The following is a 51,164-nucleotide window of genomic DNA, read 5'->3' on the forward strand; positions in this document are numbered from 1 at the left end:
CGGGGCGAACCCCCTGTCACCCCCAAATCTGGCGCGGCCGGTGGCCGCGGTGCTTGCACCGTCGGGCTTCCGCCCTTCGCCGGCCAGCTCCGCTGGGCGTAGGGGACACGCCCCCTGTCACCCCCGCTGGGGTGGCTGGCGCGTTGATTCCATTGCCGGGCTTGCGCGCCAGTTTGGAGCGTTCCGACCGTCGGACGCAGAGATGGCCTTCACCCGCGGATTCAGTATCCGGGGCAGATCGCGCTCATGTCGAATCGACGCTCAGCCGCCGCGGCCGCGGGCGGCGACGCCATCGCGGGCGGCGCTTGCTTCGAGCAGGCCGGGACGCGGTGTCGCTTCCCACGCGGGCAGGCCGGCGATCAGGCCGGCGACGCTGGCGACGGCGTAGTCGTGCGAGTGCGAGAGGCTGATGTCGATCGTGCTGAGGCCGAGCTGCTCGGCGCGCTGGCGGGCGTTGCCGTGCAGCAGCACCAGCGGGTTGCCGCGGCGGTTGGGCAGGATCTCGATCTCGCGCCAGCCGATGCCGCGCACGCCCGTGCCCAGCGCCTTCATCACCGCCTCTTTGCCGGCGAAGCGCGCTGCCAGCTCGGCGACGCGGCCGCGGCAATGCTTGACCTCGCCGGACGTGTAGACGCGCTCAAGAAATCGCTGCGGGTGCCGTGCCAGCACCGCCCGCACGCGCTCGATCTCGATCACATCCACGCCGACGGTCATCGCCATCAGGATCGGGCCCCCGGCAGCTTCTTCACGATCTTGGCGCCGTTCTTGAGGCTGTCGAGATAGTCGGAGCGCGCCTGGCCTTGCTTCTGCGAGGTGAGCTGCTGCTTGATCTGGTCTTTGACCTGGTCGATCGTCTGGCCTTTGAACTGCGTGTCCTTGTTCTGGTCGAAGAACTGCTGGACGTCGGCATCCGTCACCTGCGCCTTGTCGGCCGTGAGCTTGTCCAGCAAGATATCGATGCGCAGCAGGTCGCGCGCCTCGAGCTCCGTCAGGTGCTGCGCGGCCAGCGCCTGCTGCCAGGCGTCGTCGGAGCCGAGCTGGGCCTTCGTCTCCTTGACCTTGGCGTCGATCTCATCGGGCGTGGCGCCGACGTGCTTCTTCGCCGCGTCGTTCTCCACCAGCCGCGTGTTGATCAGGTTGTCGAGGATGTCGCCGCCGTCGCCCTGGGCCACCGCCTTGTCGTAGTCGGCGCGGGTGATCTTGCTGCCGTCCACCGTGGCCACGGTCGGGCTGCCGCTGTGCGATCGCCACTGGTAGATGTTGCCCGCCGCCAGGGCGATGATCGCCACGGCCGCCAGGCCGGCCAGCGCGTAGAACAGGCCACGCCGCACGACGACGATGCGCTCTTCCACCTGCTCTTCGTCTTCACCGCCAGCCGCGTCCTCGTCGTCCGGCGCATATTCGGCCGCAAGCGCCTCGTCTTCTCCCTCGGCGTCCGCCGGTTCGTCCGTCAGCTCGGTGGGCTCGTCCACCACGGCGTCCACCACGTCCGGCTCGGCGGCGGCGCTCGCCATGGTCTCCGTCGCGGTCGCCGCGTGCTCGGCGGCGTTCCCACCTTGCCGGACGGCCGCGGCCATCTCCTCGGCCGTGCTCACGCTGCCCGCGGCCTGCGTCTGCTCAGCGTCCTGTTCCGCCACACCTTCCCCCAATCCCTGACCAATGCCGCCCGTGCCCCAACGGCACGCGGCAGTGAGCCTGCTCCGCTGGTAGCTTAGCAGAGCGCCGCGCCGTTACCTGCCTCAGCGGCGCGGCGCCGCGCGCAGGGCTGCCAGGATCTCCTCGCCGTACGTACGCAGCTTCCAGGGACCGAGCAGGCCGCCGGCCGAAAGCGCCGCGGCATCGGCGGGCGGCGCCGCGGCCAGCGCCTTCAACACGCTATTGCCGACGATCACGTCGCCCTCGACCTTGCGTTGCGCGGCGCGGGCGTTGCGCCAGGCGCGCAAGGCGTCGTAGCGGGCGAGCGCGGCCTCGTCCGGCCGGCCGCCACGCGGGGCGCGAATGGGCGGCTGGCCCGCCGCGCGCTGCACCGCGGCCAGCAGCGCCCGGCCGTAGCGCTGTGCAATGAAGGGCGAGACGCCGGGCAGCGCCGCCAGCGCCTGCTGCGTGCCCGGCCCCGCCTGCGCGACGGCGATCAGGGTGTGGTCGGGCATCACGCGGAAGGGCGGGCGGTTCAGGCGCCGCGCCTGCTCGTCGCGGAACTGGTACAGCTCACGCAGGATCGGCCGCTGCGCCGGCTCAAGATCGTAGGCGCCCTTCACGCGCCAGAAATCGTCCGGGTCGAAGCCGCGTTCCGAGGGCGGCGTGGCGGCGATGCGGGCGAACTCTTCCGCGGCCTCTTCTTCGTGGCCGCCGGCGTGCAGCTCGCGGCCAAGCTTCTCGCGCAGGGCGGGCAGATAGTGCGTGTCCATCGCGGCGTAGTGCAGCGCCTCCGGCGGCAGCGGGCGCTGCGCCCAGTCGTAACGCTGGTACTTCTTGTCCAGCGTCACGCCGAAGGCGTCGCGCAACAGATCGGCCAACCCCCAGCGCGGATAGCCGAGGATGCGCGCCGCCACCATCGTGTCGAACAGGTTGGCGAAGCTGAAGGCGAAGTCGCGTTTGAGCACGCGCACGTCGTTCTCGCCCGCGTGCATGATCTTCTCGACGCCGGCAGCGGCGAACAGCGCCGCCAGCGGCGCCGGGTCCACCGCCAGCGGGTCGATCAGGTAGTCCTGCTCGGCGGACGAGATCTGCAGCAGGCAGGTCTGGTGCCAGTAGGAATGCAGGCTGTCGGCTTCGGTATCGACGGCGATGCTGGGCAGGCGGCCCAGGCTGGCCGCGGCCTCGGCCAGGGCACCGGCGCTGCGGACGATGCTCGGCGCCACCGCCTAGCCGCGCCGGCCGCTGAGCCGCTCCACGGGCACAAGCGTGGGCACGGCCAGCTCGTGGTCCACGGCGAAGGCGCGGCCCTCCCGCGTGTACCCCTTGACGTGCGAGCTGCCCTGCCAGCGCGCGACCATGGCGCTGGCGTACACATCGCCGCAGATCGGGCAGGGAATGGTGCGGCCGAGCGGAATCACGTCGTCGGCCGCGGCGATGCGGTCGCTGCAGCAGCGGTTGACGGCGCCGGGCGCCCCGGCCTTCGGCGTGAGCTGATAGTAACCGCCGAGGTCTTCGATGCGGCATTCCAGCCGCGCCGCGCCGACGTAGACACTACCGTCCGCCGCGTACTCGATCGGCTCGCCGCAGTAGACGCAGGACCAGGCGCCGTGGCGGCCGTAGCGGTGAATCGTCTCGAAGAAGTCGCGCTCGGTGCAGGAGGGGATCACGGTCGGCTCGGCCGCCGCCGTGCGCCCGGCTGCTTCGCCGCCCCTGGCCATGCCGTCCTCCCGCCGCGCGCCTCGCGGCCGCCCCCATCGTAGCCGGACCGATCGTGCGCGGCAACGCGCCTGTTCCTGGTTTTGCAGGCGAAGCCCGTCCCTTCTCTTCATGTCACGTATCATGAGTGTCCTGAGCATGGCTCGTCCCCATGACGCGGCTCGTGCTCGGCCCACCCCGCGTCAGGCCAGGGCGCCCCGCAACCGTGGGGGACTTCCCCTGCAGGCACGGCCCGACGCAGCGGTGCGAGGCGCGCCAGGACCCCGCCGCGGCGATTCCTGCCGCGGCGGAGCCTTGACGCCGAGCAACCGTCGCGTCACGGATCAGTCCGCCGCGGCGTACTCCAGATCCTCCGCCGGATCGCCCGCTTCGGCCGGCTGGGCGCCGCGGGCGCGGCCCATCAACGCGAAGGCCGTGGCCGAGCCGAGCAGCAGCAGCACGGCGCCCACGCGCAGCACGTCCACCATGGCGCCGGAGAAGGCGGCCTGCAAGGCGCCGTGCACCCTCACTGCCAGCTCCGCGGGCAGTTGCCCGGCGCTGCTGCTCGCGGCCTGGGCGCCGCTGTTCAACGCCGTCGCCACGCTTGCCGGCAGTCCGGCCTTCGCCGTCTCCGTCACGAGGCCGCTGTGGTAGGCGGGGTTGAAGATGGCGGCCATGACGGCGATGCCGAAGGTGCCGCCGACCTCGCGGCTCATGTCGTTGATGCCGGTGGCCACGCCGCTCTTCTCACGCGGCACCGCATTCAGCACCGCCGTGCCGATCGCCGGGAAGACGAGCCCCATACCGAAGCCGAAAATCGGGAAGGCGACGACAAAGTTGTTGTAGCCGGCGCGTGGCCCCATCAGTCCGGCCCAGAGCAGCACGCCGACGCCCGCCACGGCCATGCCCACGCCCATCGGCCAGCGCGGCCCGATCTTCTCCGCGAGCTGCCCGGAGAGCGGCGCCCCGACCATGATGCCCGCCGCGATCGGCAGGATGCGCAGGCCGGCGCCCATGGCGCTGTAGCCGAGCACGTCTTGCAGATAGATCGAAGCGTAAAAGAACGAACCGAACATGCCGAGGCTGACCAGGAAGGAGACGGCGTTCGCGCCGCTGAAGCTGAGGTTGCGGAAGAAGCGCAGGTCCACCATCGGCTCACCGCCGCGGTTCATGATCGAGAGCTCGGTCACGATGAAGGCGAGCACCAGCGCCGCGCCCGCACCCAGCGTCAACACGTTGTTGCGCGTGCCCCAGTCCCAGCCCGTGTTGCCCGTCTGGATCAGGGCGTAGATGATCGCGAACAGCGCGGCGCTGCTGAGCAGTGTGCCGGCCCAGTCGATGCGGCCTTTGCTGCTGGTGTCGCGCGACTCGTGCACCGCGTACAGCGCCAGGCCGGCCACGAAGATGCCGATCGGCACGTTGACGAAGAAGACGGCGCGCCAGGAGACGTGGTCGACCAGCACGCCGCCGACCACCGGGCCGAGGGCGATCGCCACGCCGGAGATCGCGCCCCAGATCGAGATCGCCAGCGCCCGCTCGCGGCCCTCGAACGTTTCGTTGATGATAGCGAGGGTGAGCGGGAAGATCGCGGCGCCGCCGATACCCTGGATGGCGCGGAAGGCGTGCAGCGCGTTCAGGTTGGGCGCCAGGCCGCAGAGGGCCGAGGCGCTGGTGAAGACCACCAGGCCGGCGACGAAGACGCGCCTGCGGCCGAGGAGATCCCCGAACTTGCCGCCCGTGATCAACAACGCGCCGAAGACCAGCGAGTAGCCGGAGACAACCCACTGCAGACCGCTGATGCTGGTGTGCAGGCTGGTCTGGATGTGCGGCAGGGCGACGTTGACGACGGTGTTGTCCAGCAACGCCATGAACAGCGCCAGGCTGAGGGCGGCGAGCGCCCACCAGCGACGCGGATCTGGCATTGCGGCCGGCGCGGGCCGGCCGGTGACGAGCGCGGTGCTCGCTACCGCCATAATCGAACCTCCTGTTTACGCGTGCCGCGGGCGGGGAGTCGCGGCTGCTCCTGTCAATTTACAAGTAAACAGATACTTGTTTAACGGGCTGTGGTGCGTAGTGCCGAGGGCTATGGGGCCGGCGCCGCCCCGTACAAGAGTCTGCTATGGCATGTAAACAATTGCTTGACTATACTGGGGCCGGAGGCAGGTTGAACATGAGCAGCGCGAGCGGAGTCTCTGCCGTTGGAGCACCCGTGCTGGGCCTGGCGCACGTGCGCCAGCGCGACGCCGCCGCCACGCGCGAGCGCCTGCTGGCGGCGGCGGAGGCGCAGTTCGCGGCGCACGGCCTGGCCGGCAGCCGCGTGGACGAGATCGCCCGCGCCGCCGGCGTCAATGTGCAGCTAATCTACCGCTACTTCGGCGACAAGGCGGGCCTGCACCGCGCCGCCTTCGACCGCACCCTCGGCCGCCTGGCCCGGCACCTGGACGGGCCGCTGCTCGACGGCGGCGCGGGCGCCGACCCGCGCGCGGCGTTCACCCATCACATCGGCCGCTACCTGGACTTCGTCTGGAACGATCCGACCTACGCGCGCCTGGGGCTCTGGGCGCTGGCCGAGGGCACGGACCCGCACGACGGTGAACACGGCTCCGGCCTGGCCGAGCTGGAGCGCCAGTCCGAGGCCGCGGTCGCCTCCGGCATCGCCAGCGGCCTGCTGAAGCCCGAGACGGCGGCCGATCTGTTCTGCACCACGCTGATCTCGCTCTCGCTCGGGCAGTTCGGGCTGATCACCACCTGCGGCGTCTGCGGCGGGCAGTCGCGATTACAGGCGCCCGGGCAGCGCGAGCTGCTGCGCGACGTGGTGGTCGGCGCCATGCTCGGCGCCTTCGGGCGGTAGGCTCTACGCCTCGGCGGCAGCAGGAGCGAGGCGGCCGGGCTGCCCCAGCCAGCGGCTCATCTCCTCCGCCGGCATCGGCGGCGCCACATAGTAGGCCTGGCCCGCGTCGCAGCCGAGCCTGGCCAACCGCGCCCAGGTCTCGGCGTCTTCCACGCCTTCGGCCACCACCTGCAGACCCAGCGCGTGCGCCAGCTCGATCGCCGAGCGCACGATCACCGCGTCGTTCTCGTTCGTCGCCATATCCAGCACGAACGACTTGTCGATCTTGATCTCATCGACCGGCAGCCGGTGCAGGTAGGCGAGCGAAGAGTAGCCGGTGCCGAAGTCGTCGATCGCGATGCGCACGCCCGTGCCGCGCAGGTGCTGCAGCACGATCAGCGCCGCGTCGGGATCGGCCATGATGCTGCTTTCCGTCAGCTCCAGCTTCAGGCTGGCGGCTGGCAGGCCGTGCTCGCGCAGCAGGGCGTCGATCAGTTGCGGCAGGTCCGGGTCGTGCAGGTTGCGCGCCGAGAGATTGACGGCCAGGCCGGTGTTCAGCCCCTGCCGTCGCCAGGCGGCGCACTGCCCGATGCCGGCCGTCAGCACCCAGCGCGTGAGGTCATTGATCAGCCCGGTGCGCTCGGCCAGCGGCACGAACTGGTCGGGGGTGAGCAGGTTGTAACGCGGGTGCTGCCAGCGCACCAGCGCCTCCACCCGGGTCGTATGGCCGGTGGCGAAGCGCACCACGGGCTGGTAGTGCAGCAGCAGCTCGTTGGCGACGATGGCGTGGCGCAGCTCGCTGAGCAGGGCGAGGCGGCCGGGACTATGCCAGTCTACATCCGGGCTGTAGAGGGCCATGCCGGCGCCGCTGCGCTTGGCCGCGTACATGGCGATGTCGGCGTAGCGCATCAGGTTCACCGCGTCGCCCGCGTGCTCCGGGTAGAGCGCGATGCCGATGCTGCCGCCGACATCGAGCCGGTAGCCCTCGATCACGCAGGGCCGCGCCAGCGCCATCAGCAGCTTCTCGGCGGCGATGTGCGCCGTGGCGGCGCTGGCTTCGGGCAGCACCACGGCGAACTCGTCGCCGCCGAGCCGCGCCACCGTGTCCGATTCGCGCAGCACCTGCGGCAGCCGCCGGCCGACCTCCCGCAGGATCAGATCGCCGGCGTGGTGGCCGAAGGTGTCGTTGATCTCCTTGAAGCGATCGAGGTCGAGGAAGAGCAAGGCCAGCGAATCGCCCTGGCGCTGGGCCACGTGGATCGCCTGCTCCAGCCGGTCCTGCAGCAGCGTGCGGTTGGGCAGGTCCGTCAGCGTGTCGTGCAAGGACAGCCGTTCCAGGTCCTCGTCGGCGCGATGGCGCTCGCTGACGTCCTGCAGGTAGACCGAGATGCCGTCGTCCGCGGCATGGGCGTGGATCGCAAACCAGGCGCCGGTGGCAGGCAGGCTCTCTTCGAAGTGGACGGAGATCCCCTCGGCCGCGGCCCGCTGCAGCTCCTGAAAGAGCGCGGTGGCCCGAAACGCCGTGAACTCCTCCCAGATCGAGCGCCCGGCGAGGTCGGCGCGGGCGCGGCCCAGCAGCCGCTCGGCCCGCCCGTTGACGTAAGTGAAGCGCCACTCGCGATCGAGCGCAAAGAAGGCGTCGCTCATGCGCTCGAGCACGGTGGCGACGCGCGGCTCCGCCTGTTGAACGCGGTGTGGCTGTTCGGCGGGGCGGGCGGGCTGTTCCGCGCCGGTGCGCCCGCGCTCGCCCAGCTCGTGTACGATCGCGATCACATGGCGGGCCGGCGCCTCCCCCGCCGCCAGCGTGATCTCGATGGCGATCGCCGCGCCGTCTTTGGACCGCACGGTGAGTGCGGTCGGCGGGCCTGTGTCGATCGGCGTGCCCGCCGGCTGCCCCGCATTGAGCCGCAACGGCAAGAGCTCATCCAGCCGGAGACCGAGCGCCTCGCTTGCACTGCGGCCGAAGATCGCCTCCGCCGCCGGGTTCCAGAGCAGAATGCGGCCCGAATCCGCGTCGGCGACGATCACGCCCTCGCAGATGCGCGAGCTGAGAAGCCCAAAATCAGCGTCTCCGGGCTGCACGGTGGACGCCTCCGCAGCGCGCCGGTAGGACGGCGCGACCGGCGCTTTCATCGCTATCGTACAGGAAAGCGCAAGCCGGGCGTGGCGCCATCGGTTACGATCCGGGAACGGCGGCGGCCGATGGCTGCACGGCGCGGCCGCGTGCGGCACAATGGAGGCGCGACCGCCGGCGTACGGCCGGAGAACGCGCATACCTGGAGCGGACGCAGGAAGGGGCGCAGGACGCCATGGCCATGAATGAAGGGCTGCGGCAAGAACGGCACGAATCGCGGCTCTCGCACTTGCTCAGCGGCCGGCTCGCGCTCGCGGGGATCGCCGTCGTCGCCCTCGTCGTGTTCGTGTTGCAGAACCGGCGCACGGTGCGCATCGATCTGCTCTTCTGGCACGCCAATACCAGCATCGCCTGGGCGCTGATCGTGGCCGGGCTGCTGGGCGTGGCGGCCGCCCTGCTCTTTCCACGCCTGCGGCGCATGCTGTAGGCCGCCGGCGCGCCGCGCCACGGGAGGTCGGCCCTGCGATGGACAAGGAGCCATGCCGTGTCGGTGTACTGTGTTGCCGAAGTCGACGTGACCGATGTCGAAGGGTTTGCTCCGTATAGTACGGCTGTCCCGGCGACGATCGCCCAGTACGGCGGCCGCTACCTGGCGCGTGGCGGTCGTGTCGAGTCGCACGAAGGCGGCTGGCAGCCGAAGCGGCTGGTGATCGTCGAGTTCCCGAGCATGGAACAGGCGCTCGCCTGGTACAACTCCGCGGAGTACCGCGATCTCAAAGCGATCCGCCAGCGCTGCGCGGAGACGAAGTTCGTGATCGTCGAGGGCGTGAGCTGAGCGGAACGGGAGTCTTCATGCTTACTCCCGAGACGCTGCCCTGGTCCCCGGCCCAGCAGGCCGCGCGCCGCGCGAGCGAGCGGGGCGATCCCGGGTTGGAGCGTCCCCGCGGGCGTCGGAGGATATGAGGGCGATCACCTCCGGCAGCGTGGCGATGATCTGCTCCGGCTGGGCGGGGCCGCGCGGGTAGGGCAGGTTCAGCGCTTCGGCGGGGCGCAGCAGCACGGCACGCAGCCCGGCGGCGTGGGCGCCGGCGATGTCGAGGTCGGGCGTGTCGCCCACAAACAGCGCCTCGGCCGGCGCGCAGCCGGCGAGGCGCAGCGCCGCGCGGAAGATGCCCGCATCCGGCTTGCAGGAGCGCGCCGCCTCGCTGCTCAGCACGAAGTCCACGTGCGCCTCCAGCCCGCCGAGCATCACCCACGCGGCGAGCTGCGCCTCGTCCTGGTTGCTGACGATGCCCAGGCGCAATCCACGCCGGCGCAGCTGCGCCAGCGTCTCGATCGCCCCTTCGCGCAGGGCGAAGCCGGCCGCCTGCCGCGCATCGAACGCGGCCACGGCCCGCGTCACCTGTTCCTCGTCGAAAGCGAGACCCAGCGCCGAGAAGCCGGCGCGGTAGCCCTGGGCAAACAGCTCGCGGTGCAGATAGAAGGGCCGCGGCGCGTACTCGCGGAGGGCCCCTCCGATGCCGGCGCGCACGGCCTCGAACATCGCCTCGGCCGCGACGCCGAACCAGCCGGCGACCTCGGCGCAAGTGGCCCGCGCCGCCGCCTCCAGCGTGCCGAAGGTGCAGAGCGTGCCGCCGAAGTCGAACAACACCGCCCTGATCGGGCCGCTCTCGTTCACCTATTCCTTGTCCATTCGACGTCCATTCGACTGCTCCGCAGGTCTCAGGGGGCAAGCCCCCTCATACCCCCAGCACGATTGCGGCTTCGCCGCGTTGATTTGACTGTCGCCTTCCTTGAATCGTGCTCCCTCATAAACGCGAGGTCGCCGCGCGAGCCGGTGTAGACCGTGAGGTCGATCGCCCGCCAGGTCTCGGGGGTGAGGCGAAAGAGCAGGCGCGGCTCGCGGCGCATGTTCGCCAGGAACGCTTCCACACTGCCGCCGGCGGCGCCGACGTATTTTTCGGCCAGCAGGCGCGAGATCGGCCAGATATCCGTGTCCTTCGCCTCGACCGGCGCGGCGCTGCAGTCGACGGCGACGTAGCGCGTCTCCGGCTCGCGCTCCTCGATGCAGAGCGAGACGCGCGGATCCGTGAAGATGTGCTTGCACCAGACGCGCGGATAGGTGCCGCTGAGCCAGAAGGCTTCATCCCGCCAGAGGAACCAGACGGGAAACTGGTAGGGCCGGCCGTCACGCCGCAGCGTGCAAAGCACGGCGATGATCGGCCGCTGGAGGAACGCCGCGAGCACGTCGGGCTTCATGCGCGCCATCTATCTGCTCCTGCGCAGCGCGGCTGCCGCGCCCCTGAACCGTGCTCAGGCAGGGCCGGCCAGCGCCGTCTCGATCTGATCGAGGTGCTCATGTTCGTGCGCGACGATGCCGGCGGCGATCTCGTGCAGCGTCTGCGGCCCGCGCGCCTCGTGAATGCCGGTTCGGCTCCAGGCCTGCTCCGGCAGCCATGCCAGCGCGTGCAGCAGCTCCTCCCGCCGGGCGACGAAGCCCCGCACGAGCGCCGCCACCGGCAGCCGCACGTAGTCGGCAACCTCCATCCAGTCGCGGTCGTCGAAGGCGGCGAGAAACGGCTCCTCGCGCACGGCGATGTACATCAGCCGCGGCGCGATGATCGCGTCGGCGGCGCGCACGTGCGCCAGCGTCTCCGCCGCCGACCAGCCGCCGGCGAGACGCGGCCTCCGCCATGCCTCTTCCCGCTGCGCCCCTGCCAGCGCCGCCAGCCGTTGTGGTGTCTCACGCAGCCCCGCGAGCAGCGCGGCGATCTCGTCCGGGTTCATGCGTCATCTCCTGGCTGACCTGGCGCGGCGCACTCGCGGGCCGCCCCCATGATAGCGTGCGCGGCGCTGGGCGGTTGCCGCCGCGTCCGCTACGGTAAGGGCTGCGGCACGCGCTGCGCGCCTGTTCTCGGCAGTCTCACGCTGGAGTGTTCCATGCGCCTGTCACGGCTCTTCGGCAAGACGCTGCGCCGGCCGCCGGCCGAGGCCGAAAGCGCCAATCATCAGTTGCTGCTGCGCGCCGGCCTGGTGCAGCAGACGGCGGCCGGCATCTACAGCTTTCTGCCGCTCGGCTACCGCGCCCTGCGCCGGATCGAGCAGATCGTGCGCGAGGAGATGGACGCCGCCGGCGGCCAGGAGCTGCACCTGCCCGTGCTCAGCCCGGCCGAGCTGTGGGAGGAGAGCGGCCGGCTCGCCGAGATGGGCGGCATCCTGATGACGCTGCAGGACCGGCGCGAGCGCACGCTGGTGCTCGGCCCCACGCACGAAGAGGTGATCACCGATTTGGTGCGGCGCCACGTGCAGAGCTACCGCGACCTGCCGCAGCGGCTCTACCAGATCCAGACGAAGTTCCGCGACGAGGCGCGCCCCCGCGGCGGCCTGCTGCGCGGGCGCGAGTTCGTGATGAAGGATCTCTACAGCTTCGATCCGGACTGGGAGGGACTGGACGCGAGCTACGCGGCGATGCTGGCGGCCTACACGGCGATCTTCGCGCGCTGCGGCGTGCCGGCCGTGCCCGTGCTGGCCGACTCGGGCGCGATCGGCGGCAAGGAGTCGCAGGAGTTTCTCTATCTCTGCGAGGCCGGCGAGGACGAGGCGCTGATCTGCCCCAACGGCGACTACGCCGCCAACGCGGAGAAGGCGGCATTCCGCAAGCCGCCGCTCGCCGCCGAGGCGCCGCGGCCGCTGGAGCAGATCGCCACGCCCGGACAGAAGACGATCGAAGACCTTATGGCGTTTCTCGGCATTCCCGCCACGCGCACGCTGAAGGCGGTGTTCATGGAAGCCGACGACGCGCCCGTGTTCGTCGCCATCCGCGGCGACATGCAGGTGAACACGGTGAAGCTCGCCAACGCGCTGCACGCGGCCGAGCTGGCGCCGATGGACGAGGCGGCGGTGAGACGGTACGAACTGGTGGCCGGCTCGGCCGGGCCGGTGGGGCTGGCCGGCATGCGCATCGTCGCCGACGAGGCATTGCTCGCTTCGCCCAACCTCGTCACCGGCGCCAACAAGCCCGACCTGCACCTGCAAAACGTCAATTACGGCCGCGACTGGCAGGCGGAGATCGTCGCAGACATCGCGCTGGCCCGCGCGGGCGACGCCTGCCCCGTCTGCGGCGCCGGCTTCGCGCTGCGCCGCGGGCTGGAGCTGGGCCACATCTTCAAGCTGGGCACCCGCTACAGCGAACGCATGAACGCGCGCTTTCTGGACGAGCGCGGCGAGCAGCAGCCCTGCATCATGGGCTGCTACGGCATCGGCATCACGCGGCTGCTGGCGGCGGCGATCGAGGCGAACCACGACGAGCGCGGCATCGTCTGGCCGGCGGCCATCGCGCCCTACGCGGCGCACATCGTGGCGCTGAACGTGGACCGGCAGGAGGTGCGGCAGGCGGCCGAACGGCTCGACGCCGACCTGCGCCTGGCCGGCGTCGAGGCTCTGCTTGACGACCGCGTTGAGGCGGCCGGCGTGAAGTTCAACGACGCCGACCTGCTGGGCATGCCGCTGCGGCTCACCGTCAGCCCGCGCAATCTGGCGAACGGCGCGGTTGAGATCCGCCGCCGCGCCGGCGGTGAGACGGAGCTGGCGCCGCTGGACGCGGCGGTGACGCGGGTGAAGGCGCTTGCCCTCACCCCCGTCCCCCTCTCCCAATCCTGGGCGAGGGGCGATGGGCGCAGCACGACGCGGCCGGCGTCAGGTTAACCGTAAACCCGTCGGAACGCCCTGCGCAGGATCGTCTCCTTCCCCCAGGATTGGGGGAAGGAGAGACGAGAGGATGAGGGCCGCGTCCACCGCCCGCGCTCAGACGTGCTGGTCGTAGCGGGGCGCTTCGCCGCCGCGCATGCCGCGGTGGCCACGGCTCAGATCGCCCAGGTGCGAGGTGTCGTTGACGAAGCGGATGCGCGGCCGGCCCATGCGCACGTCCACCCACGAGACCGAGGTGTGATCGATCGAGAACGACATCCAGCCGGCGAAGGGGATGCCCAGCAGGTGCAGCAGGATCGCGTTGATCGTTTCGCCGTGGCAAACGACGACGACGTTGGTCTTCTCGTCGCGGTGCCGGTCCCAGACGTGCTCGACGAAGGCCTCGGTCACGCGCTCGTAGAAGGCGTTCGGGCCCTCGCCGCCGAAGGGCGCGTAGTCGAGCAGCGGGCTGGGATTCTTGTAGTACTCGGGCCAGCGCTGCCTGCGCTGCGAGAACGGCGTGCGGCCCAGGTCGCCGGATCGACGGCGCCGAGCCCCGGCTCCTCGATCGCTTTCACGCCGGCGGGCGCGGCGATCGCCTGCGCCGTCTCCTGCGTGCGCTTGTAGGGCGTGGTGATCAGGTGGTTGATCTTGAGCCTGGCGAAGCGCTCGCCCACCCGCGCCGCCTGCTCGCGGCCCAGCGCCGAGAGGGGAAAATCGGTCTGCACGGCGTCCTCGGGAATCTCCGACTCGCCGTGCCGCACGAGATAGAGGTCCATGGCGCTCCCTTCGGTCGCGCGGGTATCGGGTCTGGGGTATAGGGTGTAGAGAGGGGCAGGCCACCCCACACCCTGTACCCCAGACCCTGAACCCTAGCGCGGCGGCATGCGCAGGGCGGCGTCGAGGCGGATCGTCTCGCCGTTGAGCATCGGGTTCTCCACAATCGCCTTCACCAGCGCCGCGTACTCGCTGGGCAGGCCCAGGCGGTGCGGATGGGGCACGTCCTTCGCCAGCGCCGCACGCACGTCCGCCGGCAGGCCGGCGAGCATCGGCGTGTCGAAGATGCCCGGCGCGATCGTCATCACGCGGATCTGCTGGCTGGCCAGGTCGCGGGCGATCGGCAGCGTCATGCCCACCACGCCGCCCTTCGAGGCCGCATACGCCGCCTGGCCGATCTGGCCGTCGAAGGCCGCCACACTGGCCGTGTTGACGATCACGCCGCGCTCGCCGTCGACCGGCTCCTGCGCCGCCATGCGCGCCGCCGCCACGCGGATCGTGTTGAAGGTGCCAATCAGGTTGATCGTGATCACGCGCGAAAACTGCTCCAGCGGCAGCGGGCCGTCGCGCGAGATCGTGCGGCCGGCCGTGCCCACGCCGGCGCAGTTGACGACGATGTGCAGGCCGCCGAGCTGCTCGAACACCGCGGCCACGGCAGCGGTCATCTGCTCGCCGCTGGTCACGTCGGCCGGCGTCCAGATCGCCTTGCCGCGGCCGGCGCTCAGCTCCGTGGCGACCTGCTGGCCCGGCTGGCTCGACAGGTCCACCAGCGCCACCGCGGCGCCGTTTTCGACCAGCAGCTCCGCCGTGGCGCGGCCGAGCCCCGAGGCGCCGCCGGTGATCAGCGCCGCTTTGCCCCTGATGTTCATACTGCCTCTATCAGTCCTTTCGCGTGCGCGGCCGGGGAACGAGGGAGCCAGGAACGAGGAGCAGGGCAAGAACGTCCCCTCTTTCCTTGTATGCGCCGGCCGCTCACTTGATCGCCACGGCGTTGGGCGGCGAGCCGATGCCGCCGGGCACGTGCAGCGGCGCGCTGGCGAGGAAGCAGTCGTAGACACGATCCTGCGCACAGGCCGCGGCCAACGCTTCCAGATCCCACATCTCGCCGAAGGGCATGCCCAAATACGCGAGGGCGCGCACGTGCAGCCAGCCGGTGGCCGGGTCGGTGGGGTTGAACTCCACTGCCGGGCTGTCGCCGGCCACGGCGGCGATGCGGTGGTCCCACAGCCAGGCGGCCATCGCCATGCTCGCGTCGAGGCCGGGGAAGGCCATCTCGCTCTGCATCCGCTCGCGCGCAGCGCGGTCGGCGGCCAGGTAGTGCTCGGTCCAGCCGCTGCGGATCAGCAGGATGTCGCCCGCCCGCACCTCGACCTTCTCCACCTCCGCGACTTCCTCCACCAGCTCCGGCGGGATACGGAACGGTGTAGCGGCGTCGATCGGCTGGCCCTTCGCCCGCTGGTGGCGCGCCACGTCCAGCAAGACGGCCCGGCCGCAGATGCCGCGCCGCGCCCAGTGCTCGATGCCGTTGCGCTGGCCGGTGCGCACCTGTTCGCGCGTGGCGAAGTTGTAGAAGCCGTAGCGCGGGTGTCCGGCGTGCGCCAGGCTGTCCCACTGGCTGGAACGCTGTGGGTAGAAGTTGTCCAGCCAGTCGTCCATCGCCACGCCGCCGGCCATCTCCACCACGCTGTGCGTGTGGGCGCCGCGGCCGAAGAGCGGCGGGTCGGGCAGGTCGATGCGCCAGTTGAGGCCGAAGCTCACCCCCGTGCGGATGCTGGCCGCCGCGGCCTTGACGCGCTCCGGCGTGAGGAAGTTGACCGTGCCGAGCTGGTCGTCCTTGCCGAAGAGGCCCCAGTTGGTGCCGCGCGGGGCGTCGGTGCGCTCGGAAAGCTCCGCGTAACTCGGCAGGCCGTCCGGTGGGGGAAGTGCTGCTGCCATGGCGGCGCTCCTTCGCGGCCGGCGGCGCCGGCCTTGTTCACAGTAGCGACAATAGCGGCGCACGCCCGTTCACGCACGCCCTGCGAGCGGCGCGGCAGTTGCCGTAAAGCTATGTTGCCTGCCCGATCGCCCCTGTAAGCTAGGAGAGCACAGGCGGGCGGCGCCGGCGCGGCCGTGGTGCGCCCGTGCGGGAGGCCGTGTGCCGCGCTTCGGGCTGCCGATCGGCGAAGACAAGTTCTACAGCCTGCTGGGCCAGGCCGCGGACAACCTGGTCGCCTCCAGCGCCCTGCTGGTGGAGACGATGGCCGACTTCGCCCACCTGCAGATGCGCGCCGAGCGCATGCGCGAGCTGGAGCACCAGGGCGACTTCCTCACGCACCAGATGATGAACCAGTTGCAGCAGAGCTTCGTCACACCGATCGACCGCGAGGACATTGCCCACCTCGCCCAGGGTATGGACGATGTGCTGGATCATATCGAGGCCGCCGTCACGGCGCTCTGCGACTACGAGATCCCGGAGCCGACGCCCAGCGCCCGCGACATGGCCGACGTGATCCAGCGCGTGAGCGCCGCCCTGCAGCAGGCGATGGGCTTCATCCGCCGGGCGGACCTGCGCTCGGTGCTGCCGATCACCGTCGAGATCAACCGGCTGGAGAACCAGGGCGACCAGCTCTTCCGCGCCGCCATGCGCGATCTCTTCCTGAACGAGCGCGACGTGCGCGACATCATCAAGTGGCGCGAGGTCTACGACGAGCTTGAGGCCGCGACGGACAGCGCCGAGGACGTGGCGAACGTGATGGAAGGCGTCGTGCTGAAGTACGGCTGAGCCATGCCCGGCGCCGCTCTGCGGCGGCCGACGGTTCGAAACCGCCGCACGAGGAATGGCCGGTGGACCTGGCGCTGCTCGGCGTGATCCTGATCATCGGCGTCGCGCTGGCGTTCGACTTCATCAACGGCATGCACGACGCGGCCAACTCGATCGCCACGGTCGTCGCCACCCGCGTGCTGCGGCCGTACCAGGCGGTGATCTGGGCCGCCTTTTTCAACTTCGTCGCCGCCTTCACCTTCGGCGTCAACGTCGCCAACACCGTGGGCAAGGGCACGATCAAGACCAGCATCGTGGACGAGCGGCTGATCCTCGCCGCGCTGATCGGCGCGATCGTCTGGGACATGCTCACCTGGTACTGGGGGCTGCCCAGCAGCTCCTCGCACGCGCTGATCGGCGGCCTGGTGGGGGCGGGCGTGGTCAAGGCCGGCTGGAGCGCCGTGGTGGCGGAGGGACTGAAGAAGACGGGCATCTTCATCGTCGTCTCGCCCATCCTCGGCTTCGTGCTGGCCACGCTGATCGCCTCACTGCTGCGCTTCGTCTTTCGCAACACGCGGCCCTCGCTCGCCAACCCGGTCTTCCGCCGGCTGCAACTGCTTTCCGCCGGCGCCTATTCGCTGGCGCACGGCACAAACGACGCGCAGAAGACGATGGGCATCATCGCCGTGCTGCTCTTCTCCACCGGCCACATGGGCCACACCTTCCATGTGCCGATCTGGGTGATCCTCTCCGCGCACCTGGCGATCGCGCTCGGCACGCTGGCGGGCGGCTGGCGCATCGTGCGTACGATGGGCTCACGCCTGACCACGCTCGAACCGTACGGCGGCTTCAGCGCCGAGACCTCGGCCGCCGCGAGCATCATCTACGCCGCCCGCCTGGGCGTGCCGGTCAGCACCACGCACACGATCGCCGGCGCGATCGCGGGCGTCGGCTCGGCGCGGCGGGCCTCGGCGGTGCGCTGGCGGCTGGCGCAGTCGATCGTCTGGGCCTGGATCGTGACCATTCCCGCCGCGGCCGTGGTGGCGGCCGCGGCCTGGCTGCTGCTGCGGCTGCTGCCGGGGGGCTGATGAGGTGACAGATGACAGGTAACAAGTTGCAGGGGAGCAGCAGCGGGGACTGTTCCCTGTCTCCTGTAGCCCGTCAGCTGAGACGGAGGCGCGGCCGATGACCTGGGCACGGCTCGGGCGAGAGGCATTGCTAGGCTTGCTGGCGCTCGTCTGCGCGGCCGTCGTCATCCTGCCCATCCTCTGGCTGACCAACCTGGCCTATCACGCGGGGCTGTACGCTCTGCTGATCGCCATCTGCGCGGCGGGCGTCGTGCTGCTGGCCTACCAGGTGCGGCTGCGCCCGGCCCTGCGCGAGCCGGCCTTCCGCGCCGCGGCGGGCATCGCCGAGGCCTTGCGCGGCCCGGAGGTAGAGGCGCCGCAGCGGTCCTCGGACGCGGCCTTCCGCGTCTGGGGCGGCGTGCCGATCGCCCTGCTGCACGTCAGCCTGCACCGCCCGGCCGACGGTACCCCCACGGCGCTGGCGGAGACGCTGTGCCGCTACGTGCGCGAGCGCGCCGCGCACACGGCGACGTTGAACTGGGCGCTCAGCGAAGTGGGGGGCGAGCGCTTGCTGCTGCTGCAGGAGCCGGAGCAAACCGCGGCGCCGATCGCGCCGCTGCGCGGCACGCTGGCCAGCACCTGCCGGCTCGAACAGAGTTTCTACCATCTGTGGAGCGTGAACGGTCCGGCCAGCTATGAGGAGCCGGTCGCCTTCGCCACGGTGCTGCTGGCGCAGGCCGTCTCCGGCCATGAGCCGGAGTTGCACGACCTCGCGGTACGCATGGCCGAGCGCGTGGCACAACTGCCCGATGTCGCGGGCGTCGAGGTCTTACAGAGCGAAGCGCGCGGCACCGAGCCGCCCTACTTCCTCTGGCTGGCGGCCGGGCGCTCGCGCGCCGTGCGGCGGCGGGTCTACCTGGCGCTGGAGCCGGCCTCAGCAGCACAGGGCATCGCCTGGTCGATCGATCGCTACGACCTGCTCGCCTGCGACGCCTACGCCACGCTCGAAGGGAGAGCGGAGGGCGCGGGGCTGCGGGCGTAGGCAGGAAGAATGAGAGGAGCGAAACGAGTCACCCCACTCGTTCGTCGGCCGCCCGGCCGGGCGGCAGGCGCAACGTCCGTCTGGCCGTGTCTCCGCGTGTGTCGATCGGCGCCGGATGATGTACTGTAGCCCTGTGCCGCGCCGCAGATCGCGCGGCAGCGGGGAGCGCGGAGCATGCCTGGTCCGCTGGCCCTGGCAGGCTCCGGCGAATTTCTGCCGGAGATGGAAGCGACCGACCGGCTGCTGCTGGACGCGGCCCTGCCCGCGGCGGGATATGCCCTGATCGTACCCACTGCCTCGGCGCTGGAGCCGGGCATGCCGGAGGAGTGGGCGGATCGCGGCATCAAGCACTTCCGCGACCGGCTCGGCATTCCGGCGCAGGCGGCGCTGATCCTCGACTATGAGATGGCCGACGAGCGTTTCGTGCCACTGGTACAAGCAGCTCGTTTGATCTACTTCTCCGGCGGTAACCCGCAGCACCTAGTGAAGAGCATGGGCGGCAGCGCCTTCTGGGCGGCGGTGCTGGCACGCTGGCACGAGGGCGCCGCGCTGGCCGGTTGCAGCGCCGGCGCGATGATGCTGGGCGAGGTGCTGCAGAACATCGTCGGCCGCTCGGCGGAGACGCCCATAGCGCTGGGCGTGCTGCCGGGCATCAGCGTGATCCCGCACTTCGATCGCATCGAACAGTTCCGCCCCGGCGCCCTGGCCGCCGTGCGCGAGCGCCGGCCGCGGGGCATTACGCTGCTGGGTGTCGATGAAGTCACCGCCGCGATCTGCATCGACGGCGCCTGGTCGGTGAGCGGGCGCGGCAAGGTGCTGATCGTCGGCGATGACGGCGAGCTGACCTGCAGCGCGGGCGAACGGCTGCCGCTGGCCTTACCGGCGACGGCGGGCTGAGCGTCGTCGCGAATCCGCCAGACGCACAGCCCCCCCGCGGGCGGATTCTCGACGATAATCGTGGTGCATTCCGCCGCTGCACGGTATCGGTGACAGGTGACAGGCGCCAGTCTCGGCCACCACCCCTGTGCCCCGTCACCTGTCATCTCGGGCGGGAGAAGTCATGGGTCCGTTCCAGTTCTTCAACACGCTGAACCGCCGCGTCGAGCCGTTCGCCCCGCTGCGGCCGCCCGCGGTGCTGATGTACACCTGCGGACCGACCGTCTACCGCCCGGTGCACATCGGCAACCTGCGCTCCTACCTGATGGCCGACTGGTTGCGGCGCGCCCTGGCCCGCGGCGGCTACGAGGTGCGCCAGGTGGTGAACATCACGGACGTTGGCCACATGCGACAGGAGCAGCTCGACCGCGGCGAGGATAAAGTTGTGGCCGCGGCGCTGGCTGCCGGGCAGACGCCGGCCGAGATCGCCGCCTTCTACACGCGCGGCTACCTCGACGACCTGCAGACGCTGCACATTCTGCCCGCGGCCGTGAACCCGAAGGCCACCGAGCACGTGCCGGAGATGATCGCCCTGACCCAGCGGCTGCAGGAGCGCGGGCACGCCTACGTGGCCGGCGGCAACGTCTACTTCGACGTCGGCTCCTTCCCGCGCTACGGTCAGCTATCGGGCAACACGCGCGGCGAGGCGCTGGCCGAGGGCGTGCGCGTACAAACCGACCCGCTGAAGCGCGACCCGCGCGATTTCGCCCTCTGGAAGGCGGCGGAGGCCGATCGCACGCTCAAGTGGCCGAGTCCCTGGGGCGACGGCTTCCCCGGCTGGCACATCGAGTGCTCGGCGATGGCGATCAAGCACCTCGGCGCCCAGCTCGATCTGCACACCGGCGGCGTGGACAACATCTTCCCCCACCACGAGGACGAGTGCGCCCAGAGCGAGGCGGCGACCGACCTGCGCTTCGTCGGGCACTGGCTGCACGGCCAGCACCTGCTCGTGGACGGCCTGAAGATGGCGAAATCGACCGGCAACGCCTACACGCTGGCAGAGCTGGCGGCGCGCGGCTTCGATCCGCTCGCCTTCCGCTATCTCTGTCTCACCGCGCACTACCGCCATCAGCTGAACTTCACCTTCGAGGCGCTGCGTTCGGCGCAGCAGGCGCTGAGCCGCCTGCGCGAGCGCGTCTCACTGGCGGCGCCGCGCGCCGATGCCGCCTGGGCGCGGCCCTGGCTCGAACGCTTCGAGGCGGCGCTTGAGCACGACCTCAACCTGCCGGAGGCGCTGGGCGCGGTCTGGCAGATGCTGCACGCGCCCGGCGAGGAAGCGGCCAAGGTCGCCGCCCTGCTCGAGGCGGACACGGTGCTTGGGCTCGACCTTGAGGCGGCACGCGAGGAGCGGCTGCCCGCGCCGATCGCCTCGCTGGTGCACGTGCGTGAGCGTGCCCGGCGGCACCACGACTTTGTCCGTGCCGACAGCCTGCGCGAGGTGCTTCACGCCCGGCAGTTCGAGGTACACGATCGCGGCGACTCGACCTTCGCGCTGCCGCATCCGCCGCCGCCCGCCGAGCAGGGCGTCACCCGCGCGGAGGAGATCGCCTCGCGCCTGCACGAGCCCGACGCCTGTGAGGTCACCATCGGCCTGGTCATCAACAACGCGGCGGATGATCTGCTGCGCTGCGCCCGCAGCATCCTCAGCGCCTGCGCCGGGCGCGCCTTCGAGCTGCTGGTGATGGACAACGGCTCGACCGACGACACCCGCGCCCGGCTGGACGAGCTGGCCTCGGCCGAGCCGCGCCTGCACGTGATCCGCGCCGACCACAACCTGGGCGAGGGCGCCGGCCGCAACGCCGTGTTGAAGCAGGCGCTCGGGCGCACCGTCGTGCTCGTGGACACCTGCATCGAGTTCAGCGGCGACCCGCTCGGCCCGCTGCTGGCGGCGCTGGAGCAGCCCGGTGTGGGCGCGGCGGGCGCCTACGGACTCGTCGCCAACAGCCTGCACTGCTTCGACCCGGCCGAGGGCGAGCCGATCGACGCGCTCGAAGGCTACCTCGTCGCCCTGCGCCGCGCCCGCGTGGCCGAGGTCGGCCTGATGGACGAGAAGTACCGCTTCTACCGCAACCTCGATCTCGACTACAGCTACCAGATCCGCGAGCACGGCCTGCGGCTCGCCGCCGTGCCGAACCTGCCGCTGATCATGCATCCGCACCGCGTCTGGCACAGCCTGAGCGATGAGCAGCGCGACTCGCTGAGCAAGAAGAACTTCAACCGCTTCCTGCACCGCTGGCGCGAGCGCGCCGGCCAGCGCGTGGCCGTGGCCGGCGGCGCCGGCAGCCAGCGGTGAACGAGCCGCCGCTGCGTGTGCTCTTTCTCACGCCGTATTACAAGCCCTATCTCGGCGGCATCGAGCGGGTGATCGAGCGGCTTTCGGCCGGCATGCGGCGCCGCGCCGACGTCGCCGCCGTCGGCGTGCTCACCACGCACTTCGAGTTTCCCCGCCACTGGATGGAGGGGCTGCCGGCGCGCGAGCGGATGGACGGCGGCGTCGAGATCATCCGCCTGCCGGCCTGGCCCAGGGTGGCGCCGCCGTACTTCTCCGTGCCGCTCGTCTGGTTTCCGCCGCGGGCGATCGGCGCGGCAATCCGCGCCTTCCGCCCGAACGTGCTGCACTGGGTGGGCGACGGCTGGTTCTGGGGGCATTACTTCAGCGCCCGCAGCGCGCCGCCGGGCACCGCCGTGATCTTCTCGCCCTCGTTCCACACGCTGACGCGGGACAAGTTCTGGCTGCAGCCGGTCAACATCGCGCTCTGCCGCCGCGCCGACCGCGTGACGGCGCTCTCACCGCTGGAACGGCGCGCCGTGCATCGCACCTACCATGTGCCAGCGCGCAAGCAGGTGGTCGTGCCCTGGGGCGTCGATCCGGACGATGCGCCGCCGGAGCCGCGGCCGGCAGGCGCGCCGCTCACCGTGCTCTGCGTCGGCCGCCTGGGCGAGCACAAGAACCAGCAGTTCCTGATCGAGGCCTTCGCCGCCGCCCAGCCGCGACTGCAGCGGCCGGCGCGGCTGGTGCTCGTCGGGCGCGACGAGGGCGGGCAGCAGGCGATCGAGCGCCAGGTCCGCGACCTTGGCCTTGCAGACAAAGTCCTGATCACGGGCGAGCTGACGGACGCGGAAGTGCGCGCCTGGTACCACCGCGCGGACCTCTTCGCTCTGTTCTCACACTACGAGGCGTTCGGCCTGGTCTTCTTCGAGGCGATGGTCGCCGGCGTGCCCGTGCTCACGCATCGGGTGGGCGCCAACGCGCAACTGCTGCGCGAGGGCGCCACCGTCTGCCCGGAGCACGATCGCGCCGCCGCGACGGAGAGCCTGGTGCGGCTGCTCAACGATGACGCGGAACGGCAGCAACTCGGCGCCCAGGCGCGCCGCTACGCCACGACCTTCACCTGGCCGCCGGTGCTGGAGCGCTTCGTCGGCCTCTACCGCGAGGCGCTGGCCGAGCGTGAGGCAACAGGGAACCGGGAATAGAGGCTGTGGGGCGCAGCATTCGGCCGAGGAACAAGAACCCCTATTTCCTCTTCATTCGGCAAATGGACGACGCCGCGCCGCCGGTTAGCGGAACGCGGGCATCACCTGCCGCGCTACCAGCTCCATGCTGCGCACGGCGTCGCGCGGGCGCTGGCCGGGGAAGATCGCCCACCAGAAGACGCGCTCGATCGGCGCCACGGCCAGTGTCTCGCGCAGCGAGGCGACCGCCTGCTCCGGCGTGACGAACATCTGCGGGCTGCGGGCGCGCAGGTCGGCCACGCTGTGCGGCGGCGTCTGGCCGGCGACGCTCATGCCCGCGGCGCTGAACCACTGCTGATACTGCTGCGCCCGGTGCAGCGCGAACTCGCCCAGATCAGCCCAGGCCTCGTCCGGATCCTCCACCACCGCCGTCCAGCGCGTGCCGGCGGCGATGTGCGGCCGCTCCGCCTCTTCCGGTCGGCCGGCCTCGCGCAGGGCATCGCGGTAGGCGGCGATCAGCGTGGCGCCGGCGCCCGCCAGCAGCACGCCGTCGCCCTCGCGCGCCGCGCGGCGGATGGCGGGCTCGCTGAAGCCGCCGAACCAGATCGGCGGATGCGGCCGCTGCACGGGCTTCGGCGTGACGCGCAGGTTCTCGTAGTGGAAGTGGCGGCCGCTGAAGCTGAAGGTGTCTTCCGTCCAGGCCTGCTTGATCACGGCGATCGCTTCGTCCGTGATGCGGCCGCGACGGTGGTACGCCTTGCCCAGCGCCTCGAACTCATCCGCCTTGTAGCCCACGGCCGGGCCGAAGATGAAGCGCCCGCTGGAGATCACGTCTACCGTGGCGGCGTCTTCGGCGATGCGGATCGGGTCGTGCAGCGGCAGCAGGAGGATGTTGGTGCCGATCGTCACGCGGCTGGTGCGGGTGGCGATCGCGGCGCAGATCGGCAGCAGCGAGGGCGAGTAGCCGTCTTCGACGAAGTGATGCTCGCTGGTCCAGATGTCGTCGAAGCCCAGCGCCTCGGCCTGCTGGATGTGCTCGAACGTCTCGGCGTAGAGCCGATCTGCCGGCTGCTGCCGGCGCGGCGGGTTGCGGAAGTCGTACCAGAGGCCGAACTTCAACGGCATCGCGTCTGCTCCGCGGGAGGTGACGGGTGACTGGTGACAGGTTACAGGTGAGCGAGAACAGGGAACAGGGATTGGGCCGGCGGCGCCGGCCGATCGGATCAGCGTGCAGGCACGCCGCCACAAGCCAGCCATCTGTCGTCATCCAGCGGCAGACACGGATCGCCAACCACTGCGCTGGTCCAACCTCCTCAATCCTGTAACCTGTCACCTGTAACCTGTCACCTTGCAGGGCGATCGATGTCCGAGCACCAGGTCGAGCGCCGGGCTGCCGAGGCGGCGGCGCAGGCGGAAGACACTTACCGTCTGCGCGTCACCGATGCCGTGCTCTCCGAGCTGGTCGGCGTCTGCGACGACAGCGATTTCAGCATGGCCGTGACCGTGCAGGCGGGCGGCTTCCTCGTCAGCGGCGTGCTGGTGAGCATGGTTGCCTACTTCCGCGGCCTGGCGGAGCTGGTGCGCGGCGCCGGCGGCGGCGAAGCGCCGCAGGAGACACTTGAGGCGGTGGCCGGGCTGTTCGACGGCTTCGGCGGGCAGCAGGAGGCACGGCGCGAGCGGCGGCTGCGGCTGCTGCAAAACGAGCGCGCCCCCACCGAGCCGGAAGACCGCGTGCGCCCCGCCTATCTGCACCTGCAGGACGCGCGGCTGATCGGCCCCGGCGGCGAGATCGCCACCGTCCCCTTCTGGCGCGGCCGGCTGGACCACATCGACGCCTTCTGGCTCGGCAGCCTCAGCCTGCGCCCCCCCGGCGCATAGCCAACCCAGCCGAGACGCAGGTTCAGCAGCCGCAATGCCGCCAGTAGATCGTGGTCATCGGCGGCTATCCGGTCGTTCGCTAACGGCACGATGCGGGCGCCGCTGAAGAGCGCCCAGCAGCTCAAGCCGGCATCGAACCGGCTGGGGTAAGCGATGCCCTGGTAGCCGTGCTTGTACGCCCAGCCCGCGATGGCCTGGGAGACTGCGCGGCGACGCGTCACGGCGTCGCCCAGATCAAAATCCTCGAGAGCAAGCTCGGCCCAGCGCGCCGCCAGATTCGCGCGCAGCGCTTCGCGCGTGGAGAAGGCTCGCAGGTCCAGCCATTGCTGGCCGGCCCTGAGAGAGAAGGCGCCGATGCGCCGCGCGGCTAACCAGGCGGACGGCACCGTGCCAGCAGGAGCCTCTTCCGCGGCATCGGGGTCGGCGGGGAGGGACCGCGCCAGGGCGATCGTCCGCACGTCAGGCCGCAGCGGCGCCAGCGTCTCGACGAAGCAGGCAAGCCGCTGTTCTCCGGCATACAACACTTGGAAGCGCCCCGCTGGATCATCGAAGCGGTTCATGCCGGAGTATTCGGGCGGAGGCCACGCCAGTGGATCGGGATAGCGGCCGATGCGGAAGAACGGGCCGGCCGGCACAGCGAGCACGGCACCGGACATCAGCCGCTGTACGCAAAGGCGCGGGCCGCATCCATGACCTTCGCCGGCTCGTGCGTCAGCGCCAGTGCCGGGGATTCGTCCTCAAGCAGAGGATTCATGCCGACAAACCAGGCGCGCACGACGCCGGGATCATCGACCTGGAGCAGGAGTTGCGCGACCTGGAAGGCAGAACGCAGGCGTCTTGCGGCTGCGGGGTGCGGCTCGCGTTCGCCACGCGCCCACTGGCCAACCGCCTTGGCGTCCTTGATGCCGGCGATGACTGCCGTGATCTGCTGACCAAGCACGCTCTGCAAGGCAGCGGCGACCTCGGATATGGCTGCCTTCGTGGCCTGCCGGTGCGCCAGCTGCTCCATCGCCGTCGTCATGGCGGTACCCCACACGCAGAACCAGCACGCGATTCAGGATTAGTATACCGCCAAAAACGTGGCCAGAAATCCACCGCGAAACGCCCGTGCGACCCCATACCACGCGGGCCGGCACATCGACGCCTTCTGACTCGGCAGCCTCAGCCTGCGCCCCGCCCCGCGGTTGAGGTCCTGCGGTCGATGGACGTCCTTCGCTGCTGCTCGCGGCGGCCGGGCGGAATGGTACACTCCGGCTGGCGCGCAGCCAGCGCGGGGAGGCATAGGCGATGACCATCGAGGCCCGTTCCGAGCGCAGCCCCTACGATCCCGCCGCCATCGATGCGGAGACTGCTGCGTTCAACGCAAAGCTCGAAGCGCTGATGGCCGGCGTCACACCGACCTATCTGCGCCAGCCGCAGGAGGTGCGCGACGAGCGCGAGGCGGGCGGCGGCACCTTCGGCCCGATCGTCACCTCCGAGCTGGCGCAGGAGCGCACGATCGCCGGCGTGCCCTGCCGCCTCTTCCTGCCGGAGACGGTGCAGGGCGTCTATCTGCACATCCATGGCGGCGGCTGGGTGCTGGGCCGGGCGCATCACAGCGACGTGCGCAACGAGCGCATCATGCAGAGCTGCAATCTCGCCGTGGTCAGCGTGGACTACCGCCTGGCGCCGGAGCATCCCCATCCTGCCAGTCAGGACGACTGCGAGGCCGTGGGCGCCTGGCTGGTGAAGCAGGCGAAGGCCGAGTTCGGCACGCAGAAGTTGCTGATCGGCGGCGAGTCCGCCGGCGGGCACCTGGCCGCGGCCACGATCCTGCGCCTGCGCAACCGCCACGACTACCGCGGCTTTTTGGCGGCGAACCTGGTTTACGGCGTCTACGACCTCTCGATGACGCCATCACAGGCGAACTGGGGCGAGCGCCACCTGGTGCTGAGCACGCCGACGATGGCCTGGTTCTACGATCACTTCGTGCCGGATGCGAGCAAGCGCCGCGATCCGGACGTCTCGCCGCTCTACGCGGATCTGCACGATTTGCCGCCGGCGCTGTTCACCGTTGGCACGCTCGACCCGCTGCTGGACGACACGCTGTTCATGCACCAGCGCTGGCTGGCCGCGGGCAACCAGGCCGAGCTGGCCGTTTACGCCGGCGGCGTGCACGGCTTCAACGGCATGCCCAGCAGCCTCGGCCGCGCCGCCAACCGCCGCATCGACGCCTTCCTGCAGCGGGCAGTAGTCGGGGCTGCGTAGGCCAGCGCGTTTCGGGTTGTACACTTGAATCCGAGCCTCGCAGGAGGCCGCCCGCCCGATGCCCGACAGCGACCCTGCACTCCTCGACCTCATCCTGCATGCTCGCGAGGAGCGCAACATCGAGTACAAGGGGTCGAGCGGCCAAGAGCCCTTTGCATGGGGAGTCGACGCCGTCAACTCACGCATCGCCCGCACCACGATGGCGATGGCGAACATCGGCGGGGGCAGCATCGTTATCGGCATGGATCAGGTGGCTCCGGACGCCTGGGAGCCGAACGGCGTCAGCGACGAGGTTGACGCAAGCTATCAGCAAGACCGGGTGCAAGAGTACGTGAACGGTCGGGCGGACCCGTTTGTCGAACTCGCTGTCCGCCATGTGGGCTGGGAAGAGCGGCGGTTTGTGATCGTCCAGGTCAACGGTTTCCGTGAGCTGCCGTTGGTCTGCACGCGCAACGGCATGCATCTGCGCGAGGCGGCGATCTACACGCGCACCTACGCCAGACACGAGTCGGCGGAGATCCGTACCCAATCGGAGATGCGCGAACTGCTCGACCGCGCGATCGCGGTCGGCGTCGAGCAACGCCTGCAGCCGATCATCGCGGCCCTGCGCGGGCTGATTAGCCCGCAGACCCAGCCGTCGGACGCGAAGCGCTTCGAGCAGCAGCGAGGGAACCTGTGACCACCACCATCTCCGAGACCGATGGCCGTCTTGCCCGCATCCACGAGACGGGTTATTGGCGTGTGCTTGTCCACCCCACGGTATTCGAAGAGCGCCGCATTCCCACGTTGCGTGACTGCGAGAAGCTCATCGAAGCTGCCAGCGTTCGCCTGAGGGGCTGGGACTACCCCCACGTCGACAACAACGGGTACGACCGCGGCGAGGACTTCATCCAGTCCGGCAGCGACTTCGGTAACCATGTCGAGCTGTGGCGGATGTACCAGAGTGGGCAGTTCGTGCATCAATTTGCTATGCGGGGTGATCGGGTGCCGATGTCATCCGAATCCGCTCATCACCGAGAGAATCGCGCTCCGGGCTCGCCTCATATCAATTTCATCGACGTGCTCTACACCCTGACGGAGATACTGGAGTTCTCCAAAGGGCTGGCGTATCGAGGCGTGCTCGATTCCGCGGGCAGTCTGCGCATCGAACTGAACGGCACCAAGTCGCGAATGGTGAGTGCTCCTACGGGTCGTATGATCCACGGCCGATATGTGGCCGATCAGGACTCGATCGGATGGTCGGCGACCCAGCCTGCCGCAATACTAATCGCGGACGCTCCCCGTCTCGCGGTTGATGCAACCATTCGCATCCTGAAGCGCTTCAATTGGCCGGAGCCACCGCGCGCTTTGCTTGAAGAAGAACAGCGTCGTTTCCTTGAACGACGATTGTAGAACGGAAGATCGCCCGTGAAGTACAAGCCGTTTTGCAAGACGAAGCGGCCGCGGCGCCGGCAGGTGCACCTGCCGGGGCTGCCGTTTCCGATCACCGTCGTGCCCGACGAGGAGATGGCGAAGGCCGACTGCATCATCTGCATGCCGGACGAGGGGCCGGCCTACTTCACAGACGATGTGAAGACCGACTGCGCTGTCTGCGGCCGGCGCATCAAGCACCGGCCCTACATGCCCGCCTCGGTGAAAAAGGTCTGCATCGACTGCTTTGCCATCATCGCCGAGAAGGAGAAGGCAGAGGAAGAGCAGGGACCGCAGGTCGACGCGCCGTAGCGCTGCGTCTCAGTCCGGCGTCGCTCGCTCAGCCGCGGTCGAACAGCGCGGCGGCGCGCTCGCGCGGGGCTGCGCGCAGGCGTGCCGTCTCTTCCTCGTCCAGGCGATACGTCTCCGGGTCGAGTACCACGCCGTAGTCGTCGCGGGCGCCGCGCACGCTCACGAACCCTTCGAGCACGTCCTGGCGCACGCGCGCCGGCTCGCGCAGGAACGGATCGCCCCAGCCGCCGCCGCCCGTCGTGACCACGCGCAGCAGGTCGCCGGCATCCAGGGCGATGTCGTCGCCGATCGGCGGCAGCAGGCGTTCGCCCGGCGTGCCGGGGTTGAGCACAAAGCAGCCCGGCCGCGCCGCGCGCCCGCCGTTCACGCCGAAGCAGGGATATTTGACGTTGTCCATGCGCGTGGCCAGCACCGTGCCGCTGCCCAGTACGCGCACCTCGCGCACCACGCCGCAGCCGCCGCGCCAGCGCCCCGGCCCACCCGAGTCGGCGGCGATCGCGTAGCGCTCCACCAGCAGGCCGTGCTCGCGCTCCAGGAACTCGACGGGGAAGTTCTGCTGCACGGTGAAGTAGATCGCGCTGGCGCCGTCGCCGTCGGGCCGGGCGCCCAGGCCCGCGCCCACGCCCTCGGAGCAGACGTCGAACGCACCGGTGCGCTCGTCCAGCAGGCGCAGCGTGTAAATCACGTAGACGGGCGAGTTGGCCGCGGCCTGCCCATTCGTCGCCACGCTCAGCACGCCGAGCATGCAGCCGCTGATGCGCTGGCGCACGTGGCTGCGCAGGCCCGTGGCCGCCGGGAAACGCGGCTGCGTCACCGTGCCCGGCTTCGCCGCCAGCTCGTCGATCGTGTGCAGCAAGCCCTCGTTCAGCGGCAGCGTCGGGTCGAGGCCCATCAGGTAGCGGCCGAAGAGCAGGTTCAGGTAGCCCAGCGTGACGAGGAAGTTGATCGGCCCCTTCGCCTGCGGGCCGCTCTCGCTGATATCGGCGGTCACGCGGTCGCCACGCCGGCGCAGCGTGAGCGCGACTTTGTACGACTGGCCGGAGTTGCCGTCATCGTCGGCGAAGTCGTAGAAGGCGTGCTCGCCCTCGGGCACCAGCGATCGCAGCAGCGACCGCGCGGCCGTGCCGGTGCGGTGGATCAGGTCGTCCAGCGCGGCGAGCACCGTCTCGCGGCCGTGGCGGCGCAGCAGCTCCTCCAGCCGCTCGACGCCGAGACGGCAGCTCGCCATCAGGGCGCGGGTGTCGCCTTCGAGGTCGGCGGGGAAGCGTGAGTTGGCGAGCAGCACACGGTATGCCTCGTCGTTGAGCACGCCGCCGGCGAAGATGCGGATCGGCGGCACGCGTGTGCCCTCGTGGAAGATCTCCGTGGCGCCCGGCGAGATGCTGCCAGCACGCGTGCCGCCGATGTCACGGAAGTGCCCAAAGGTGGCCGAGAAGGCCACGACTTCGCCCGCGTCGAACACGGGCGAGATGAAGACCATGTCGCCCAGGTGCTGGATCGCGCCCTGCGAGAGATACGGGTCGTTGTACCAAAAGACGTCGCCGGGGCGCAGCGTCTCGATCGGGTACTGGCACAGGACGGGCTCGATCAGGCCGGGCGCGGTGAAGGAGACGTGCGCGGCGAGCAGGCGGCCGCGCGCGTCAAACAGGCCGACGAAGAAGTCCTTCTTCTCCTTGATCATGGCGGACATGGCGGTGCGGTTGATCAGCACCTCCATCTCGTGAATCGCCGCGGTCAGGGCGCCGTTGATCAGCTCGCTCGTCACCGGGCTGACGGCCATGCTCCGCCTCCTTCGCCCGCGCCGGCCGGCGACCGGCGTCCCGTTCCCGCCGCGACGCCATCGTGCCACATCCTCACGCCTGCGCGTAGACGAGTTGCACGGCGCCGTCGGGAAAGGCGCGCTGGCGTTCCAGGCGCAGCGACCGCGTCACCCCGCCGGAAGCGAAGAGGTGAACGCCAGCGCCCGCCAGGATCGGCAGGATCACCAGCCCCAGCCGGTCGACCGCGCCGAGGTCGAGGAACCCCTGGATCACGCGCGGCCCGCCAAGCAACTGCACGTCGCCATTGACACTTCCACCGCGCAGCTGCTTGAGCAGGCCCGCCGGGCCGCCCGGTACGGCCACGACGTCTGCATGCCGCCTCTCGGGCAGCGGGCGCGAGGTGAGGACGTAGACCCGCAGGTTCGGCCACGGCCAGCCGCCCTGCTCGGTCCAGTAGGCGTGACCGAAGTCGAAGCTGGTACGGCCCACGACGACAGCCTCGCAGCCCTCGATGAACTCCGGGTAGCCGTGCGAGTGCCCCGGCACGAACGTTGGCATCGAGTTCCAGATGGGGGAGCCGTCGGCCGTCGCCATCAGCCCGTCGAGGCTAACGCCGATGTGAGTGCGGATCAGCATGATGATCGTCCCCGCTTGTTCTATGCGCGGCTGTCTCCGCCTGGCGAAGGTTCCCGATTGAACCATCGCCGACCCGCGCCGGCAGATGAGAGCCGGTCAGGCGTTGGCGTGCTCGCGCGCCAGCGCCGCGCCCAGCGCGTCCAGCAGCTCGGCCGTCCCGTGCTCGCGCAGGGCGGGATCGTCGTAGCCGTCGAGGAAAGCGCCCTGCTCGGTGTAAATGAGCCGCGTGCCATCGCCCGCCGGCTGGAGCTCGACCGTGGCCAGCGAGGCCGAGATCCGCGTCTCGTCCATGTACATGTCGTAGCTGGAGATGATGCGCTCGTTCGGCACGATGTCGTGGTAGCGGGCTTCGAAGGTGTGCACCGGGCCGCCCCTGGGGACGCCGCTGACGCGCTCGCGGCCGCCGACGCGGAAGTCGAGCTCATGCGGGCCGGGTTGCCACTCATCTGGACCGGCGAACCAGCGGGCCTTGGCCGCGGGATCGGCCCAGGCGGCGAAGACGCGCGCCGGCGAAGCGGCGTAGGTGCGCTCGATCACGAAGGTCGCGTGGGTGACAGATCGCTCGGACATGACGTACTCCTTACTGTTCCGGTTGGTCGGGGTGCTGCGCGAGAAAGTCGCCGAGGCGGTCGAGGCGCTGCTCCCAGAGCGTGCGGCGCGCGGCGATCCAGCGCTCGGCCAGGCTCAGTGCGGCGGGATCGATACGGCAGGTGCGCACCCGCCCCAGCTTCTGCGAGCGGACCAGCCCGCTCGCCTCCAGCACCTGCAGGTGCTGCACCACCGCCGGCAACGACATGGGCAGGGGCCGCGCCAGCTCGCTGACCGAGGCCGGCCCGCGGCTCAAGCGCTCCACCATGCCGCGGCGGGTCGGGTCCGCGAGCGCCTGGAAGATGCGGTCGAGCGCGGTGTATTGGTTAACCATCTTCTTAAGTATTGCGCCGAACAGTGGCCCTGTCAAGGCACTTCGCTCAGCGCAGCGGACGTAAGGCCGGAGTCAGCGGCCATTCGCAAGGTTGGTGGATCCGGCGCCGTGCGCGGCTGCGCGGAAGCCGCGGAGTGGGCATGATGCGAGGGTGAACCCCGCGCGCCCGCGCCTCTATCTCGATGAAGACGTGCCCGTGCAGATCGCGCCGCCGCTGCGCGCCGCCGGCTTCGACGTGCTCACCACGCGCGAGGCCGGCCGCTTGCAAGCCAAAGACCCGGACCAGTTAGCGTTCGCCGCGGCTGAAGGGCGGGTGCTCGTCACGCGCAATCGCAATGACTTCCTTGAGCTGGCCGATCAACTCGGCTTCGCCGGCGGACACCATGCCGGTGTGCTGATCCTCTCTCCCACCTTCGCCGACGAGGACTACGGTGGCATGGCACGAGCGATCGCGGCGTATCTGCGACGGTTTCCGGAGGGGATGCCGGCAGACCTCACCGATTTCGTAAGCCCGCTGCGCCGAGATTGAGCTACCGATCGAGGTCGCTGAGAATCTGTCTGATCAGGGCCGGCGTAATCTTCTCCGCCGCTTCCAATCGACGAGCGATCTCCCACTCGCGCGCCAGGCGCTGGTCGATCTCCTCGGGGAAGGCGGCGTAGAAGTCTAGCCCGGCCTGGAGCTGCTCCGGCGTCATCCACGAAAAGTAGTCGGCCAGCCTCGCCCGGTCGCGATCGACGCCCAGCCAGACCTCGATCAGCTCGAAGACGTCGAGCCCGGTGCCCGAGATGCGGGCGCGCCGCCCCGCCGGCTCATCCACATAAAAGATGCCGGGCACACGGGCCAGCTTCTCGGCCTCTGTCAGCGCGGGTGTCGTCATGCCGCAAGTGTACCAGTTCCGTGCGGCGCCGCAGCCGCTATGATGAAGCGGCCGGCGGTCCGGCCTGCGGAGGAATGGCGATGAAACTCGGCCTTGCGATCGGCTATTCGGGCGCGGAGCTGCGCCTGCCCATGGAACGCTTCCTGCTCGCCGAGCGGTTGGGGTACGACTCGCTCTGGACCGCCGAAGCCTACGGTTCGGACGCGATCACGCCGCTGGCCTACATCGCCGCGCTGACGCAGCGCATCCGCCTGGGCACCGGCATCATGCAGCTCGCCGGGCGCACGCCGGCGATGGCAGCGATGCAGGCCGCCACGGTCGATGCGCTCTCCGGCGGCCGCGTGATCGCCGGGCTCGGCGTCTCCGGTCCGCAGATCGTGGAAGGCTGGTACGGCCAGCCCTGGGGCAAGCCGTACTACCGCATCCGCGACTACGTGCAGATCATGCGCAAGATCTTTTCCCGCGAAGGGCCCGTGAGCCATGCGGGCCGCGAAATATCATTGCCCTATACCGGCGAAGGCGCGATGGGCATCGGCAAGCCGCTGAAGAGCATCCTGCACATGAACCCGAAGTTGCCGATCTGGCTGGGCACCGGCACCGAGTCGAACGTCAAGCTCACCGCGGAGCTGGCCGACGGCTGGCTGCCGCTGGGCTTCGTGCCCGGCAGCATGCAGACCTACCGGCCCTGGCTTGAAGAAGGCTTCCGCCGCGCCGGCGGCGGCAAATCGCTCAAGGACTTCGAGATCCAGGCCAGCACCACGGTCACGATCACGGACGACGTGCGCGAGGCCTTCCGCAGGATGAAGCCGCAGATCGCGCTGTACGTCGGCGGCATGGGCCACCGCGACAAGAACTTCCACAACGACATGATGGTGCGCCGCGGCTACGGCGATGCGGCGAAGAGCATCCAGGAACTGTACCTGGCCGGGCGCAAGGCCGAGGCAACGGAGGCGATCCCGGACGAGTACTGCGACGAGATGGCGCTGGCCGGAACGCCGGCGCGCATCCGCGAGCGCTACCGCGCCTGGGAAGACTCCGGCGCCACGGGTCTCACGATCAGCACGGCTCAGGACGAGGCGCTGGAGCTGATGGCCGAGATCGCCCAGGCCGAGCCGGTGAGGTAGGAGATCGCGCCGGGCTAGCCGGCGGCGATCGGCACGCTCGCCTCACCGACCATAACGGCCTGGCCCTGCGCGTTCTCGCAGCGCACCTCGAGCGCCAGACGATCGACTGCGGCGGCGCCGTCCGCTTCGGCGACCTCGGCGATCGGAAAGAGCACGTCATCGGGGTAGACGGGCGCGGTCCACTTCACAGAGTATCGTCCGCCCGCCAGCCAGCGCATGCCGAACGCCTGGCAGAGCAGCTCGCTGGCGTAGGCGGCGTGCATCAGGCCGTGGTCGATCGGCGCGCGGTAGCCAAGCGCCGCGGCGTAGGGCGCGTCATAGTGCACCACGTCGTGGTCGCCGTTCAGCCGGCCGTACCAGTCGATCAGCGCCTGCGAGATCGCGATGCCCTGCTCCAGTTCCAGTCGCGCGCCGGGCAGCATGGCGCCGGTTGGCTCCTTCAGGCGCAGCGGCGTCACCGGCACGCCGCCGGGCGGCTCCGGTCCGGGCCGGCGCATTTCAGGCGTGGTCGCCTGGTGCTCGCGCCGCGGCAGGGTGAAGGTGTTGCTCGCGCGCGTCAGCAGCCGGCCGCCGGCATCCTCGCTGAACTCGGCCCGCCAGGAGACGTACTGGCGGCCGCGGCGTTCGCTCGTCTCCGTGATCTCACCGCTGCCGCTGATGCTCATGCCCGGCGCCCAGGGCTGCAGGAGTTCGAAGGCTGCGTGGGTGAGCACTAGCCCCTGCACCGGCGGAAAGGTGCGGTAGAGCAGCGCCAGCAAAAACAGCGCGGGCGCGGTGGCCGGCGCGAGGGGGCCGGTCTCGCCCGGTGGCGCGTGGTACCAGGCCAGCTCGGCGCCCAGCAGCCGCGCGTACTCGTCCACGACCGCGGCGTCGAGCGTGAACGGCATGGGCGCGAGCCGGGCGCCGGCGCGGAACGCCTCGAACGGCGTGCCCGGCTGCTCGCCTTCCTTCGGGCGGATCGCGGACGGCTGCGTCATGGTCCGAGCCTTCTCCTGTCAGGCGAGGGCCGGGGCGAATGCCCCGCTACGGCGTGCCGGTGGGCACGTCGGTGCCGGCGGGCGGACCGCCCAGGCCGAGCGCGGCCCTGGCGATCTGGTCGAGGGCGCGGTCGTCGATCGGCGGGTGGCTGAGACCGGCGCGCACGCTGCGGTAGTAGCGCTCCAGCGGATGCTCGCGAAACAGGGCGATGCCGCCGCAGATGCGCATGGCGATGTCCACCACGGCGATGGCGTTGTTCGTGGCCGTGTACTTGGCCGCGGCGACCTTGGGGCCGAGCGCCGGGCGCTGCTCACGGAATTCGCTCCAGTCGTCCGCGGCGCCGAACAGCAGCTCGCGCGCCGTCAGCAGCAGGATCTCCATCTGCGCGATGCGGTGCTGAATGCTCTGCAGGCTGCCGATCGGCTTGCCCAGGCCCGTGGGGGCGCGCTCGCGGGCGAAGGCGACGGCGAAGTCGCGCGCCCGCTCGCCGATCGCCAGGTAGACACCGCCCACGCCCAGGGCAAAGTAACTGCCGCCTGGCGCCGCGGGGCTCGGCGCCCCCAGCAGCCGGCGCGAGACCACGTCCGCGTCGGGCACAAAGGCGTCCCCGAGCACGATGTCGTGGCTCTCCGTCGCGCGCATGCCGAGCACGTCCCAGGTCGGCTCGATGCGCACACCACGGTCGTCACGCACCAAAAACTGGCCCACTTCGACGCCCTGCGGCGTGTCGCCGATCGTGGCGAGCACGATGAAGTAGCGCAGGATCGGACTGAGGCTGGTGAACGTCTTGCGCCCGTTGATGCGCCAGCCGCCCTCGACCTTCGTCGCCGTGGTCAGGGGCCGGCCGCCGCCGGCGGGGCTGCCCATCTCCGGCTCGGCGGCGGCGGAGTTGAGCAGGGCGCCCTCCTCCACCACCTCGCGCATCACGCGGCGGTAGAGCGGCTCCGGCCAGTGGCCCGGCTGCGAGGCGTTGGCCACGGACATCAGGTGCATGTTGATGCCCAGCGCCACGGCCTCATCGCCCCTGGCCAGCGCGTTCTGGCAGAGCACGAACTCGAGCATCGAGCCGCCGAGACCACCGTGTTCCCGCGGCACGGTCAGTGTGTGGTAGCCGGCCTCGACCAGCTCGCGGTAGCTCTCGCGCGGGATCACGCCGGCGCGGTCGGCCTCGGCGGCGCGCGGCGCGATGCGCTCCGCCAGGCCGGCGGCCAGCGCCAGCAGCTCGGCCTGCCGCTCGCTGCGAGGAATGCGCATAGAGGCTCCTTCTGAAGCGAGAGAGAACGATAGATCAGCCGCGGGCGCGTGGCCCCATCCTCGGTTCACCTCTCCTGCCCACAATCATAGGGGAAGGGAGCTTGGAGGGCGGTATGGTTGAAGCAGGGCAGTGGGCTTGCGGCCCTCCAGCGGCTACGGCGCCGGCGTCGCCTGGCCGGGGTTGATGATGCCGAAGACGACGGTGACGCTGGCGCTGGCGGAGAGCGAGGACGGCGGCGAAATCGGCGGCGGCGCCACCGTGGGAACCGGTGGCGGGGGTGGCGTTGCCGGTCGTGCCGCGATCGCCGGGATGGGAGCGTTACTGAAGCCCTCCGTGACCGAGAGCACCGGGCCGAGCTGCACGCCCAGCGTAGCGGCGGCGGCGCGGGCCTTCTGCAGTGCATCCTGCGTAGCGCCCCGGATCGCCTGGATGCGCAGCGACTCCGGGTCGGCGATGCTGTACTGCGGCCCGCTCAGGTTCGTCGCGCCGGCGCCGGCCATCGCGCCGAACAGGTCGCCGATCCCCTGCAGGTTCTTTGTCTGCACAGCGATGCCGTTTGTGGCCTCGTAGCCGACGATCTGCGGCGGCGGCGTGGGCTGGCCCGGTTCCGGCTGGGTGAAGGAGTAGCGCGGCGCCACGCTGAAGCCGGAGGTTTGAATGTCGGCGTCGGTGACGCCCAGCGCCTTCAGCGCGGCGATCACGGCGGCGAGGGCGCGGCTGTTGGCGTCGGTGGCGGCGGCCGGCGTGTCGGCATCGCTGACCACGCTGCCGAAGATCGTGGCGGTGTCGGGCGGCTGCGAGGCGGTGGCCTGGCCGCTCACGGTGATCGAGGGCGGCGGGCCGGACGGCGCGGTCTGTGCGGAGACGACGGCGACGCCGCCGAGCAGGGCGGCGCCGGCCAGCAGCGCCAGCCGCGAGGGCCGCGCCCACCTGCCGGTCGCAGTATGGATGCGCCGGCGCCAGGCGTTGCTCCCCATCACCTTACCTCCCTCGCACGCGGACGCCGGCCGGCCTCGGCGCGTGAGCCTACGCAGCTGTTCTGCGAAGAGAATGCTTCGACGGCGCGCGAAGTTGCAGTGATGGCGCACATATCCCTGGTTTCGCAGGCGAAAGCCGTCCTTTCCTGCAAGGAATGGGGGCCTGCAATCTCTCGGCAGCCCCCGACACCCCTTCCCCGCGGGAGCCGGGGCAGCCGATCCTGGGCGAGGCAGGGATGGATCCGCCGTGCACTTACAGATGGTTTCAAAACCGGCTCGGGTTCCCGCTTGAAGGTATGCGATCGCCCGTGAACGCCGGTTTTGAAACCATGTCTTAGCCCGCCAACCCCGCCGTTTTCAGCAGACCCGGCCGCGCCGCCTCAGCGACGTCATGCATCATGGCGAAACGCACGCCGGCACGGCCCTTCATGTGCCGCACCAGCCGGTCCAGCATGCGCATGCGATGGCCGCGGCCGATCACCTGCGGGTGCATGGTCAGCGTGTAGATGCCGCCGGGCACGCGCTCGTACATGAACTCGAACTCTTCGCGCCAGGTCTCCTCCACGTGCGCGGGCGGCGCCATGATCGCGGCGCGGCCGGGCGAATACTCGAACACCGGGAAGTCGTCCAGGATCCAGGAGATCGGCAGCTCGACCAGCGGCGCCGGCCGGCCGAAGCGGAAGGGGCCGGTCGTGTCTCCCGCGTCGCCGAGGCGGCAGAGGTAGGGCGTGAAGTCATCGGCCATCAGGCTGCTGTCGTAGCGGAAGCCGTGCGCCAGCAGCAGATCGAGCGAATGCGGGCTGAGGTCCCAGGAGGGCGAGCGGTAGCCGGTGGGCGGCTTGCCGCAGGCGCGCACGATCGCGTCGATCCCCTTCTGGATGATCGCCTCTTCCTCCTCGCGGCCGAGCGTATTGGGCACCTCGTGGCAGTAGCCGTGGTGGGCGATCTCGTAGCCCGCGGCGACGACCAGCTTCACCTGTTCGGGGAAGCTGTCGATCGTGTGGCCGGGGATGAAGAAGGTGGCGGGAATGCCGTGCTCCTTAAGCAGGGCGAGCACGCGGTAGATGCCGGCGCGTGCGCCGAACTCGCCGCGCGAGAGCGGCGTGGGCGAGTTCTCGCCGCGAAAGAGCCGGCCGCTGAGCGCATCGAAATCGAAGGACAGGCAGACGGTACACTCGTTCATCGCCATCGCATACAGCCTCCCTTGAGCCTGCGCCTACGATCCGTCCGGCCAGGCAAGCGCGTCAAGCAGTATGCCCGAAGGCGGTTTGGCGCTGGCGCCGCCGCGCTCCTACACTGGTCTGGCGATGGTGATCGAGACACGCGGCCGCCGGCGACGCGGCAAGTACTCCGGGCCGTACCGCCCCGGCCAGATGCTGCGCCTTGCGCTCGGCCAGATGACCAACCGTGGCCGCTGCCTGGCGCATACGGGAGACGGCCTCGCCGTGTTCGTGGCCTATGGCCTGCCGGGCGAGGAGGTCGTGGCCGAGGTCGAGCGCGCCTACCGCGAGCACCTTGAGGCACACGTGGTCGAGGTGCTCACACCCGCGCCGGAGCGGGTGGAACCGCTCTGCCCCTATTTCGGCGCCTGCGGCGGCTGCAACTTCCAGCACATGCCCTACGAGCGGCAACTGGAGCTGAAGCGCGAGGTGGTGGTCGAGACGCTGCGCCGCATCGGCCGCTTCGACGACGTGCCCGTGCCGCCGGCGATCGCCTCGCCGCAGGCCTGGTTCTACCGCAACCAGGCCCGCTTCAGCACCAATCGCGAGGGCGCGATCGGCTTCACCCGCCGCGGCAGCCACCGCGTCGAGCGCATCGAGATTTGCTACATCATGGAGCCGGCGATCCGCGACCTGATGCCGCAGTTGCAGGGACACGGCGCCGGCCTGCACCAGATCGTCGTGCGCACCGGCGTCAACACCGGCGAGCTGCTGATCAACCCCGACCTCTCCGACCGCGGCGTCACGGTTCCCTCCGGCCAGGACTGGATGACGGAGCGAGTGGAGGGCCAGCCGTTCGACATCTCCGGCTCGGCCTTCTTCCAGGTGAACACGCGCCAGGCGGAGAACATGGTGCGCCTTGTGCGCGAGCGGCTGCAGCTCGGTCCGGACGACGTGCTGGCCGACCTCTACGCCGGCGTCGGCTTCTTCAGCAAGCTTTTGGCGCCGAACTGCCGCGAGGTCGTGGCGGTCGAGGTCTCGAAGGCGGCGGCCGACAACGCACGGCGCAACCTGGCCGGCGTGGAGAACGTGCGCTACCAGCTCGGCGACGTGGAGAAGGTGCTGCCCTTTCTGGTGCAGCGCCCGAACAAGGTCTTGCTCGACCCCTCGCGCGAGGGCTGCACGCCCGCGGCCGTGGACGCCATCCTCGCGGTCGCGCCGCAGCGCATCGTCTACGTCTCCTGCGACGCGGCCACGCTCGCGCGCGACCTGCGCCGCATGGTGGACGGCGGCTGCACGCTGCACGAGGTGCAGCCGCTGGACATGTTCCCGCAGACCTTCCACATCGAGTGCATCGCCACGCTGACGCGCGGGAAGGGTGAAGGGTAGCGGTCAACGGGTGGAGGGGCTGGACGGAGACATCCGCCCGCCACATCCGGCCCGCCCCGGCAGCGAACCGCCGTGCCCCCCTCACCTTCGACCCTTCACCCTCGACCCACTACCCACTAGGCTTGGCGTGAGCGTTCGCTGTGGAGGAATGTCGTTCATGGATGTGAAGGCGCCGATGGTCGGCAAGATCATCGAGGTCGTGGTCGAATCGGGCAGCCGGGTAGCGGCGGAAGACGACCTGGTGATCATCGAGTCGATGAAGATGGAGATTCCCGTCGGCGCGCCGCGGGCCGGCACCGTCAAGGAGATCCGCGTGGCCGCCGGCGACGCGGTGCAGGAGGGCGACCTGCTGCTGGTGCTGGAGTAGCGCAGCCGGCTCAGCCCTGGCCGTCCCATGCCTCGAGCGCGAGTGATTCCCAGACGCGCTGCCAGCGCTGCCAGGGGCCGTCGTCGGAGAGCGGCTCCCGTGCTGTCGCCGCGGGCGCCATCCCGGCCTTGCTGAACTGGCGCTCGACCAGCTCCGCGATCTCCTCAAGCCAGGCCGGCGCCTTAGCCGTATCGCCCGAGCCGCGTTGTGCAGCCATGGTGTGGCTCCTCCGTCAATTGCCGTCGCCGGCAGACGGCCACTGTGCCGGCTCGTCGCATGCATCCTGGTCCGTCGCGCCGGCGCAGTCCCGGCGGCGCTCGGCGAGCCGCGGATCGACCGGACCGGTGATGTAGGCGACGAACGTCGCCCGCGCGGGCGCCGCGCCGGCATGAGGCACACTCGCCTGCCGAGCGTCGGGCAGAGGTCCGACCATCGGTGGCCCGGACGGCTCGATCGGTTGTGCCGTGGGGACGTTGCCGCCATGCTGCCGGGCGCCGACCGCAAACCCGGCGCTGAAGGCGATTACCACGGCGACAGTGATGGCAGCGAACGGCATGGCCTTTGGGCGCCACGCCGGTACCGCGAAGCTGTTGGTGGGCATCGCCTTCCTCCTCTCTGCCGCTCAAGGCCGCGGCATTGCCGTCATGCCGCCAGTCTCTGGCTTCGCCGGCCACGCGGCGGTCGGCCAGACGACAGGGCGAAGGTCGTCTGGCGGTCTCTTGAGATGCGTGAGGCGATCGGTTCGCTACCGCCTGTCACTCGGCTGGGGCCGCTCGGGCGCCATGTCCGGCGACACCGCTCAACGCCGCGCGGCTTGCCTGCCGCCGCGGAACGTCCGCTCGACGCTCTCTCTATCCGTCTTAACGAGCACGGTGCGGCGCTTTCGCGCATACGTTCCGGCGGCGCGGCCGGCCAGACGACCCGCGGCACCTGGTAAACGGCAGCCAGAGGCTGGCCGGCGTGGTGGAACTCCGTGTTCGTGCTGGGGTGGGCGCGGCGGAGCGCGCTAGGCGGCTTTGGCGGCTTTGAAAATGACGACCGCGTTTTGGCCGCCGAAGCCGAAGCCGTTGGCCATCGCGGCGCGCACGGGCAGGCGGCGGGCCCGGAGCGGCACGTAGTCCAGGTCGCATTCCGGGTCGGGATTTTCCAGGTTCGCCGTGGGCGGCACGATGCCTTCGACGATCGCGCGCGTGCAGACGAGCGCCGAGATGCCGCCCGCCGCGCCCAACAGGTGCCCCACCATCGACTTGGGCGAGCTGATCGCCAGACGGTAGGCGTGCTCGCCGAAGACGCGCTTGATCGCCTGCGTCTCAGCCACGTCGTTCAGCGGCGTGCCGGTGCCGTGGGCGCAGACGTAGTCGATCTCTTCCGGCTGCATCTCCGCCGAGCGCAGCGCCCGCTGCATCGCCAGCGCGGCGCCCGCGCCGCTGGGTGCGGGCATGGTGATGTGGTAGGCATCGCCGGTAATCGCGCCGCCGGCGATCTCGGCGTACACACGGGCGCCGCGTCGCGCCGCCGCTGCCGCCCGTTCGGCCACCATCACCACCGCGCCTTCCCCCAGCACGAAGCCGTCGCGGTCGCGATCGAAGGGCCGGCTGGCTCGATGGGGCTCGTCGTTGCGGGTGGAGAGCGCCTGCATGTTGCCCAGCGCAGCGATCGCCAGCCGGTTGATACCCGCCTCGGTGCCGCCGCAGAGCACCGCGTCGGCCTCACCCCGTTGCAGCAGATGGAAGGCGTCGGTGTAGGCCTGGATGCTGCTGGCGCAGGCGGCGACGGAGGTGATCACCGGCCCGCGCAGGCCGAAGACGATCGAGGGCTGGCAGGCGGCCATGTTGGGCGCCATCAGCGGCACGTAGAAGGGGCTGACGCGGTTGGGGCCGCGCCGCTCCAGCACGATCGTCTCTTCCGTGGTTTCCAGATAGCCGCCGCCGCCGGTGTTGATCACGGCGCCGATCAGCTCGGCGTTCTCCTCGCTGACCGCCAGCGCGGCGTCGTCCAGCGCCATCTTCGCCGCGGCCACGGCGTACTGCGCGAAACGCCCCATGCGCTTCGCCGCCTTGAAGTCCATGTAGTCGCGCGGGTTGAAGCCGCGCACCTGCCCGCCGATGCGCACGGGCAAGTCGTCGGTCTCGATACCCTCCAGCCGCTCGATGCCCGACTCACCGGCGAGCAGCCGCCGCCAGGTCGTCTCGGCGTTCAGCGCCAGCGGCGTGACCGCACCGATGCCGGTGATGACGATGCGCTCGCCGTTCGCTGCCACCTCGCACCTCGGCCGACGCCACGGGCGCTCTGCCGGCGCGGCGCGCGCCCGCGCCGCGCCCGGCACTCAGCATACGCCCCGGCCCGCCGGCGGCGATCAGAACAGTGTCCGGTCGCTTTCAGCCGCGCGCTGCTCGTCGTGCGGCTGGCCGGCCAGCTTCGCCGTACCGTTGCGCGAACGCCGGCCATGCTCCGGCAGCAGCGGCTGGCCCGCCGCTCGCGCCGCTGCCGCCGCGGCGTAGTAGCCACGATACGCGGGCGGCAGCAAGGCGGCCACGTCCGTCATCACTTCGTCGGCGATGCCCTGCAGGCCGAGCCGGCGCACGTCGCCACGGCTGAAGCTGCGCGGCGTGCCGTAGCGCACGTGCAGGGGCCGGCGCCGGCCGCGCGGCCAGGGCCAGAGCCGCAGCCGCTCCGTGCCCCAGACCGCCACGGGCACCACCGGCACCGCGGCCCGCGCCGCCAGCGCGCCCACACCGGCCTTCGCCTGCAACAGCCGCGGCGTGATCACACCATCGGGGTAGACGCCGATCACCTCGCCGGCCTTGAGCATGGTCAACGCCAGGCGCAGCCCCTCGCGGTCCGCGGGAATCGCCGCCATCAGCCGCCAGAAGCGGCCCAGCCAGCGCGACTGCATGCCCGCGGGCCGGGCGAGGAAGTGCAGCGTGCGGTGCAGGCGCAGGCCGATGGCGTAGCTGTCGGTGTTGTCGACATGGTTGGCGACGATGATGTACGGCCCGGTGGCCGGCAGGTTCTCGAGGCCTTCGATGCAGAGCTGCGCCCAGGTGTGCAGCATCGCGGGCAGCACCGCGGCGAGCATCAGGCGGTAGAGCCAGGAGGGGCGGTAGGCGGCGGGGTCCGGTGCGGCGTCCTCATCCATCGACGGCCGACTATGCTCCATCTGCGGCGCGATCACCGCGCGGTCTGCCAGCGGCAGCATCCAGTATAGCGCCGGGGCGCACGGAACTGGCCGCCAGGCGGCGGCCACCGCCGCGGCGATTGGCCGTTGACGCCGCGCCGTCCGCGGTCATACCGTGGATGAACATCACCCCGTATGCTGGGTGGTGTCTCGCTGCGACGGCCGCCGCCCGGCGGCCCGAAGCAGAGGAGTGAAACGGGGCGGGGTGCAATTCCCCACCGGCGGTGACAGCCCGCGACCCTCCTGCTCAGCGCTGGGCGCATCGGCCCAGCCCGGAAACCGCGGGAGGCTGACCCGGCGCAACTCCGGGGCCGACGGTGACAGTCCGGATGGGAGAGAACGGCGAACCGGACTCGTCAGGGATTAGGGAATGGGGAAGAGGGCATAGAAAGGCGGGCGCGAGCGCGGCGCCTTGTCCAATGCCCCTCGGCTTCCTGGTCCAGTTCCCGTCCCCAACGCCGTGCGGTCCGGTGTCTGCTTCCCGCTGCATGCGCGGGAAGCCCTTTCTCCCCGGCTCCCGGCTCAGGTATGGCGCGCGGTGGCGCGCGTTCTTGAGAGCCGGCCGCGCGGCGGCCGGTCGGGAGGTTCAGGGTGTACAGCGGACTCATCTCGGAACTCGGCATCGTGGAAACGGGGCGCGAAACGGAGGAAGGGCTCCTTCTGACCGTGCTCGCGCCGGAAACGGCGGCGCGGCTGCGGCCGATGGGCTCGGTCGCCGTCGCCGGCGCCTGCCTCACCGTGCTCGCCTGCGACGGCGAGCGCTTCGGCGTGCTCGTCGGCGCGGAGTCGGCGGCGCGTACGACGCTGCGGCCGCCGCTCGACGGCCGGCGCGTCAACCTCGAGCTGCCGCTACGCGCCGGCGACCCGCTCGACGGGCACCTGGTGCAGGGGCACGTGGACGGCATGGCGGCGGTCGTCTCGCGGCGGCGCGAGGGCGGCGTGGAGTACGTCTGGTTCCGGCCCAACAAGCGGTTGCTGCGGGCGATTGTGCCCAAGGGCTCCATTGCCGTGGACGGCGTCAGCCTCACCGTGGTGGAGATCAACAAGGGCGCCTTCTCCGTCGCCCTGATCCCGGAGACGTTGCGCCGCACCACGCTGGCCGGCCTGCAGGCGGGCGATCGCGTGAACGTCGAAACCGATGTGCTGCCGAAATACGTGCAGCGCTTCGGCCACGCGCCGCGACCGGCGCTCGCCTGGGCGGGGTTGCGCCGCGGCCGCGAAGCCGTGGAGATGGCGATCGCCGCGATCGCGGCCGGCGGAAAGGTGATCGTCTGGGATCCGGCGCGCGAGGGCGAGGGCGACGTGATCATGGCCGCCGATCGCGTCTCACCGGCCGACATCAACTTCATGATGACCCACGTGCGCGGCCTGCTCTGTACGCCGATGGACGCGGCGCTGCTGGCGCGGCTGGGCATCGAGCGCATGCCCGGCGCCGGCGATCACCACGGCACCGCCTTCATGGTGACCGTGGACGCGGCCGAAGGCACCACGACCGGTATTCCCGCCAGCGAACGGGCGCACACGCTGCGGCTGCTCGCCAGCCCCGCCGCGCGGCCCGAGTCGTTCGTGCGGCCGGGGCACGTCTTTCCGCTGGCGGCGCATCCGCGCGGGCTGGCGGCGCGCCAGGGTCACACCGAGGCAGCCGTAGCGCTGGCACGCTGGGCGGGACGCCCTCCCGTGGCGCTCTGCTGCGAAGTCGCCGCCGCCGACGGCGAGATGGCGCGGCTGCCGGAGCTGGAGTGGTTCGCCGCCGAGCACGGCCTGCCGCTGGTCGCCATCGAAGACCTGGTCGAGTACGCCCGCGCCGAGGCAGGCGCCGCCGCCCTCGGCTGATCGGTTCGCAGGCTCGCCGCGCTCCGGTGTACCGGCGCGGCCGGTGCGTGGCCGCGCGGCCGCGGTATACTGCGCTGCGGCCGCGCGGCGCGCGAGCCTGTCTTCCGGAGGGCCGAGCGTGGAGATCTCCTGCGCCTTCGCCACAAGCCTCGATACGCCCGCGCACATCGTCCTGGCAGAGCAGTTGGGCTATCGCCGCGCCTGGTGCTACGATTCGCCGGCACTCTATCCCGATGTGTGGATGACGCTGGCGCTGGCAGCGGCGCGCACCAGCCGCATCGGCCTCGGCCCCGGCGTGCTGATCCCCAGCCTGCGCCACCCAATGGCGAACGCGTCGGCGATCGCCACGCTCGCGGCATTGGCGCCGGGGCGAGTGGTCGTGGCCGTCGGCTCCGGCTTCACCGGCCGGCTGACGCTGGGGCAACGGCCGCTGAAGTGGTCGTTCGTGGCGGCCTACCTGCGTGCCCTGCGCGGCCTGCTGCGCGGCGAAGCCGTCGAATGGGACGGCGCGATGATGCAGATGCTGCAGCCCGCCGGCTTCGCGCCGACACGGCCGATTGCGGTTCCACTGCTGATCGGCGCCGGCGGGCCGAAGGGCGTCGCGGTCGCACAGCAGCTGGGCGACGGCATCTTCATCAGCGCCACGCGGGATGCCAGATTTGCGGCGGCCTGGGTGGCCCGGCTCGCCGTAGGCACCGTGCTGGAGCCGGGCGAAGACCCGGGATCGGCGCGCGTGCTGGCCGCCGCGGGCCACGGCGCCGCCGTCGCCTATCACGGCGCCTACGAACGGGGCGGCGTCGAGGCGTTGCCCGGCGGCGCCGCCTGGCGCGCGCAGATCGAGCGCGTACCGGCGCGCACGCGCCACCTTGCCGTTCACGAAGGGCACCTGATCGCGCCGAATGCGACCGACCGTACGGTGCTGAACGGCGCGGTGCTGGCCCGCTACGGCGGCGCCCTGGACGCCGCGGCCTGGCGCGAGCGGCTGGCGCGCTGGCAGCAGGAGGGCACCACGGAGGTCGCCTACCAGCCCGCCGGACCGGACATCCCGCGCGAGTTGGCCGCCTTCGCCCGCATGGCCGGGCTCTGATGTGAAGCCAGACGGTTATGTTTTGGGGCGATTATTGTTCGCCATCCGGTCGCTTGACGCGCTTACAGCGCAGGATTAGATTACCGGCACACTGACCCCACCCCGCCGTGAGGGAGGCAGGCGATGAGCGGTTTCAAGCAATTCCTGTTGCGTGGCAATCTGATCGATCTGGCGATCGCCGTGGTCATCGGCGTAGCGTTTGGCGCCGTCATCAAGGCGCTCGTCGAAGACCTGATCACGCCGTTGATCGCCGCGATCGGCGGCAATCCGGACTTTGGCAACCTCACATTTACGATCAACAAGAGCCATTTCAAGTACGGCGATTTCATCAACGCCATCATCACGTTTGTGATCATCGCCGCCGTGATCTACTTCCTCGTCTTCCTGCCGGTCAATGCGCTGATTCAGCGCTCGCGCCGCGAGCCGCCCGTCGATCCGACGACGAAGAAGTGCCCCGAGTGCCTGAGCGAGGTGCCGGTCGACGCGCGGCGCTGCGCCTTCTGCACGTCGGCACTCACGTCGGCGGCGTAGCAGGCGCCTCGGCCCGCTTTATCCTCCGTTCTTCTTCTCGCCCATCCACAACGGGCGGCGGGACCGCGCGACGTTAACGGCCTGATTGGGGAGAAGGCGCCGATCACGGCGAGGAGACGAGCGCACCCGCGATCGCCGTATCCCGGCTTCATAACCCACAATCCCTACCCTCTCGCAACTGCCGCCGGTGTTACGCCGGCGGCAGTTTCCCGTTGTCAGCGGTAAACACCATGGAGCTGCGCTGTGCCGGACGGACAACCGCTCGCCTCATCCGCCCCTGGGCCGATGGCAACCCGGCCGCGGCGAAACATGATGGAGACACTCGGCTATCGCCTGCTGGCGGCGGATGCAGAGCACGCCGTCGCCGAGCTGCCCTTCAGCGACGCGACGGCGCAGCTTACGGGGCTGTTCCACACCGGCGCCTTGCTCGCCCTGGCCGACAGCACCGCCACGTATCTCTGCCTGCAGAACGTCTATCCCGGCGGTGCGATCGACGATCCGGCCCGCTTTCCCCTCGCCATCCAGATCAGCGCCAACCTGGTGCGCAACACCAATCGCGGTAGCGCCTTCGCCGAGGCGCGGCTGCGCCACCGCGGCCGCACGACGCTGGTGGTGGAAACCCACGTGCGCGACGGCGAGGACCGCACCCTGGCGATCGTGACCACCACGCACCTCGTGCTCGGGTCGCCGGCAAGCTGAGGGCGATCGCGCCCCCGCGGCGCGCTCCCGCAGACCGGCGGACGATTCGGTAAAGTCCGCCGCCAGCGACTCGATATCTGCTTCAGCGGTGGATTGGCAGCATCCTGTCTGCCCGTCAAAGTATCAATTCAGTAACGCCAATACGGAAACTGATACAGCTATCGATCCATTACCTGGCTACGCGTGAAGCCGCCGGGGGCGGCGCCCATTTCAAAGCGCATCGATAAAGGCACACCCGGCGAAAGCCGGGGCCGCAAAGCCATGGGCCTTCCCTCCCGCCGGCGCGGGGGCACGGTTGCCAGGCCGCCGAACGCGATCGCTTTCGTGGAGGTAGCCCTGGTGTTTCGTATTGCTTCGGTCCTCGCCGTCGCCCTCGTGGCCGCCGGCATCGCCGCCGCCGCGCCGCACGGGCACGCCCGGGCGTTTGAAGCCTGGTGCTCCGACGACCCGGTCATCTCCGTCAACGGCAACCTGGTCGATCTGCAGGTGCAGATGCCCGTCACGAACCTGCTGACGATGCGCACGACCACGCTCACGATCGTGGTCCCGCGTAACGTCGGCGGCGCCGTCGTCGTGGACGATATCAGCGCCTTCCCCATGCACACGACCATCTCGGCCACCGGCCCGAAGTGGAGCGGTCACGGCGCGGTGCCGATCACGATCGACGCCTACGTGAGCGCCTCCAGCTCCTACACCACGCAGGTGGTGGCCACGCCGGTGCTGAATGTCTCCAACCTGCTGGGCTCGCCGTCGAGCACGTCTGGCTGGACGAACAGCCTCATTGCGCTGCAGATAAGCGTGGGCCGTTAAGGTGGCGTCCGCACCCTCGCGCCGTCCTGGTCCGCCGCCGCGCGTGCGTGTCTACGTCTGCGCGGTGATCGCCCTGGCCCTGCTGCTCGCGCCGGCGAGCGGCTGGCTGGGGGCAGCGTGGCGGCTCGAGGCCTGGCCGGAGGCGGCGCTGCTGGCCGCGCTGCTCGCCGTGGCCCACCGGCAGCGGGTGCAGATCGGCCTCCATCGCACACTGAACGTCGGCACAGCGCCCGAGGTCGCCGCTGTGCTGCTGCTGCCCGGTCCGCTCGCCCTGCTGGCGCTCGTCGCCGGCACGGCGGCGGGCGAACGGCGCGGGCCGCTGATCCAGCGCTCGTTCAACATCGCCGTGGCAACCCTGCGCGCCCTCGCCGGCCTCGGCGCCTACGCCGCCCTACGCCGCGCAGGTCCCACGGCGATCGGCGACCCACTTGCCTCGCTGACGGCGCCGGTGGCGATGTATGTCTCCGGCACGGCGCTGGTGCTCAGCGTCGCCGCCGTGCAACTGCGCGAGAACCCGCTGCGCCGCGCCTGGGCGATGCCGCACGACACGCTCGTGGCCGAGGCGGCGCTCGCCCTGGTCGGGATCATGGCCGCCTTCGCTTCATCGGGCCACCCCTGGACGCTGCCGCTGCTGGTGGTGCCGGCGGCGCTGGCGCAACGCGCCCTGCGCGACGGCGTGGCGCTGCGGGCGCAGACGCGGCTGGCGCTCGAAGACCTGGCCGACGTGGTCGACATGCGCGACCACTACACGTTCGAGCACTCCCGCCGCGTGGCCGAGCTGGCCCGCGCCACCGCCCGCCAACTGCGCCTGCCCGCCGACGAGGTAGAGCTGATCACGATGGCCGGGCGCGTACACGACGTCGGCAAGATCGGGATCAAGTCCACGGTACTGATGAAGCCGGGCGGGCTGAGCGAGCGCGAGTTCGCCGAGATGCGCTCGCACCCCGTCGTCGGCGCACGGCTGATCGGCAACTTCCCGCAGTTTGCCCGCGGCCGCGCTTACGTGCTGCACCATCACGAGCGCTTCGACGGCAAGGGCTATCCTGAAAAGCTCGCCGGCGAGCAGATCCCTTTCGGCGCCCGCGTGCTGGCCGTGGCTGACGCCTGGGATGCGATGACCTCGCACCGGGCCTACCGCCAGGCGCTGCCGATGGCGCGCGTCTACGCCGAGCTGGAGCGCGGGCGCGGCGCCCAGTTCGATCCGGCCGTGCTGGACGCCTTCCTCCAGGCGCTGCGCGAGCGGCCCGACCTGGCCGCGGCGCACACCGCGGAACCGCAGGACGTGGACGTGGCCGAAACACCGTCCGCGGCCGTGGCGGAACACGTGGCGTAGCCCGCGCGGCCGTTCTTCCACGCCGGGCCGCGACCCCTTGTACCCCTTCCCTCGACGCCACCGCCGCGCCCGCCTGCCGAACCGGCAGCCGCCTGCCGTCTGCGTCTGCCTGCCGCCGGGCCGAAGCCAGGCTTCCGCGCGCCGCGACGGTGCTCCGCCGCCCCTGGTCAGCGGACAAAGTGATACAAAATTGCCTCGATTGTTTCTGTAACGCTTAACTTTGCGAGTCGTTGTAGTGGGGCATCAGCCCTGCGGCCTGCCGTGCCCTGGGGCGCGCCATAGCCGGCCGTCGAGACAGGAGGTGGCGAAACCGGAGACGATCCCGCTCCGCGCCCGCCGGGCCGGGCGCACCGCCGTGGTACCCGCTCGAACACTGTTCGTCCTCGGGAGGATGCTATGCGTTTGGTCCGTATCGGCGCGCTCGCCGCCTTCGCCGCGATCCTGCCGTTATTCGGCGGCTTCGCCGGGCGCACGGCCGCCAGTTCGCCCTCACCGCACTTCACGCTCAACTGCAGCCGCGGCAATCCGCTCTGCACCGAAGTCCAGGACGCCGAGGCGGTCTTCGGCGAAGATCAGTACGTCGGCCACGACGAGCCATCGCTGCTCTTCTATTCGAACACGGCCGGCTCCGGCAACTCGAACCTCTACCACATGACACTGCCGACGGATCCGCCCGTGCTGCCGAAGCAGGACGGCAGCGGCGGCACCTTCAACTTCCAGTTGCGGCCGGCCTTCTGGTTCGGCATGGCGATGTGCGACACGCAGTCGTTCCCGGAGCAGGTTTCGACCTGCACGCCGGACAGCGACAGCAACATCGTCGATCCGGCGGTGAGCGCCGCACATCCGGGCGTGGCCTTCATGGAGATGCAGTTCTACCCGCCCGGCTGGGTGCTGTGGCCGCCCGGCGCCAGTTGCGACGCGACCAAGTGGTGCGCGGCGCTGAACATCGACAGCCTGTCGGAGAATCCCGTCAGCGGGCAGTTCCTGAACCCGACCTGCCAGGCGCAGGCCGGTCTCGAGTACGTCAACTTCGCCTTCATCACCAAGAACGGCGTGGCGCAGGCGCCGGCGAACCCGGTGAATTCGACGCTCGCGACGTTCACGCCCGACCCGGCTAAAGACCTGTTCATGGACAGCGGTGACGAGCTGACGGTAGACATGCACGACACCGCCAACGGCTTCACCGTGATCATCCACGACCTGACCTCGGGCCAGAGTGGCTCGATGACCGCGAGCGGGGCCAACAGCTTCGGCCAGGTGAAGTTCGCCCCGACGGGCACGTCGTGCGTCAACATCCCCTACAACTTCCACCCGATGTACGCCACCTCCAGCGAGGCGACGCGCGTAACCTGGGCGGCGCATTCCTACAACATCGCCTTCTCCGACGAGATCGGCCATTTCGCCTACTGTGCCAACGTGAACGCGGCGACGGGCGCCTGCGGGTCGTCCCCGGAAAGTGACG

At 70.4% G+C, this 51,164-nt stretch carries 53 protein-coding genes, 1 pseudogene and 1 riboswitch; of the genes and pseudogenes, 25 read left to right on the forward strand and 29 right to left on the reverse strand.

All coding sequences use genetic code 11. From position 1 onward, the window contains the following. Positions 1-261 precede the first annotated feature (261 nt). From acpS to VKV26_15645, 5 genes are all read right to left on the reverse strand, one after another. Positions 262-720, reverse strand: coding sequence for a holo-ACP synthase (gene acpS / locus VKV26_15625; protein ID HLZ71330.1), 459 nt, complete (start codon positions 718-720; stop codon positions 262-264). Beyond that, positions 720-1,637 carry a SurA N-terminal domain-containing protein gene (locus VKV26_15630; protein ID HLZ71331.1) on the reverse strand — a complete coding sequence of 306 codons (918 nt, stop codon included), beginning with the start codon at positions 1,635-1,637 and terminating at the stop codon, positions 720-722. The genes acpS and VKV26_15630 overlap by 1 nt, the downstream gene beginning before the upstream one ends. 102 nt (positions 1,638-1,739) lie before the next feature. Then, a complete protein-coding gene (locus VKV26_15635) occupies positions 1,740-2,861 on the reverse strand; it encodes an HRDC domain-containing protein (GenBank protein ID HLZ71332.1) in 1,122 nt (373 codons plus the stop codon). Between the two features lie 3 nt (positions 2,862-2,864). Beyond that, positions 2,865-3,356: a hypothetical protein gene (locus VKV26_15640; protein HLZ71333.1), complete on the reverse strand. Its 492-nt coding sequence runs from the start codon at positions 3,354-3,356 to the stop codon at positions 2,865-2,867. Positions 3,357-3,677: 321 nt separating this feature from the next. Then, complete coding sequence (locus VKV26_15645) at positions 3,678-5,306, reverse strand: MFS transporter (GenBank protein HLZ71334.1); 1,629 nt, start codon at positions 5,304-5,306, stop codon at positions 3,678-3,680. Positions 5,307-5,503: 197 nt separating this feature from the next. Here VKV26_15645 and VKV26_15650 point away from each other — a divergent pair, with 197 nt between their 5' ends. Beyond that, positions 5,504-6,184: a TetR/AcrR family transcriptional regulator gene (locus tag VKV26_15650; protein ID HLZ71335.1), complete on the forward strand. Its 681-nt coding sequence runs from the start codon at positions 5,504-5,506 to the stop codon at positions 6,182-6,184. 3 nt (positions 6,185-6,187) lie between these two features. Here the strand turns inward: VKV26_15650 and VKV26_15655 are convergent, their stop codons facing one another. Beyond that, positions 6,188-8,245, reverse strand: coding sequence for an EAL domain-containing protein (locus tag VKV26_15655; protein HLZ71336.1), 2,058 nt, complete (start codon positions 8,243-8,245; stop codon positions 6,188-6,190). A gap of 227 nt (positions 8,246-8,472) precedes the next feature. Between VKV26_15655 and VKV26_15660 the strand changes: the two genes are divergently transcribed. Beyond that, positions 8,473-8,724 (forward strand): hypothetical protein, encoded by a 252-nt coding sequence (locus tag VKV26_15660; protein ID HLZ71337.1) that lies wholly within the window; start codon positions 8,473-8,475, stop codon positions 8,722-8,724. A 57-nt stretch (positions 8,725-8,781) separates the two neighbouring features. Beyond that, positions 8,782-9,072 carry a DUF1330 domain-containing protein gene (locus tag VKV26_15665; protein HLZ71338.1) on the forward strand — a complete coding sequence of 97 codons (291 nt, stop codon included), beginning with the start codon at positions 8,782-8,784 and terminating at the stop codon, positions 9,070-9,072. A 21-nt stretch (positions 9,073-9,093) separates the two neighbouring features. On the opposite strand, the gene VKV26_15670 is transcribed toward VKV26_15665, so the two are convergent. From VKV26_15670 to VKV26_15680, 3 genes are read right to left on the reverse strand one after another with little or no spacing between them, the layout of a single operon-like run. Then, positions 9,094-9,915, reverse strand: coding sequence for an HAD family hydrolase (locus VKV26_15670; protein ID HLZ71339.1), 822 nt, complete (start codon positions 9,913-9,915; stop codon positions 9,094-9,096). Between the two features lie 44 nt (positions 9,916-9,959). After that, on the reverse strand, positions 9,960-10,505 hold the full coding sequence (locus VKV26_15675) for a TIGR03618 family F420-dependent PPOX class oxidoreductase (protein HLZ71340.1): 546 nt from the start codon (positions 10,503-10,505) through the stop codon (positions 9,960-9,962). A gap of 45 nt (positions 10,506-10,550) precedes the next feature. Continuing rightward, on the reverse strand, positions 10,551-11,024 hold the full coding sequence (locus tag VKV26_15680; protein ID HLZ71341.1) for a DinB family protein: 474 nt from the start codon (positions 11,022-11,024) through the stop codon (positions 10,551-10,553). A gap of 153 nt (positions 11,025-11,177) precedes the next feature. Between VKV26_15680 and VKV26_15685 the strand changes: the two genes are divergently transcribed. Next, positions 11,178-12,941 carry a proline--tRNA ligase gene (locus VKV26_15685; GenBank protein HLZ71342.1) on the forward strand — a complete coding sequence of 588 codons (1,764 nt, stop codon included), beginning with the start codon at positions 11,178-11,180 and terminating at the stop codon, positions 12,939-12,941. A gap of 99 nt (positions 12,942-13,040) precedes the next feature. On the opposite strand, the gene VKV26_15690 is transcribed toward VKV26_15685, so the two are convergent. The 4 genes and pseudogenes from VKV26_15690 to VKV26_15705 form a co-directional block, all read right to left on the reverse strand. Further along, positions 13,041-13,454, reverse strand: a complete 414-nt coding sequence (locus VKV26_15690) for a histidine phosphatase family protein (GenBank protein HLZ71343.1) — start codon at positions 13,452-13,454, stop codon at positions 13,041-13,043. Continuing rightward, positions 13,427-13,702, reverse strand: a pseudogene (locus VKV26_15695) (histidine phosphatase family protein). Before VKV26_15695 ends, VKV26_15690 begins: the two are co-directional and overlap by 28 nt. Before the next feature lie 93 nt (positions 13,703-13,795). Next, complete coding sequence (locus tag VKV26_15700) at positions 13,796-14,569, reverse strand: 3-hydroxyacyl-CoA dehydrogenase (GenBank protein ID HLZ71344.1); 774 nt, start codon at positions 14,567-14,569, stop codon at positions 13,796-13,798. A 103-nt stretch (positions 14,570-14,672) separates the two neighbouring features. Continuing rightward, entirely contained in the window at positions 14,673-15,635 is a 963-nt protein-coding gene (locus tag VKV26_15705) for a cyclase family protein (GenBank protein ID HLZ71345.1), read from the reverse strand. Positions 15,636-15,834: 199 nt separating this feature from the next. Between VKV26_15705 and VKV26_15710 the strand changes: the two genes are divergently transcribed. The 6 genes from VKV26_15710 (at position 15,835) to VKV26_15735 (ending at position 22,959) form a co-directional block, all read left to right on the forward strand. Then, on the forward strand, positions 15,835-16,461 hold the full coding sequence (locus tag VKV26_15710; GenBank protein ID HLZ71346.1) for a DUF47 family protein: 627 nt from the start codon (positions 15,835-15,837) through the stop codon (positions 16,459-16,461). Positions 16,462-16,523: 62 nt separating this feature from the next. Next, positions 16,524-17,528: an inorganic phosphate transporter gene (locus VKV26_15715; GenBank protein ID HLZ71347.1), complete on the forward strand. Its 1,005-nt coding sequence runs from the start codon at positions 16,524-16,526 to the stop codon at positions 17,526-17,528. 97 nt (positions 17,529-17,625) lie between these two features. Further along, complete coding sequence (locus VKV26_15720) at positions 17,626-18,549, forward strand: hypothetical protein (GenBank protein ID HLZ71348.1); 924 nt, start codon at positions 17,626-17,628, stop codon at positions 18,547-18,549. 174 nt (positions 18,550-18,723) lie between these two features. Further along, positions 18,724-19,446, forward strand: coding sequence for a Type 1 glutamine amidotransferase-like domain-containing protein (locus tag VKV26_15725; GenBank protein HLZ71349.1), 723 nt, complete (start codon positions 18,724-18,726; stop codon positions 19,444-19,446). Positions 19,447-19,609: 163 nt separating this feature from the next. Continuing rightward, entirely contained in the window at positions 19,610-21,778 is a 2,169-nt protein-coding gene (cysS, locus tag VKV26_15730) for a cysteine--tRNA ligase (GenBank protein HLZ71350.1), read from the forward strand. After that, entirely contained in the window at positions 21,775-22,959 is a 1,185-nt protein-coding gene (locus tag VKV26_15735) for a glycosyltransferase family 4 protein (protein HLZ71351.1), read from the forward strand. The genes cysS and VKV26_15735 overlap by 4 nt, the downstream gene beginning before the upstream one ends. An 84-nt stretch (positions 22,960-23,043) precedes the next feature. Here the strand turns inward: VKV26_15735 and VKV26_15740 are convergent, their stop codons facing one another. The 3 genes from VKV26_15740 to VKV26_15750 all read right to left on the reverse strand — a co-directional run bounded on the left by VKV26_15740 (position 23,044) and on the right by VKV26_15750 (position 25,837). Then, positions 23,044-24,063: an LLM class flavin-dependent oxidoreductase gene (locus tag VKV26_15740; GenBank protein HLZ71352.1), complete on the reverse strand. Its 1,020-nt coding sequence runs from the start codon at positions 24,061-24,063 to the stop codon at positions 23,044-23,046. Positions 24,064-24,680: 617 nt separating this feature from the next. After that, the gene (locus VKV26_15745; protein HLZ71353.1) at positions 24,681-25,472 is read right to left on the reverse strand and encodes an RES family NAD+ phosphorylase; all 792 of its coding nucleotides are present in this window, start codon (positions 25,470-25,472) and stop codon (positions 24,681-24,683) included. Then, complete coding sequence (locus VKV26_15750; protein HLZ71354.1) at positions 25,472-25,837, reverse strand: XRE family transcriptional regulator; 366 nt, start codon at positions 25,835-25,837, stop codon at positions 25,472-25,474. The genes VKV26_15745 and VKV26_15750 overlap by 1 nt, the downstream gene beginning before the upstream one ends. 266 nt (positions 25,838-26,103) lie before the next feature. On the opposite strand from VKV26_15750, the gene VKV26_15755 reads away from it, so the two are divergent. The 4 genes from VKV26_15755 to VKV26_15770 are packed head-to-tail and all read left to right on the forward strand — an operon-like array spanning position 26,104 to position 28,785. Continuing rightward, positions 26,104-27,063, forward strand: a complete 960-nt coding sequence (locus VKV26_15755; GenBank protein HLZ71355.1) for an alpha/beta hydrolase — start codon at positions 26,104-26,106, stop codon at positions 27,061-27,063. 58 nt (positions 27,064-27,121) lie between these two features. Next, a complete protein-coding gene (locus VKV26_15760) occupies positions 27,122-27,742 on the forward strand; it encodes an ATP-binding protein (protein ID HLZ71356.1) in 621 nt (206 codons plus the stop codon). Further along, on the forward strand, positions 27,739-28,455 hold the full coding sequence (locus VKV26_15765; GenBank protein ID HLZ71357.1) for a hypothetical protein: 717 nt from the start codon (positions 27,739-27,741) through the stop codon (positions 28,453-28,455). Before VKV26_15760 ends, VKV26_15765 begins: the two co-directional genes overlap by 4 nt. 15 nt (positions 28,456-28,470) lie before the next feature. Next, positions 28,471-28,785 (forward strand): hypothetical protein, encoded by a 315-nt coding sequence (locus VKV26_15770; protein HLZ71358.1) that lies wholly within the window; start codon positions 28,471-28,473, stop codon positions 28,783-28,785. Positions 28,786-28,813: 28 nt separating this feature from the next. On the opposite strand, the gene VKV26_15775 is transcribed toward VKV26_15770, so the two are convergent. The 4 genes from VKV26_15775 to VKV26_15790 form a co-directional block, all read right to left on the reverse strand. Continuing rightward, a complete protein-coding gene (locus VKV26_15775) occupies positions 28,814-30,565 on the reverse strand; it encodes a hydantoinase B/oxoprolinase family protein (protein ID HLZ71359.1) in 1,752 nt (583 codons plus the stop codon). Between the two features lie 73 nt (positions 30,566-30,638). Then, positions 30,639-31,181 carry a dihydrofolate reductase family protein gene (locus VKV26_15780; GenBank protein HLZ71360.1) on the reverse strand — a complete coding sequence of 181 codons (543 nt, stop codon included), beginning with the start codon at positions 31,179-31,181 and terminating at the stop codon, positions 30,639-30,641. Positions 31,182-31,277: 96 nt separating this feature from the next. Beyond that, positions 31,278-31,751, reverse strand: a complete 474-nt coding sequence (locus VKV26_15785; protein ID HLZ71361.1) for an SRPBCC family protein — start codon at positions 31,749-31,751, stop codon at positions 31,278-31,280. A 10-nt stretch (positions 31,752-31,761) separates the two neighbouring features. Further along, a complete protein-coding gene (locus VKV26_15790) occupies positions 31,762-32,103 on the reverse strand; it encodes a metalloregulator ArsR/SmtB family transcription factor (GenBank protein HLZ71362.1) in 342 nt (113 codons plus the stop codon). 151 nt (positions 32,104-32,254) lie between these two features. On the opposite strand from VKV26_15790, the gene VKV26_15795 reads away from it, so the two are divergent. After that, positions 32,255-32,632: a DUF5615 family PIN-like protein gene (locus VKV26_15795; GenBank protein HLZ71363.1), complete on the forward strand. Its 378-nt coding sequence runs from the start codon at positions 32,255-32,257 to the stop codon at positions 32,630-32,632. A 1-nt stretch (position 32,633) separates the two neighbouring features. On the opposite strand, the gene VKV26_15800 is transcribed toward VKV26_15795, so the two are convergent. After that, complete coding sequence (locus VKV26_15800) at positions 32,634-32,981, reverse strand: hypothetical protein (protein ID HLZ71364.1); 348 nt, start codon at positions 32,979-32,981, stop codon at positions 32,634-32,636. Between the two features lie 80 nt (positions 32,982-33,061). Between VKV26_15800 and VKV26_15805 the strand changes: the two genes are divergently transcribed. After that, entirely contained in the window at positions 33,062-34,105 is a 1,044-nt protein-coding gene (locus tag VKV26_15805; protein ID HLZ71365.1) for an LLM class F420-dependent oxidoreductase, read from the forward strand. A gap of 14 nt (positions 34,106-34,119) precedes the next feature. Here VKV26_15805 and VKV26_15810 read toward each other — a convergent pair whose 3' ends face one another. From VKV26_15810 to VKV26_15825, 4 genes are all read right to left on the reverse strand, one after another. Continuing rightward, positions 34,120-35,082 (reverse strand): MaoC family dehydratase, encoded by a 963-nt coding sequence (locus VKV26_15810; GenBank protein HLZ71366.1) that lies wholly within the window; start codon positions 35,080-35,082, stop codon positions 34,120-34,122. Between the two features lie 46 nt (positions 35,083-35,128). Continuing rightward, positions 35,129-36,337 carry an acyl-CoA dehydrogenase family protein gene (locus VKV26_15815; GenBank protein HLZ71367.1) on the reverse strand — a complete coding sequence of 403 codons (1,209 nt, stop codon included), beginning with the start codon at positions 36,335-36,337 and terminating at the stop codon, positions 35,129-35,131. A 153-nt stretch (positions 36,338-36,490) separates the two neighbouring features. After that, a complete protein-coding gene (locus tag VKV26_15820; protein HLZ71368.1) occupies positions 36,491-37,315 on the reverse strand; it encodes an SIMPL domain-containing protein in 825 nt (274 codons plus the stop codon). Between the two features lie 334 nt (positions 37,316-37,649). Then, positions 37,650-38,504, reverse strand: coding sequence for a polysaccharide deacetylase (locus VKV26_15825; protein HLZ71369.1), 855 nt, complete (start codon positions 38,502-38,504; stop codon positions 37,650-37,652). Between the two features lie 64 nt (positions 38,505-38,568). Between VKV26_15825 and VKV26_15830 the strand changes: the two genes are divergently transcribed. After that, positions 38,569-39,864 carry a class I SAM-dependent RNA methyltransferase gene (locus VKV26_15830; GenBank protein HLZ71370.1) on the forward strand — a complete coding sequence of 432 codons (1,296 nt, stop codon included), beginning with the start codon at positions 38,569-38,571 and terminating at the stop codon, positions 39,862-39,864. 157 nt (positions 39,865-40,021) lie between these two features. Next, the gene (locus VKV26_15835; protein ID HLZ71371.1) at positions 40,022-40,231 is read left to right on the forward strand and encodes a biotin/lipoyl-binding carrier protein; all 210 of its coding nucleotides are present in this window, start codon (positions 40,022-40,024) and stop codon (positions 40,229-40,231) included. Positions 40,232-40,241: 10 nt separating this feature from the next. Here the strand turns inward: VKV26_15835 and VKV26_15840 are convergent, their stop codons facing one another. From VKV26_15840 to VKV26_15855, 4 genes are all read right to left on the reverse strand, one after another. Next, positions 40,242-40,448, reverse strand: coding sequence for a hypothetical protein (locus VKV26_15840; protein ID HLZ71372.1), 207 nt, complete (start codon positions 40,446-40,448; stop codon positions 40,242-40,244). Positions 40,449-40,463: 15 nt separating this feature from the next. Continuing rightward, positions 40,464-40,832 carry a hypothetical protein gene (locus VKV26_15845; GenBank protein ID HLZ71373.1) on the reverse strand — a complete coding sequence of 123 codons (369 nt, stop codon included), beginning with the start codon at positions 40,830-40,832 and terminating at the stop codon, positions 40,464-40,466. Between the two features lie 405 nt (positions 40,833-41,237). Beyond that, positions 41,238-42,491, reverse strand: coding sequence for a beta-ketoacyl-ACP synthase II (fabF, locus tag VKV26_15850; protein HLZ71374.1), 1,254 nt, complete (start codon positions 42,489-42,491; stop codon positions 41,238-41,240). Between the two features lie 96 nt (positions 42,492-42,587). Further along, the gene (locus VKV26_15855; protein HLZ71375.1) at positions 42,588-43,430 is read right to left on the reverse strand and encodes a lysophospholipid acyltransferase family protein; all 843 of its coding nucleotides are present in this window, start codon (positions 43,428-43,430) and stop codon (positions 42,588-42,590) included. A gap of 570 nt (positions 43,431-44,000) precedes the next feature. On the opposite strand from VKV26_15855, the gene VKV26_15860 reads away from it, so the two are divergent. The 7 genes from VKV26_15860 to VKV26_15890 all read left to right on the forward strand — a co-directional run. Next, positions 44,001-45,242 carry a riboflavin synthase gene (locus VKV26_15860; GenBank protein HLZ71376.1) on the forward strand — a complete coding sequence of 414 codons (1,242 nt, stop codon included), beginning with the start codon at positions 44,001-44,003 and terminating at the stop codon, positions 45,240-45,242. Between the two features lie 118 nt (positions 45,243-45,360). Beyond that, positions 45,361-46,329 carry an LLM class flavin-dependent oxidoreductase gene (locus tag VKV26_15865; protein HLZ71377.1) on the forward strand — a complete coding sequence of 323 codons (969 nt, stop codon included), beginning with the start codon at positions 45,361-45,363 and terminating at the stop codon, positions 46,327-46,329. 123 nt (positions 46,330-46,452) lie between these two features. After that, on the forward strand, positions 46,453-46,860 hold the full coding sequence (mscL, locus tag VKV26_15870) for a large conductance mechanosensitive channel protein MscL (GenBank protein ID HLZ71378.1): 408 nt from the start codon (positions 46,453-46,455) through the stop codon (positions 46,858-46,860). Between the two features lie 312 nt (positions 46,861-47,172). Next, positions 47,173-47,559, forward strand: a complete 387-nt coding sequence (locus tag VKV26_15875) for a PaaI family thioesterase (GenBank protein HLZ71379.1) — start codon at positions 47,173-47,175, stop codon at positions 47,557-47,559. 218 nt (positions 47,560-47,777) lie between these two features. Continuing rightward, a riboswitch (cyclic di-GMP riboswitch) is annotated at positions 47,778-47,870 on the forward strand. Between the two features lie 28 nt (positions 47,871-47,898). Continuing rightward, entirely contained in the window at positions 47,899-48,369 is a 471-nt protein-coding gene (locus tag VKV26_15880; GenBank protein ID HLZ71380.1) for a hypothetical protein, read from the forward strand. 1 nt (position 48,370) lies between these two features. Further along, positions 48,371-49,702, forward strand: a complete 1,332-nt coding sequence (locus tag VKV26_15885) for an HD-GYP domain-containing protein (protein ID HLZ71381.1) — start codon at positions 48,371-48,373, stop codon at positions 49,700-49,702. A gap of 396 nt (positions 49,703-50,098) precedes the next feature. Continuing rightward, positions 50,099-51,164, forward strand: a 1,066-nt coding sequence (locus VKV26_15890; protein HLZ71382.1) for a hypothetical protein, incomplete at its 3' end; no start/stop codon positions are given.

Source organism: Dehalococcoidia bacterium (assembly GCA_035310145.1).
Classification (GTDB): Bacteria; Chloroflexota; Dehalococcoidia; order CAUJGQ01; family CAUJGQ01; genus CALFMN01.

Excerpts from the sequence above, each read along its gene's own strand:
- acpS (HLZ71330.1), bottom strand. The coding sequence starts at position 720 with ATGGCGATGACCGTCGGCGTGGATGTGATCGAGATCGAGCGCGTGCGG.
- VKV26_15640 (HLZ71333.1), bottom strand. The coding sequence starts at position 3,356 with ATGGCCAGGGGCGGCGAAGCAGCCGGGCGCACGGCGGCGGCCGAGCCG.
- VKV26_15645 (HLZ71334.1), bottom strand. The coding sequence starts at position 5,306 with ATGGCGGTAGCGAGCACCGCGCTCGTCACCGGCCGGCCCGCGCCGGCC.
- VKV26_15650 (HLZ71335.1), top strand. The coding sequence starts at position 5,504 with ATGAGCAGCGCGAGCGGAGTCTCTGCCGTTGGAGCACCCGTGCTGGGC.
- VKV26_15660 (HLZ71337.1), top strand. The coding sequence starts at position 8,473 with ATGGCCATGAATGAAGGGCTGCGGCAAGAACGGCACGAATCGCGGCTC.
- VKV26_15675 (HLZ71340.1), bottom strand. The coding sequence starts at position 10,505 with ATGGCGCGCATGAAGCCCGACGTGCTCGCGGCGTTCCTCCAGCGGCCG.
- VKV26_15680 (HLZ71341.1), bottom strand. The coding sequence starts at position 11,024 with ATGAACCCGGACGAGATCGCCGCGCTGCTCGCGGGGCTGCGTGAGACA.
- VKV26_15685 (HLZ71342.1), top strand. The coding sequence starts at position 11,178 with ATGCGCCTGTCACGGCTCTTCGGCAAGACGCTGCGCCGGCCGCCGGCC.
- VKV26_15700 (HLZ71344.1), bottom strand. The coding sequence starts at position 14,569 with ATGAACATCAGGGGCAAAGCGGCGCTGATCACCGGCGGCGCCTCGGGG.
- VKV26_15705 (HLZ71345.1), bottom strand. The coding sequence starts at position 15,635 with ATGGCAGCAGCACTTCCCCCACCGGACGGCCTGCCGAGTTACGCGGAG.
- VKV26_15720 (HLZ71348.1), top strand. The coding sequence starts at position 17,626 with ATGACCTGGGCACGGCTCGGGCGAGAGGCATTGCTAGGCTTGCTGGCG.
- VKV26_15725 (HLZ71349.1), top strand. The coding sequence starts at position 18,724 with ATGCCTGGTCCGCTGGCCCTGGCAGGCTCCGGCGAATTTCTGCCGGAG.
- cysS (HLZ71350.1), top strand. The coding sequence starts at position 19,610 with ATGGGTCCGTTCCAGTTCTTCAACACGCTGAACCGCCGCGTCGAGCCG.
- VKV26_15740 (HLZ71352.1), bottom strand. The coding sequence starts at position 24,063 with ATGCCGTTGAAGTTCGGCCTCTGGTACGACTTCCGCAACCCGCCGCGC.
- VKV26_15745 (HLZ71353.1), bottom strand. The coding sequence starts at position 25,472 with ATGTCCGGTGCCGTGCTCGCTGTGCCGGCCGGCCCGTTCTTCCGCATC.
- VKV26_15750 (HLZ71354.1), bottom strand. The coding sequence starts at position 25,837 with ATGACGACGGCGATGGAGCAGCTGGCGCACCGGCAGGCCACGAAGGCA.
- VKV26_15755 (HLZ71355.1), top strand. The coding sequence starts at position 26,104 with ATGACCATCGAGGCCCGTTCCGAGCGCAGCCCCTACGATCCCGCCGCC.
- VKV26_15760 (HLZ71356.1), top strand. The coding sequence starts at position 27,122 with ATGCCCGACAGCGACCCTGCACTCCTCGACCTCATCCTGCATGCTCGC.
- VKV26_15775 (HLZ71359.1), bottom strand. The coding sequence starts at position 30,565 with ATGGCCGTCAGCCCGGTGACGAGCGAGCTGATCAACGGCGCCCTGACC.
- VKV26_15780 (HLZ71360.1), bottom strand. The coding sequence starts at position 31,181 with ATGCTGATCCGCACTCACATCGGCGTTAGCCTCGACGGGCTGATGGCG.
- VKV26_15785 (HLZ71361.1), bottom strand. The coding sequence starts at position 31,751 with ATGTCCGAGCGATCTGTCACCCACGCGACCTTCGTGATCGAGCGCACC.
- VKV26_15790 (HLZ71362.1), bottom strand. The coding sequence starts at position 32,103 with ATGGTTAACCAATACACCGCGCTCGACCGCATCTTCCAGGCGCTCGCG.
- VKV26_15800 (HLZ71364.1), bottom strand. The coding sequence starts at position 32,981 with ATGACGACACCCGCGCTGACAGAGGCCGAGAAGCTGGCCCGTGTGCCC.
- VKV26_15805 (HLZ71365.1), top strand. The coding sequence starts at position 33,062 with ATGAAACTCGGCCTTGCGATCGGCTATTCGGGCGCGGAGCTGCGCCTG.
- VKV26_15810 (HLZ71366.1), bottom strand. The coding sequence starts at position 35,082 with ATGACGCAGCCGTCCGCGATCCGCCCGAAGGAAGGCGAGCAGCCGGGC.
- VKV26_15815 (HLZ71367.1), bottom strand. The coding sequence starts at position 36,337 with ATGCGCATTCCTCGCAGCGAGCGGCAGGCCGAGCTGCTGGCGCTGGCC.
- VKV26_15820 (HLZ71368.1), bottom strand. The coding sequence starts at position 37,315 with ATGGGGAGCAACGCCTGGCGCCGGCGCATCCATACTGCGACCGGCAGG.
- VKV26_15825 (HLZ71369.1), bottom strand. The coding sequence starts at position 38,504 with ATGGCGATGAACGAGTGTACCGTCTGCCTGTCCTTCGATTTCGATGCG.
- VKV26_15830 (HLZ71370.1), top strand. The coding sequence starts at position 38,569 with ATGCCCGAAGGCGGTTTGGCGCTGGCGCCGCCGCGCTCCTACACTGGT.
- VKV26_15835 (HLZ71371.1), top strand. The coding sequence starts at position 40,022 with ATGGATGTGAAGGCGCCGATGGTCGGCAAGATCATCGAGGTCGTGGTC.
- VKV26_15840 (HLZ71372.1), bottom strand. The coding sequence starts at position 40,448 with ATGGCTGCACAACGCGGCTCGGGCGATACGGCTAAGGCGCCGGCCTGG.
- VKV26_15845 (HLZ71373.1), bottom strand. The coding sequence starts at position 40,832 with ATGCCCACCAACAGCTTCGCGGTACCGGCGTGGCGCCCAAAGGCCATG.
- VKV26_15855 (HLZ71375.1), bottom strand. The coding sequence starts at position 43,430 with ATGCTGCCGCTGGCAGACCGCGCGGTGATCGCGCCGCAGATGGAGCAT.
- mscL (HLZ71378.1), top strand. The coding sequence starts at position 46,453 with ATGAGCGGTTTCAAGCAATTCCTGTTGCGTGGCAATCTGATCGATCTG.
- VKV26_15875 (HLZ71379.1), top strand. The coding sequence starts at position 47,173 with ATGGAGACACTCGGCTATCGCCTGCTGGCGGCGGATGCAGAGCACGCC.